Origin of the sequence: Mycolicibacterium novocastrense (genome assembly GCF_001499835.1) — a bacterium.
Classification (GTDB): Bacteria; Actinomycetota; Actinomycetes; order Mycobacteriales; family Mycobacteriaceae; genus Mycobacterium; species Mycobacterium novocastrense.
Window position 1 is genome coordinate 57,470 of the sequence record NZ_LQIH01000066.1, and the last position, 56,339, is coordinate 113,808.

Here is a 56,339-nt window from a genome sequence, read left to right on the forward strand (position 1 = left end):
AACAGTTTCCGCTGGACCGGTGTCACCGACTGACGGTCACAGCTCGGCGAAGCAGGGATCCTGCTGACCCTTCGGGATATCGGCGTTGCGCGTCGAGAACCGGCTCACCACACCCTCATCGGTGACCTCCACCGAATCGGCCTTGATGTTCATCGGGTAATTCTTCGTCAGCTCGGAGGTGAACGCGTCCAACGCCGGCTGCACGGCTTCGCGGGGCAGCGTGAAACCCAGACCGGTCAGTTCGATCACCTGCAGCGAGATCCCGCCGTCGACGACCGCCGGCCGGGCCCTGATCGAACCGAGCCCGCCTTCCAACTCGATCGTGTCGTCGGACGGGTTGGTCGTGACACCGCTGACGAACGCGCCGATGAGCGGGATCGAATCGGAGATGGTCTGCCGAATGCCCTCCGACGACCAGTTGATGTCGGCGACCAGTGAACCGATCGTTCCGCCCGAGGTGGCCGTGTCCTCGAGGCGGACGTCCTCGATGGTCAACTCGACCTTCATACCCTTGGCGTCGCGGATCTGATTGCCTGCGGTCTCGATGTGGATGTTCGTGTAGTGGCCGGACATGTGCTGGATCAGGAACGGCGGCATGACGCCGAACGATGCGCTCGCCTCGTCTTCGACCACGCATGACGTGACACCTGCGACGACGTCGTTCGCGCGCTTACGTGCGTACAGTTCGCCGGCGAGCACGCCGGCCAGCACCAGGGCCACCACGATGACCACCACCAGCACGATCGACAGCGGATCGCGCAGCAGGCTCCTGAGCTTGGACTCCGAGGGCGGTGGCTCGCTTCGGCCCGGTTCATTGGCTCCATGGGGTCCGGGCGGCGGGCCCTGCGGCGGCGAGCCCTGCGGTGGCGGAGCCTGGTCCTGCTGTGGCGAGGGGACCTGGCCCTGCGGCGGCGACGGCTGGTTCGGGCGGGCCCACGGGTCAGTCACGAGCGCGATTCTGCCTTACCGCGACGAGCAAAGTCCGCGCGGTTGCGCAACACCGCGACCGTCTCGCGCACCTTGCGCCCGTCCTCCAGGTCGATGTCCGTCACCAGCAACTGCGGGTCGTCGCCCGCACTGACCAGCACGTCACCGGTCGGGGACGCGACCAGGCTGCCTCCCACGCCGGTCGGACCGAGCGCCGCGATGTCGGGTTCCGGACAGCCCTGGTCGACGGCGGCGACGAAGCCGGTCGTGTCGATCGCGCGGGCCCTCGCCAGCAACGTCCACTGGTCGAGCTTGCCCGGCCCGCTGCCCCACGACGCGTGCACGGTGATCAGTTGCGCACCCCGTTCGGCAAGCTCGACGTAGAGCTCCGGAAAGCGGACGTCGTAGCACAGCGTCAGCCCGACACTCACGCCGTCGACCTCGATCAGGACCGGCTCCCGGCCGGGCGCGACCGTCTTGGACTCCTGGAACCCGAACGCGTCGTAGAGGTGGATCTTCTCGTAGTGCGCGTCAACACCGTCGCCGGCGGCGATCAGTGTGTTCAGAACCCGCCCGTCACCCGAAGGCACGAACATGCCCGCGACGACGACGATGCCCGCCCGCTCGGCGATGGCCCGCACACCCGAGGCCCACGGCCCGTCGAGCGGTTCGGCGACCGGGGCCAGCGGCACCCCGAACCGGCACATCGTGGCCTCGGGGAACAGCACCATCCGGGCGCCGGCGTCGGCGGCGCGGCGGGTGTAGTCCGCCACGACCGCGAGGTTCGCCGACGGGTCGGTGCCGCTGAGGATCTGCGCGAGGGCAATCCGCATGGGCCCCAGCCTACGGCGCTTCGCCGAAACTACGGTTTCTGACGGAAACAGGGGGAATTTCGTCAAATAGCGCAGTCTCGGCGAGCTCAAAGGGGAGTCGGCTACGGCCCCCAGGCGGGGCGGGGCAGCGCTGCGGCCTTGTTGCCCAGCTTGCCGGAGCGCACCTGCGCGGCGAGGCTGTCGAGAATCACCCGCGAACTCAACAACGCGGTCTGCTCGGCCCAGTCGTACGGCGGTGAGCATTCGACCACCTCGATACCGGCCAGTCCCGGCTCGGACACCATCTTGACGAGGTTCAGCGCCTCGCGCGGCAACAGTCCGCCGGGCTCGGGCCAGCCGGTGCCCGGAACGAACCCGGCGTCGATCACATCGATGTCGAAGGACAGGTACACCGCCTTGGCGTCCTTCCACGCGATCTCCAGCGCCATCTCGGCGATCTTCTCGACACCGACCCGCTCGACGTCGCCGACCGTGATCACCGTCGACTGCCGCTCACGCCCGACCTTGACCCCCGCCCGCGGTGCCTGCCACCCGCCGATACCGATCTGCACCAGGTTGGTGGCGGGTGCGTTCTTGATGTTGGTCGCGTGGAACCACGGCGTGGTGTGCATGCGCTCGTCGAGGTCGGTCTCCTGGGTGTCGACGTGGCGGTCGAAATGGATGATCCCGACGTTGCCGTCCAGGTACGGGGCCATCCCGCGGATGGTCGGGAAACCGATCGAATGGTCGCCGCCCAGCACGACGGGCATCACGCCCTTGCTCACCACATGCGCCATGGCCTGGCTGATCTGGTCGAACGACTTCTCCAGATTTCCGGGAATCGTGAACACGTCGCCGATGTCGACCATGTTGAGCTGCTCGCGCAGATCGACGCCGGACTCGTAGTTGTAGGTGCCGAAGAGGTTGGTGGAGCGCCGAATTCCCTGCGGGCCGAAGCGCGTTCCGGGACGGTAGGTGGCGCCGGCGTCGAGGGGCACGCCGAAGATCGCGACCTCCGCGTCGTCGACCTGGTTCACGTCCTCGACGAACGGACACTTGAGGAAGGTGCCCCGCTCGCCTGCGAAGTGCGGCAACTCGCCGCGGACGAACGTCGAGATGCGACGGTCGTTGATCGTCGGGGCGGCCTCCAGCCCGAACGTCAGGCTGCGTTCGATCTCCTCGCGTTCGCGGCGGTCGGACAAGCGGGCCTCGGCCTGCTGAGCCCAGGCGCCCTCGGCGTTGAGGGGTTGGTTGTTTTCGGTCACGGGTGCTCCTGATGTGCCGTCTTGTCGCTGACCGGGTACGGCACACTCGTCCGGGGAGCCGACACGGCTCCTGCGGGCATTGTTGATCCGAAATGGTCCACGCGCTACTCGAATCGAAACAAAGCGTTAACACCGGACGCGGTCGGCCGTAACGCCGCGACGCTTATCTGGTCGACGACTCACAGGTGACTGTGAGGCGCGCCTAGGGTTCCGCCGCAATCATGCGGGTCTGGTCCGAGAGGTGCAGGCGGACTGCGGCGTCCGTTCCACGGCGGGAGAAAAGCCCGGGAGACTCCATCGCGCATAGGAGCTCCAGATGATTCTTCTCGGTGTGGCGGCCAGCATCGTCGTCGTCGTGGCCGTCGGTTTCTACGTGTCCAAACGCATCGAAGGCGACAGCTCGAATTTCCTTGTCGGCGGCCGCATGTTGCCCTACTGGCTGATCGGCGGCGCATTGATGGGCTCGGCCGTCGACACCAACGCCACGCTGGGCAACACCGACCTCGCCTACGAGTTCGGCTTCTGGGCGGGTGCGAGCCTGCCGCTCGGCCTGGCACTGTGCCTGACCATCACGGGCGTGTTCTTCGCCAAACCGATGAACCGCATGGGGTTGACGTCGTTTCCCGATTACTACCGCCTGAGATTCGGCCGGTCGGTGGAGGTCGGCGCCTCCGCGCTGCTGGCGGTCGGATTCTGCATGCTGGTGGCGGGCAACCTGGTCGCGGGTGGCTTCCTGTTCAACTACTTCCTGGGCATGCCGTACTGGCTGGGTGTCGTGCTCATCGCGGGAATTGCGGTGGCCTACACCGGCACCGGTGGATTGATCGCCGACGCCTACACCGCGATCATCCAGATGTCGCTGATCCTGATCGGTGCGATCGGGATGCTGGTGTGGATGGCCTCCACGCACACCCTCGAAATCGCCGACGGCACCGGGCCGCTGGCCCTTGGGCAGTTGTCGGACCCGGCGCAGGGCGCGGTGATCAACTGGGCCACGTTGCTCGCGCTCGGCATCGGCGACATCGTCGCGATCGACTTCATGCAGCGGGTGTTCGCCGCCAAGTCGCCCACGAGCGCGCGCCGCGCGTGCTTCGTCGCGGCCACCGGCACGGTCGCGATCTGTGTGCCGTTCGGCCTGGTGGTGTTGGCCGCCAAGACGTTCCTGCCCGAAGACATCGACGGCCCACCACTTTTCGTGCTTCTCGGCGAATACGCTCCGACGGTGCTGACCGTGATCGTGTTGTGCGGGCTGGTCGGCGCGTCGATGAGCACCGCCAACGGGGCGATCCTGGCGATCTCGAATGTCTGCGTTCGCAACCTCGGCGGTATCCGGCGTGTCCACGTGCCCGGCCAGCGCGACCCGCTGCTGCGTGCGACCCGTATCGCGATGGTCCCGATGACGGTGTTCTCGATCGCGTTCGCGATCTACGTCAAACAGACGGGCATCCTGCTGACCCTCGCGTTCGACCTGCTGCTGGCCTGTTTGGTCGTGCCCTTCATCCTCGGGCTGGTATGGCGGCGGGGCACCACCGCCGCGGCGATCGCCGCGATGGGTGTGGGATTGGTTGTCCGTCTCGTCCTGTTCATGCTGACGCCGACGATCTACGGCGTCGACAACACCATCCTGTACGTCCGAAACGACCTCGTGCCGGCAAGTTTCGACGGCTGGCCGACGTTCATCGCGTTCGCCGCGGCGATCGTCACCTACCTCGCCGTGTCGCTGATGACCCGACCGGCGCATCTGCGGGGGCTGGACATCCAGTTGGCCAAGGACGTCGACGACGCGCTCGATGCGACCGCAGAAGAGATCGAGCACGGCGTACCGGTGCTGGCAGGAAAGCCCGGACCGGCGTAGCCGGGCTCAGGTCGGTGCGACGGTCGGCCAGGGTACGGTCAACACCCCGTCGCGCATCCGCCGGCGCGCGGGTACGACAGGAAAACCGCTGTCGTGCAACAGTTCCAGCATCGCGCGCCACCGCACCCGCGGGCCGAACACCCCGTGCCCCGCAACGCTGGCCCACGCGCGGTCGGCGGCGCTCAGCAATGCGTGCACGGGCTGACCGTCGACGTTGTGGTGGATCAGTGCCTTCGGCAGCCGCTCGGCCAGATCGGACGGCCGTTCGATCGCGAACGGGTCGCACGCCAGCGTCAGGCTCACCGGACCGTTCTCGTCCAGCAGAATCCAACAGGCTCGGCGGCCGAGTTCGTCGCAGGTGCCGTCGACGATCAGGCCACCGGTCGCGAGCTGTCGCTGCATCGTCGACCACGCCTCGTGCACCGCTTCGACCGGGTACTGCCGCAACACGTTGAACGCCCGCACCAGGACGGGCCGCAGTCCCGCCAATTCGAAACCGCCGAGGCCGAACTGCACCACCCGGGACTCCGCCGCCTGCGCCGTCTGCACGCGGTCGGGATCGATCTCCAGGCCCACGACGCGAATGTCGTTGCGCACCACCCGCAGCCGTGCGGCGAGCTCGAGCGTCGTCACCGGCAAGGCGCCGTAACCGAGATCGATGACCAGCGGATCCTCGGCAGCGGCCAGCGCGACCCGGACCCGCGGCGCGTGCACGAGCCAGCGGTCACTGCGGCGCAACCGGTTGTAGCCGGTGGTACCCCGTGTCAGCTGACCGATGGGCCCGCTCATGGCTCCGAGTCTATGGTCCGCCGGCCCCTTGGCTCCGATGCGCGGGACCATCGCGGGGCAAGGGTGCGAACTTTCCCGATGTAAAAGTAGAATACGACTCTCGTTCGGCAATAGTGTTGCTATGATCGCACGCGTCCACTGGTCGCCATCGGCAGCAGCGGTGCTGCCACCTCACGGGGGTGCTGACGTTGGTGCACGATCCGCCGGGTCCGCGGATTTCGCGGCCGACCCCAGCCGGACCGTGGCATGCTCGCCTTCGATATCTGCAGACGCGTGCACCCGAAAACGAGCTCCGGCAGTGACGAGCGTATTCCACGAGGCGACCCGGGTGATTCCTGCCGACCTTCGGAAGCACTACGAAGCGGAAGGATGGTGGACGTCCGACACGCTTGGCGCGTCGCTTTCGGAGTCGCTGACCGCTCACCGGGAGCTGCCGTTCCGGGTCTATTCGTCCGCCCGCCCGTACGCCGGGACGTTCGGCGACGTGGAGACCGTCGCCCGCCGGCTGGCCGAAGGCTTGCGGGCGCGTGGGGTGCAACCGGGTGACGTCGTGGCGTTCCAGCTGCCGAATTGGATGGAGTCCGCCGCGACGTTCTGGGCGGCCACGCTGCTCGGTGCGGTCGTGGTGCCGATCGTGCACTTCTACGGGCGCAAGGAGCTCGGGCACATCCTGACCACCGCTGCGCCGAAGGTCTTCATCACGGCGACGGAGTTCGGCCGGATGACGTATCACCCTGATCTGGTCGCGGACGTTCCGATCGTCGGTGTGGTCGGACGCGACTTCGACGACCTGCTGTCGCCGACGCCCATGACGGGGGTGCTCGACGCGGATCCGGCGGGTCCGGCACTGATCGCGTTCACGTCGGGGACCACCCGCGACCCCAAGGGCGTCGTGCACAGCCATCAGTCGCTGGGCTTCGAGATCCGCCAACTGGCGGCCAACCACCCGCCCAATCCGTCGGGTTCGGTGATGGCGCTGCCGGTGGGACACTTCATCGGAATGCTCGGCGGACTGTTGTGCCCGGTGCTCGAAGGAGTACCGGTACACCTGTGCGACACTTGGGATCCCGGCCTGGTGCTGGACCTGATGCGGCGTGACGGCGTCGGCTTCGGCGGTGGGCCAACGTATTTCATCACCAGCCTGCTCGACCACCCCGAGTTCACCGAAGAACACTTGCGGTACATGCCCTATCTGGGTCTGGGTGGCTCAGCCGTGCCGGTTGCGGTGACGCGGCGGCTCACCGATCTGGGACTGGTCGTGACACGGTCATACGGCAGCACGGAACATCCGTCGATCACCGGGTCGCGGCCCGAAGCCCCCGTCGAGAAGCGGCTTTACACAGACGGCCCGGCGCGTCCCGGTGTCGAGCTCCGCATCGCCTCCGACGGTGAAATCCTGTCCCGCGGTCCGGATTTGTGCCTTGGTTACCTCGACCCACAGCTCTCGGCCACGGCGTTCGACGCCGACGGGTGGTACCACACCGGGGATGTCGGCGTCCTCGACGAGGACGGGTATCTCACCATCACCGACCGTAAGGCCGACGTGATCATCCGCGGTGGTGAGAACATCAGCGCCATCGAAGTCGAAGAAGCGCTGCTCGGCCTACCCGCCGTCGCCGAGGCCGTCGTGGTGGCCGCGCCCGACCGCGCATTCGGTGAGCGGGTCGCAGCGGTACTGAGGCTGAAGCCGGGTTGGCCCATGCCGACCCGTGACGATGTGCGCGAGCATTTCGTATCCGCCGGGATGGCACGTCAGAAGTGGCCCGAAGAGTTGCACCAGGTCGACGACTTCCCGCGCACAGCAAGCGGCAAGGTACAGAAGTACCTGGTACGGCAGAAAGTTCGTCGGTTTCACCGATTGTGAGGAGGCTTCGATGACGGGACGCGTTGCGGGCAAGGTGGCTTTCGTCACCGGCGCGGCTCGCGGGCAGGGCCGCAGCCACGCGGTCCGGCTGGCCGAGGAGGGCGCCGACATCATCGCGGTCGACATCTGCAGGCACATCGACAACACACCCGAACCGGGGTCGACCCCCGCCGACCTGGCCGAGACCGCCGACATGGTCAAGGCGCTGGATCGCCGTGTCGTCACCGCGGAGGTCGACGTCTGCGACTTCGATGCGCTCAAGGCCGCCGTCGACAGCGGCGTCGAGCAACTGGGCCGACTCGACATCGTCGTCGCCAACGCGGGCATCGGTACCCCGGGGGCGATGCTGGACGAGATGGACGAGCCGCGCTGGCAGCAGACGATCGACGTCAATCTGTCGAGTGTCTGGAAATCGGTCAAAGCCGCTGTGCCCCACATCAAGACGGGAGGCCGGGGTGGATCGGTGATCATGACGAGTTCAGTGGGCGGTCTCAAGGCCTACCCGCATGTCGGTCACTATGTCACCGCCAAACACGGCGTGGTCGGGCTGATGCGGACCTTCGCGGTCGAGTTGGGGCAGTTCAGCATTCGGGTGAACTCGGTCCATCCGACCCATGTCGGCACCGACATGTTGCTCAACGAGTCGACGTATCGAGCGTTTCGCCCCGATCTGGAGAACCCCGCTGCCGACGACATCAAACCGATCTGCCAGATGTTCCACATGCTGCCGATTCCGTGGGTCGAGCCCGCCGACATCAGCAGTGCTGTGTTGTTCCTCGCCTCCGATGAGGCCCGATACATCACCGGCGTCCCGCTCCCGATCGATGCGGGCAGTTGTCTGAAGTGACCGACGTCGGGGGCGCGTTCGACGGCATCCGCGTCGTCGAGCTCGCGCAGTGGGTGTTCGTGCCGGTTGCCGGCGCGCTGCTGGCCGATTGGGGTGCCGACGTGGTGCGCGTGGAGCGGCTCGACGGTGATCCCTACCGGGGGCTGGCCACGCAGGGCATCGGAACGGACCGCGGCGGTGTCAATCTGTCGATGGCCCTTGCCAATCGGGGCAAACGCTCGATCGCGTTGGATCTGCGTCAGCCACAGGGCCTCGCGGTGCTCCACGATCTGCTCGCGTCGGCCGATGTGCTGCTGACGAGCCTGCGCCCCGGCGCGCTGGAACGGCTGGGGCTCGCCGCCGACGCCGTACGCGAACGCCATCCGCACCTGGTCTACGCCCGCGGACACGGCTTCGGGGTCCGCGGTCCCGACGCCAACCAGCCCGGCTACGACAGCTCGGCGTTCTGGGCCCGCGGGGCCGTCGGTCACATGCTGACCCCGGCAGAGCGGGATTACCCGATCAGCCAGCGCGGCGCGATGGGAGACCGCAACGGTGCGATGGCGCTCGCGTTCGGCATAGCCGCCGCGCTGCTCAAACGAGCCCGCACCGGAGCGGGTTCGGTGGTCGACGTCTCGCTGTTGGCCACCGCGATGTGGATGTTGTCCTCGGATCTGCTTGTGGCCCTCAACGGCGGTGAGGCACAACCGGTCCGGGGCCGCGGGCCACAGGTGAACCCGTTGACCGCGACGTATCGGACCAAGGATGAGCGCCACATCCAGCTGATGTTCCTGCAGGGCGACCGCTACTGGAAAGACTTCTGCCGTGCGGTCGGCCGGCCGGATCTGAGCGATGACCCGCGATTTGTCGACCTCGCCGCCCGGCGCGTCAACGCCGCGGCCTGTGTCGCCGAACTCGACGCGCTGTTCACCGAACGCACACTCGAGGAGTGGAAGACGGTGCTGGCGACACTGGATGCTCCATGGTCGCCGATCCAGACGATTCACGAGGTGGTCGACGACCCCCAGGTAGTGGCAAACTCTTACGTCGGTGACGTCGTCATCGACGATGAGGTCGCATACCGGTTACCCACGGTCCCAGTGCAATTCGACGAGCAACCGCCGAAGTTGCGCCGCGCGCCCGAACACGGTGAACACACGGAGGCGGTGCTACTGGAATTGGGATACGACTGGGACCGCATCACCGGTCTGGCCGAGGCGGGCGTCATCCCGTGACCGCGCAGCGTCCGTTGCCGGTGCCCGACGAGATGTCCGCGCCGTATTGGGCCGCGGCCGCCCGGCATGTCCTCACCGTCGCACGCTGCATGGTGTGCGAAACCCTCACGCTACCGCCGGACGTGGTGTGCACGGCGTGCGGCAGCACCGACCCGCGGTTCGAATTCACCCCGGTGAGCGGCCGGGGAGTTGTGCGAGCGTGGACCGTTGTGCGCCAGTCCTTTCTGCCGGGCTTCGAGGTGCCGTTCACGCTTGTCGACGTCGAGCTGGAGGAGCAGAGCGATCTTCGGCTGATCGGACGACTGCTCGGCGCCGACGCTTCCGAATTGAGGATCGGCGCCACGGTGTCGGTGACCTTCGAAGACGTGGGCGCCGAAACCGCCGTACCCGCATTCGAGTTGGCGCCGTGACCCGCCGCGCCCGCGCCGCCGTCGTCGGCTATGCGCACAGCGCGATCGAGCGCCGGGCGACGCGGCCACTGGGCGCGCTGGCCGTGGACACCGTACGCGCCGCGATCGCCGATGCGGGCCTGACGCTGGACATGGTCGACGGATATGTCGGCTCGAGCATGTTACCCAGCGCGGGCGGGCATCAAGCCGTGGACGGCGTCAGCATCGTGTCGCCGATGTGGTTGGCGCGCAGCCTCGGTGGCGAACCCCGCTACGTTGCGGGGTTCGACGGCATCGGCCAGGTCTCCGGGTCGGTGGGTATGGCGGTCAACGCGTTGATGAGCGGAGTGGCCGACTACGTCGTCGTGCACCGCGCTCTGCACAATCCGGCCGGTAGTTACCACGGCAGCGCGATGCGCGAGGCCCGCGGCGCCCAACAGTGGACGGCGCCGCAAGGGTTCTTCGGTCCGCTGGCGATGATCGCCCTGCCGTACAACGAATATCTCCAACGGTTCGGCGCGCGCCGCGAGTCGATGGCCGCCGTGGTCACCGAAGCCCGCAAGGACGGTGCCCGGCTGCCGTGGTCGTACTGGCACGGCCGGCCGCTGACGGCCGAGCAGTACCTCGCCGAGGCCACGCTGGTGGACCCGGTCTGCCGGCTCGACTGCGACATCCCGGTCGACGGCGTCGCTGCGTTCGTGCTGACGACCGAGGACCGTGCGGTCGATTCACCGCACCGGCCGGTGTACGTGTCGGGTTTCGCGAACAGCGTCGGCGGTCCGCGGCGGCTGCCGTTGCACTGGCCGCTTGACGACATCCTGGCAGGAGGCCGCGACACCATCGAACGACTGTGGCGGCAAACCGGTTTGACGATCGACGACGTCGACCTGCCGCAGGTCTACGACGGCTTCTCCCCGCTCGTGTGGTTCTGGCTGGAGGTGCTGGGCCTCTGTCCGGTCGGCGAGGCCCACCGGTTCGCCGAGAACGGCGGCATCGACGCCGACCGGCCGGGCGCCGTACCCGCGCTATCGGGCGGCGGTGCGCTGGGTAACGGCCGCATGCACGGGGTGCCGCAGATGCTCGAGTGCTACCTGCAGCTGTCTCGCCGGGCGGGCGAGCGACAGCGCGACGTGTCGACCGGCCTGGCGTGCCAGGCGGCACCGCACTTCGGCGGCGTGGTGGCCTACTCCTCGGACTGATTCAGCGCGGAAGCAGATCCTGCCACGCCGACGGCTCGCCGCCAGAGCTCAGATCGGTCTGCTGATAGACCTGGCCGTCGGTACCGACATAGCGCCCGGTCCGTGGGTCATACTTGGCCGTCGCCGCGGCGACGCCATGAGGTGCACTGTCGGGCAACGTATCCGGTGCGGGTGCGGGAGGTGGCGGTGCGACCGGGGGAGGCAGCGGCGTTCCCTCGAGCGGGGCGAAGATCCTCTCGTCCGCATCGACCCGCGAGTCGGGTGCGACACCCTGGGCGATGAGGTTGGGGTCGAAGGGGTACGGACCCAGGACGTGCTGGCGCATCGCGGTCGGCTCGAAAGGCCGGTCGCTGTTGCAGATCTCGACGGTGGGTGCTCGCTTACCGGGATTGGACATGCACGGGTTGTTGCGAACACCGCGTACCCCGATCGGGGAGTCCTGCGGCAGTTTGCAATACAGGTTGTCCGGGGTGTCGATCACGGTCTCGTCGTCGGGTGACCGCCATTCGGACGGCGGCAGGAAACCGACCGTACAGGCCGGCGGGTCACCGTTCATCAGCGAGAAACCGCCGTACGAGAAACCGAGGGGATTGTTGAGCTGTGACAGGGAGCCGAAACCCGCGACGTAGGGCGGGAGCAGCACCAGTAGCTGCCTCAGCGCCGGGTTGTAGGTCACCCCTACCTCGCCGACGGTGGTGAGGTTCGCCAACAACACCGGCAGCGTCGGCTTGACCTGTTCGAGCAGACGAGAGACCTCACCGGCGGCGTCGGGACCCGTGCCGAGCAGGGTCCGGAAGTCGGCGTCGTTGTCGACCATCTGTCCGGTGACGGCGGCCAAGCTGCGTGCCCAGATTCGAAGCGCGTCAGTGCTTTGCGCCTGCGAGTCGATCAGCGGTGCGCTGTCGTCGATCAGGATCCGGGTGCGCTCCGCGGTGGCCTTGCTCTCGGCGGCGATCCGCGATCCGGAATCCATCAACGACCCGAGGTCATAACCCGCGCCGTCGAACGCGAGATGGGATTCGTCGAGCAGATCCGCCAATGCCTGCTTCGGCACGCTTTTCACCAGAGCGCTCAACTCGTCGAGCACCGGGCCCACTCGCAGCGGGATGGTGGTGTCCGGTTCGGCGATCACCGCGCCATCGCGAAGAAACGGCGGCCCGTCCGCGCGCGGCACCAGGTCGACGTACTGCTCGCCGACGGCCGACACGCTGCGCACGTTCGCCTCCACATCGGCCGGGATCTTCGGGGAGGAGCGCAGGGACAGCGTCGCGACGGCGCCGCTCGCGGTGGGGGAGACGCTCGTGACCTTGCCGATCTGCACGCCGCGGTAGGTCACGTTGCCGAATCGGTAGAGCCCGCCGGTGCCCGGGAGTTCCACGGTGACGGTGATGTGACCGATGCCGAACCACGTCGGGACCCTCAGATAGCCGAACACCATCGCGGTCATGGCGATGACCGACGCGATCGTGAACACGATCAGTTGCGTTCGCACGGCCCTGGTGAGCATCAGCCACCCCCACCCGGGTACGGGCCTGCGAAGATCGACGACTCCATGGCTGCCGCGTCGTCGAACGGAGGCGGTGTGACCGGCAGCAGCGGGGCGGGCGTCTCGGCGCGCATGGGAACCGTCGCGGGTGGATGGCCCGAATCATCCGCGGGCGCAGGGGCGGCCAGGCCCAGGCTCAGCGGTTCGTAGGTGTAGTTCAGATGAGCCGGATCACCCGGTGCCGGGATCAGTGCGACGTTCGGATCGCCCCACCGGGTCCCGAGGAACAGCGACCGTTTGAGGCGGGGAACGGTCAGATCCATCGTCACGAAGATGTTGATGTAGTCGCCACGGATGGCGCGGTCCACGAAATTCTGAGAGAACGGGAAGGTGGGTAGATAGGCGATCACCGGCCCGATCTGGCCGACATCGGCCAACGCCTTCAACGTCGGATCGAGATTCGACAGGTTGCGCACCAGGTCAGCCCCGGACGTTTTGACGACATCTGTTGCCGTGTCGCTGAATTCGCCGAGCTTACGCATTGCGGTGATGAGCTGGTCGCGGTCCTCGAGCAGGACGTCCATAGCTGGCGGGACCGTGCGGAGCGCTTCGGTGATGTCGCCCTCCTGGGCGGCCAGGGTGGCGGTGAAACGGTCGAGTTCGGTGATCGAGGAGCTGAACCGGTCGCGCTGCCCGTCGACGGTCCTCACGAAGGTGTCCAAGCGGGTGATGAGGTCCCGGACGTCACCTTCGCGACCGGACAATGCCGTCGCGGCGCTGTGGACGAAATCGCCGATTTGCCCGAGTCCACCGCCGTTGACCACGACCGACAGCGACGAAAGCGTCTGCTCTGTCGACGGATACGTCGAGGACCGGTCGAGAGCGATGGTCGAGCCCGGTGCCAGCCGGCCCGTCGGGTGTTGTCCCGCCGGCGGGTCGAGCGCGACGTGCATCGAACCGAGCAGGCTGGTCTGCCCGATGGTGGCCACCGCATTCTCGGGCACCACGACGTCGGGTCGGACACGCACCTCGACATTCGCGACCCAGTCGTGCACATCGAGAGCGCCGACACTGCCCACGACGACGTCGTCGATCATCACCGGCGAATTCGATTCCAAGGTCCCGATATTCGTGAACTGGACATGGTAGATCGAATTGTCCGGGCCGCTGGCGACCGCCCCGGGAAGCGGAAGTGAGTTGACACCCTCGAATCCGCACGCGGTGGCCGTCACCACGACACAGAGGGCAGCCGCAGCACTGCGCCGGATCCTCCTCATGGTCACGGTGGGGTCCCCTCGGCGGCAGGTGGCGCTTCGGCGGGCAGCAGAAGATCGGGCAGCGCCGGGGCCGGTCCGGGCGGCTGTGAGTGGGCCGGGGCGGGGCCCGGCAAGTGGGCGCCCGGCACGCCGGAGTAGGCCGAGACCGCCGGAGGCTGTTCCGGTGCGACCGCGGCACCACCCGACCCCCCGGGTGCCAGCGCGGGGTCGGTGTAGACGAGCTTGTCGGGGGTGACGGAAGGCATTAGGAACGGGTTCAGGGGTGGCTGGGGGAGGGAGTTGAAGTTCAGCAGCCGCATCGCGGGACCGAGATACTTGGCGCACACCTCGGCCGTCTCGGGGGCGGTGATGTTGGCGATGCCCCCGATGGCACCGCAGATGAACGCGACGGGGTTGGAGAAGTTGTTGAACACGAAGGTGCCGATCGCGCCGGGCACATTCGGGTTGAGGATGTTGTACGCGTTGGCGAATGCGGTCGGCGCGACGTGCAGGATGTTCTCCACATCCAGCCGATGGTCCACCAGCACCTGAGTCGCGTTGGCCAGCCGCTGGACCTGTTCGGCGGTCTTGTCCCTGGTTCCCCCCACAAACCGCTGCACCTCGCCGACGGCGACCGCCAATTCCGACAGGGCGGCGTCGAGATCGCTTCTGCTGTCGTCCAATACGGTGGAGAAGGTCGCCAGCCGGTCCTGGAACAGCACGAGGTCGTCGCCGCTGTCACGCAGCGCGGTGACGAAAGTCTGCAGGTTTTCGATCGTGGCGACGATGTCGCCGCTGCCGTCGGACAGGATGCGCGCCAGCTGCGACAGCTGCGCGAACGTCTGCCGCAGCTTTTCTCCGTTGCCTTCCATGGCGCCGGCGGTGGACTCGATGAAGCGGCCCATCGACGTCGTCGACATCGCGTTGTGCGGTCCGAGTTCGGTTGCCAGCCTGGACAACTGGCCCTTGACTTCGTCCCACTCGACCGGTACGGCGGTGCGGGACCGGGGGATCACCCCGCCGTCGCCCATGCGCGCTTCGCCGGTCCGGTACAGCGGGGCCAACTGGACATAGCGCGCGGCGACGAGGTTCTGCGCGACGATGACGGCTTTCGCGTCGGCGGGCACCCGGATACCACGATCGACCTCCAGGACCACTTCGGCATCGGTGGCCCGCGGGGTGATGGAACGGATCGCGCCGACCTTCACCCCGGCGATTCGGACGTCGTCGCCGGGATAGAGGCCGGTCGCCGAGGAGAAGTACGCGGTGATCGTCTGCGCGGGGAAATAGAGCTGGCGAACCAGCATGACCGTGGCCGCGACCAGAAGGACGGCGAGCACGGCGAACAGGAGCCGCTTGGCGGGTGACCTCATCGCGAGCCCCCCGGTATGCCGTTGCGCGGCCACGGAAACAGTGCGCGGGGCATGTTCGGATCCCCGGCCCGGAAGCCGAACGCGTAATCGAAGAACGGCTGAAGAAACTGAGGCGGGATCAGGTTCGGCACGAACGCGCTGTAATAGGCTCCGCTGGCGACGGATTCGCTGCTGGTGATCTCGAATTTCTTCAGCCCGGGCAGCGCCTTGGACAGGTTGTCGCGGTTCTTCTCGAGCATCGCGGTCACGGAGTTGAGGCGGTCGAGCGTCGGGGCCAGCTCAGCCTCGTTGTCCTGGACCAGGCCGGTCAGGTGACGGGCGACCGCCGAGGTGTTGGCCAGTAGTTCGCTGATGGCCTGCCTGCGTTCGACGAGCACAGCGAGCAGGTCGTTGGCGTTGAGGATCAGCGTGTTGACCTGTTGGCTGCGGCGGGCGAGCACCTGCGACACCGTCGCGGCGTTCTTCAACAGCGTGTCGAGCCTCTCGCTGCGGCTGTTCAGTGACCTCGACAGTCGAGTGAGGCCGTCGAACGTCGGGCCCAGCCGCGGTGCCACCTGGTCGAGCGTCGCCGACAGCAGGTCCAGCGATTGGTTCAGTGTGGTCATGTCCGTGGCGGCGACATTGGTGGTCAGGTCGTTGACGGCCTCGTTCAGCGAGTACGGCGATGCCGTTCGGGACTGCGGTATGGCCTCGCCGACCCGCATCGCGCCACCGCCCGCCGGCTCCACGGTCAGGACGCGCTCACCCAGAAGCGAACCGGTCCTGATGTGCGCCGTGGTCCGATCGCCAAGGCGGACGGCGTCTTTGACGGTGAATGTGACCACCGCGCCGCGTTCACCGAGCGCGACGTCGACCACGCTGCCCACCCTGACCCCCGAGACCTTGACCTCGTTGCCCGTGCTCAGCCCGCCCGCTTCGGCGAATTCGGCCCGATAGGTGAGGGCGGTGGCCCAGGCGACGAGCCGCTCGGGTTGCAGCCCGACGGCGACGACGAGCACGATCAGCACCACTCCGATGAATCCCGCTCGGGTCAGGTTTGCAGCGCGGTACTTAAGCATCGGGCTCCGCGCACCTTCCGTGTCGTTGTTTGACCCAGGGGAAAACCGCTGTCCTGCCCTGCAGATCGGTGACGCGGACCGAGATGCCGCACAGGTAATAGTTCACGAAGCTGCCGTATGAACCGACCCGCGCCAGCTTGCGGTAATTCTCCGGGGCTCGCTGCAGTGCGACGTCGATCTGGCCCTTGCCTTCCTCGAGTTGAGGCGCGAGGCGATTGAGCTGATCGACCGTCGCGGCGAGTGGCGGACGGGCGCCGGACAACAGCGCCGCGACGGATGCTGTTCCAGCGCTGAGGGACTCGATCGCGGTGCCGATTGTGTCGCGGTCTACGGCCAGTTCCGTCGTCAAGCGCTCGAAGCGGTCGAGGGCACCGGAGAACCGATCACCTTCCCTGCCGAGGTTGGCGAGCACCCTGTCGAGGTTGTCGATCAGCCGCTCCAGGGCTGCATTGTTGTCGGCCAACGTGTTCGAGAACGACGATGTCGCGCCCATCAGTGAGTTCAGCGTGCCTCCCTGGCCCTGGAAGATCTGGAGCAGCGCACCGGTGAGCTGGTTGACGTCGGTGGGGTTCAAGCCTCGGATCACGGGTTTGAGCCCGCCGAGCAGGAGGTCGAGATCCAGGGCGGGCTGGGTGCGGTCCACCGGAATCTGTGCGCCGGCGGCCATGACGCGGGTGGACCCCGGTCCGTCGACGAGCTCGAGATACCGGTCCCCCACGAGGTTCAGATACCGCACCGCGGCCCGGGTGCCGGTCGTGAGGACCACGTCGTCATCGGCGTCGAACGCCACCACCACCGTGTTGTCCGGGCGCAACACCACGTCGCGCACGGTGCCCACCCGCACGCCCGCAACCCGCACGGAGTCACCGGGTTCCACACTGGAGGCATCGGCGAAGACGGCGGAATAGCCGGACGTCGACCCGCCGCGGAACTCGCCGAAGACGAGGAAAAGGCTGGCCGTCAAGGCGGACATGACCGCCACGAAAACACCGAACTTGGCCGCGGTGCCTACCGTGCTCATCCGGGTTGTCCGTACTGCGCGGTGTTGCGCGGCGGCCCGTCGATGGGCCCGAACAACCACTGCTTGAGGCCGTCGGAGTTCAGCAGAAGGCCCTGATTGCCGTACCGGGCGGGGTTGGTGCCGACATCGGCGACCACCTTGGCCGGGAATTCGTTGAAGCGCAGGGGCAATTGGCCCGCACACTGCGGAGCGCCGGTGGCGGCCACCTTCGGCAGGTCTTGCGGGTAGCGGTAGCGCTCCATACCCAACACGACGGCGCCGATGTCGTAGACGCCGGGCACCGGGGTCGGAGGCTTACCCACGAAGTTCTTCAATATCCCGGTGGCCGCGCAGTTGAGCGCTTCGTGGTACTCGTTGGTGAGATCGGTGGTCGGCACCATCAGATGCAGCAGGTTGGCCAACGACTCCCGATTGCCGCCGATGACGTCGTTGCCGGCATCGGCCAACCCGATGGCCGACACCAGGAAGCGGTCCAGGTTCGACTGCTCGTCGACCAGCGTGCGACTGATCGCACTGGCATGCCGAAAAATCGTCATCAGGTCCGGGCCCGCGTCCGCGTAGCCTGCCGTGACGTCGGGCAGCACCTGCAGCTCTTGGGTCAGCTGGGGAAGGCTCGGTTCGAGCGTGGCCAGGAAGGAATTGAAGTCCGACAGTGACTGCCCGAACGTCTCACCGCGGCCGCTGAACGCCGTCGAGATCGCACCCAGGGTCTCGTTGAGCTTCACGGGGTCGATGTGCGAGAGAACGGAGTTCAGTTCGGTGAAGATCGTGTTGGTTTCGACGGTGACATGTTCGGAATCGAGTACCTGTCCGGCCCGGATCGACACTGTGGACGGGTGCGCGGGCGGGAGAAACTCGACAGATTTCGCGCCGAACACGGTGTTGGCGCCGATCTCGACGCGGACATTGTCGGGAATGAGACCCAGCCGCGCCGGTTCGATGGCCAGCGTGAGTTTCGCTCGGCCGTCTCGGGTTTGATCGACGGCTGCGACGGTGCCGATCTGCGCTCCGTTGAGCTTGACCTTGGCGCCGCGTTCCATGAGCAGACCGGCACGGTCGGTCATGACGGCGACCGGCGCTGTCTGCGTGAAGGTTCCGTTGAACATCGCAACGGCGGCGCCGACCGCGGCGACGGCGCCAATGACGGCGATCAGCCCGACGACTGGGCGCCGGTAGCTGCGTGCCCCGAAATCGCGCCCGGGAGCGGCGGCCACCGGGCGCGACTCGGTCGCCGCACTCCACGGCGCGCGCTTCAGGTTCGGGCGCATCCGGGCAAACTGCTGGCGGTGATCAACCCTGACCCCCTAGGATGTGACCGAAATCTCACACTTGTGGTGACGAGAAGAGTACACATCGAAAATCAGAACATCAACCTGGTTCCAACAAGTTCTTTACTATTGATCTGACGAGAGTTACGTTCTACTTCTACGTGCGCACAATGATCGCAGCGAGTGAGGGAGGGCGACGTGCCGATACTCGACGAGCACCGCACCTTCGTCGCGGGCCGCTGGGTAACGGGGCAGGAAGTCATCGGCGTGGAGAACCCCGCCGACGAAAGCCACGTCCACGACCTCACCGTCACGCCGCTGGCCGAGGTGGAGCGGGCCATCGCCGAGGCTCGGCGCAGCTTCGACGCCGGGGTCTGGGCGGACCGGCCCGTCGGCGAACGGGCCCGCACGCTACACCAGTTCATTGATCACGTCGAGGCCAACGCCGCGACCGTGGTCCCGACTCTCGTGGCCGAGGCCGGGCAACCGACGCGGTTCGCCGACATGACTCAGATGCGGGCGGGTGTCGGGATCGCCCGCCAGACCATCGAGCTGTATTCGTCGATGCCGCACGAGGAGCCCAGCCCGGTCCCCGTCGACGACCTCGTGAGAGGGCGGGTGGCACTGAGCATTCGCCGACACGAGCCCGTCGGTGTGGTCACCGCCATCACGCCGTACAACGCGGCGCTGATCATGGGGTTCCAGAAGCTCATCCCGGCGCTGATGGCCGGCAATTCGGTCATACTGCGGCCGAGCCCGCTCACCCCGATCTCGTCGTTGATCTTCGCCAAGGCCGCCGAGGCGGTTGGGTTACCGGACGGGGTCCTCAGCGTTGTCGCCGAAACGGGCACGGCCGCAGCAGAACTGCTCACCAGCCATCCCGCCGTCGACATGGTGTCGTTCACGGGTTCGACGCTCGCGGGCCGCAGGATCCTGGCCCAGGCTGCGCCGACGGTCAAACGGGTGTCGCTGGAGCTCGGTGGCAAATCCGCGCAGATCTACCTGCCCGACGCCGTCGACAGGGCCGCGGTCGGGGCGGCCATGGTCGTGATGAGCACCGCCGGACAGGCCTGTGTTGCCGCGACGCGCATGCTCGTTCCCGAGCAACAGCGCGCCGAGGTTCTCGAGGCGGTCAGCACTACCTATCGGAAGATCAAAGTCGGGTCGCCCAGCTCGGCCGATGCCACGATGGGGCCGGTCATCAGTGCGGCGCAACGCGATCGGTGTGAACGCGTCGTGCGGGCCGCCGAGGAGAACGGCGGCAAGGTGGTCTGTGGCGGAGGCCGCCCCGCCGGCCTCGACCGTGGTTACTACTTCGAGCCGACGGTCCTCGACCTACCGGACAACGCCAACCCCGCCGCACAGGAGGAGATTTTCGGGCCGGTCATCGCGGTGCTGGGCTACCGGGACATCGACCACGCTGTCGAGATCGCCAATGACAGCATCTACGGCCTGTCCGGTCAGGTGTACGGCGCGGATGTCAGCGCCGCCGTCGGCGTCGCACGCAGGCTACGCACCGGTGCGGTCAACGTGAACACCGCAGTGTTCTCCGCGTACGCACCCAGCGGCGGCTACAAGCAGAGCGGGCTGGGCCGCGAACGAGGGCCCGACGGCATCCGCGAATTCCAAGAAGTCAAACACATCTCGATAGGGGAGCTTTCACGATGAGCGCGAACGGTAATGGGACGAACACCTACGATCTGAACTGGTTGATCTCGGTCGATGACCACATCCTCGAGCCACCGAACCTCTGGGTGGATCGGGTCGCTTCCAAGGACCGCGACAGGGCACCCCACATGGAACCCGACGACAACGGAACAGACATGTGGGTCTACGACGGCAAGCGCTACCCGAACTCGGGCTTGTCCGCGGTGGTGGGCAAATCGAAAGAGGAGTTCAGTCCAGAGCCCTTGTCGTATTCGGAGATGCGGCCGGGATGTTATGACGCCAAGGCCCGGATCGAGGACATGGACCGCTCGGGCGTGCTTGCGTCGCTGTGCTTTCCGACGATCACCCGGTTCTGTGGCCAGCTGTTCATGGAGGCCAGCGATCGTGAGTTCGGATTCGAATGCCTTCAGCACTACAACGACTGGCTTGTCGAAGAGTGGTGTGCCGCCGCTCCCGGCAGATACATCCCGTTGATGCTGATCCCGATGTGGGATCCCAAGCTGGCGGCCACAGAGATGGAACGCATGGCGGCGCGAGGAGTGACGTCGTTCGCCTTCTCGGAGAATCCGGAACCATTGGGATTGCCGACCATTCACGACCCCGGCCGCTACTGGGAGCCGGTCATGGCGGCGGCCAACGAGACCGGGATGGTCGCCAGCATGCACGTCGGCTCGTCATCCCAACTTCCCAAGATCTGCAAGGACGCGCCCTTCATGGCCAACCTGACCTGGGGCGCCACGCGCACGTCGGGAACCATGCTCTCGTGGCTGTTCAGCGGGCTGTTCCAGCGCTACCCGAATCTGAAGATCGCACTGTCCGAAGGGGAAATGGGGTGGATGCCCTACTTCCTGGAACGCGCGGAGCAGGTGCTCGACAAACAGCGCTACTGGGTCAAGCGCGGGACGAAGTTCATGGGCCACGCGGGCAACGACGCCGATCTCGACACCCTCGACATCCGAGAGACCTTCCGCAACCACATCTTCGGCTGCATCATCGAGGATCGCCACGCTATCAAGAGCCTCGATGAGCTCGGCGAGGACAACATCATGTGCGAGACCGACTACCCGCACTCCGACTCGACGTGGCCCAACTGCATCGACGTCGCCCGCGACACGATGAAAGACCTGCCCGAGAACGTCCAGTACAAGTTGCTCCGCGGCAACGCCGAGCGGCTCTACCGCTTCACCCCGGCCGAGCCGCCGGTCTTGGCGGGCGTGTGATCACGTGAAACTGAACGCCAAGAGCGCCGTCGTCACCGGCGCCGGCTCCGGGGTCGGGCGGGCATCGGCTGTGCTCTTCGCGCAGGAGGGCGCGAAGGTCGTCGTCGCCGACATCGACCTCGAGCGCGCGAAAGAGACGGTGAACGACATCGAGGCGGGGGGCGGGACGGCCGTGCCGATCGGTGTTGACGTGGCCGACGAAGACCAGGTGCGCCAGATGATCACCATGGCCGTCGACTGGTTCGGCCGCCTCGACATCCTGTTCAACAACGTCGGGATTCCCACCCCGCGGCTCGGTATGTCGTTCGAGGACCACACGCTCGAGGACTTCAATCGGCTCGTCGCGGTCAACCTGGGCGGCGTGTTCCTTGGCTGCAAACACGCCGTGGCTCAGTTCAAGAAGCAGGGCGACGGCGGGGTGATCCTCAACACCGGCTCGGTGGCCGGCCTGGTCGCCTGGGGCGGCACCGTCTACGGCGCGACGAAGGGCGGCGTGCTGCAACTGACCCGCGCCGTGGCCGTGGAGGCGGCGCCGTTCGGGATCCGAGTCAACGCGATCTGTCCCGCCGCGATGCCACTGACCGGTTTCATGGCCGCCGGCGGCCTGCAGGTGGACGAGCAGCAGCAGGCCCAGCTCGCGGAAAAGGTTGGGGCACAACATCCGCTGGGGCGTCCGATCACCGCCGAGGACTGCGCCGAAGCCGCGCTCTACCTCGTTTCCGACGCCGCACGCAACATCACCGGGGTGGCGTTGCCCGTCGACGGTGGGTATGTGGCGCGATGACGGCGACACCCACGCTCGACCCCGAACGGCTGCGGGAGCTCTTCGACCTTCGCAGCTCCTACAACGAGCTGAGCGGCGGGACCTATCAGGATGACCCGTATCCGGTGTGGCACCGGCTCCGCGAACAAGGCCCCGTGTTGCCGGGCATCCTCCATGAGCTGACCGGTTGCACCGGACCGATGTACTTCCACGGCCTGCCGTATCGGGACCGACCGCATTTCACCGTCTTCGACTACGAGAACGGCTTTGCGGCCCACCGCGATCCCGAGGTGTTCGCTTCCTCGCCGGAGCCCGTCGACCTGGACAACGGACCGCTGGCGATCACCAACAGCATGCTGTCCATGGACGGCGCCCAGCACCGGCGCTACCGCGCGCTGGTCCAGCCGTCGTTCCTGTCCTCGAACAGCAAATGGTGGATCGACAACTGGATTGCCGAAACCGTGGACATGCTGATCGACGGATTCGCGGCCGACGGTCGCGCCGAGCTCAATGTGGACTTCTGCGCGGCGATTCCGGTCCTCACCATCACCGGAAGCTTCGGCCTGCCTGTCGAGCAGGCGCTCGAGATCCGCGCCGCACTCGCGCACGATCCGCAGCGGGTCGTCGAGCTGATCCGACCGGTGATCGCGGCCAGACGCCGGCAACCCGAGGACGACCTCATCAGCGTTCTCGTGGAGGCGCAGATCGCCGACGAGGACGGCAACACCACCCGGCTGAGCGAGCGCGAGATCGACTCGTTCGTCCTGCTGTTGCTCGGCGCCGGTTCGGGCACCACGTGGAAGCAGATGGGCACGACGCTGACCGCGTTGCTGCAACGTCCCGAGATGCTCGACGCGGTGCGTCAGGACCGTACCCTGCTACGCCCGGCGATCGAGGAGTCGGTGCGGTGGATGCCCACCGACCCGATGTTCTCCCGATGGGTCACTCGCGACACCGAACTCGGTGGTGTCGAGATACCGGCCGGTTCGGTGGTCCACATCAACATCGGTGCGGCCAACCGTGATCCGCACCGGTGGGACCACCCGGACGACTACGACATCCACCGACCGATGCGGCCGAACCTGGGATTCGGCCAGGGCGCCCACATCTGCCTGGGCATGCACGTCGCGCGCGCCGAGATGGCCACCGCGATCTCGGCATTGCTCGACCGGTTGCCGAACCTGCGCCTCGACCCCGACGCCGAACCGCCCCGCTTCGTGGGCCTGTATGAACGCGGCGCCACCGCGATACCCGTGCTCTTCGACCCCTCGTGAGGACATCATGAGCGAAACCGGCTACAGCGCACCCGATCTGACCCTCGTCGGTGCCGACCATGTAGCCGCCTACCGTCAAACCGCCGGCGAGGTCGGATACCTGTGGAACGGTGTTCCGACGCTGCTGTTGACGGTGACCGGCAGACGCAGCGGCAAGTCGCGGACGTCGGCGCTGATCTTCGGCAGGTGCGGCGACGACTATCTGGTGGTCGCATCGATGGGCGGGGCCCCCGTGCATCCGAAGTGGTACCTCAACCTGCAGGCGCATCCGGTCGCCGAGATCCAGGTGCGCGACCGTCGGATCACCGTGACCGCGCGCACCGCCACACCCGAGGAGAAACCCCGGCTCTGGCGCATCATGGCCGACCTGTGGCCGAATTACGATGCCTACCAGTCGCGTACCGAGCGCGACATTCCCGTCGTGGTGCTGACGCCGACATGACCACGCCAGAGGTCCCCGCGGTGGCATGGGTCGAACGCGCCGTCGAGCGGTCGGCCGCGGTGCAGCGGTCCCGGCTGCGGATCGCCAAGCAGGTCAGGCAGATGCTCGACGCGGCGCGCAGGCTGATCGCGAACACGGGTGACGAGTTCACGACTCAGGAACTGGTCACCGAGGCCGGGGTGGCCCTGCAGACGTTCTACCGCTACTTCGGCAGCAAGGACGAGCTGCTGCTGGCGGTCATCGGCGATGCGATGACCGAGGCATGCGAGCGCTGGACGCGCGCCGCCGACGACATACCCGATCCGTTGGCACGATTGCGGTTCTATCTCGGCGCGACGCTCGAACGCCTCAACGGCGACGGCCGCAACGCCGCGATGTCGCGGTTCGTGGTGTCGACACGGTGGCGGCTGCATCGACAGTTCCCCGAGGAGCTCGCCGAGGCCGAGAAACCGTTCGTCGACCTGCTGCGCGGGGCGGTCTCGGACGCGGTGGCGGCGGGTGAGCTGTATCCGATGGATCCGAAATGGGATCCGTGGTTCCTCGGCGAGCTGGTTCGGTCGGTGTACCACTACTACGCGTTCGTCGGGCACGACAACGCCGAACTCGAACTCGCCAAACAACGGCTTTGGCACTTCAGCTTGGCGGCACTCGGCGGGGCCGCCCACGCCCAGAAAGGTGAGCAGTGACCGACACCGAGGCCGATTTCGAGTCGATCGACTTCTTCACGAGCGCCACATTCGTGCCGGATCCGCAACCGTATTTCGAGTACCTGCGCCGGCAGGGGCCGGTGGTCAAGGAGCCGCATCACAACGTGGTCGCGGTGACGGGATACCTCGACACGCTCGAGGTGTTCAAAGACGCCAGCCTGTGGTCGAACTGCGTAGCCGTCGGTGGCCCGTTCCCGCCGTTGCCCTTCACGCCCGAGGGTGACGACATCAGCGCACAGATCGACGCGCACCGCACCCAGATGCCACTCCACGAACACATGGTGGCGATGGATCCTCCGAACCACACGCGGGCACGGTCCTTGCTGAGCCGGTTGCTGACCCCGAGCCGGCTCAAGGCCAATCAGGACTTCCTGTGGGAGCTGGCCGATGACCAGCTCGACGAGTTCGTCGAGAGCGGAGAATGCGAGTTCCTCACCGCGTACTCGAAACCGTTCTCGCTGTTGGCCATAGCCGACCTCCTCGGCGTCCCGCGAGAGGATCACAAAGAGTTCCGTGACGCGCTCGCCAACCCACATCTGATGGGCAACATCGAAGGCGAAGCCGCCGCGATCAACCCGTTGGAGTTCCTCGACGAGAAGTTCAGCGCGTACATCGAAGAGCGGCGGGCGCATCCGCGCGACGACGTGCTCAGCGAACTCGCCAACGCGACGTATCCGGACGGCTCACAGCCCGCGGTGACCGACGTCGTGCGCACCGCGAGCTTCCTGTTCGGGGCGGGGCAGGAGACCACCGCCAAACTGCTCGGCGCCGCGCTGAAGATCCTGTGTGAGCGGCCGGAACTGCAGCAGGCGCTGCGCGACGACCCGACACTGGTGCCGACCTTCATCGAAGAGACGTTGCGCATGGAAAGCCCGGTGAAAACCGAGTTCCGGCTTGCGGTCCGGTCGACCGAGCTGGCGGGGGTGAAGATTCCGGCGGGCACGACCGTGATGATCTCGGCAGCCGCGGCCAACCGCGACCCGGACCGGTTCGAATGTCCGCACGAGTTCCGGCTCGACCGCAAGAACGTCCGCGAACAGATCGCCTTCGCCCGCGGCGCGCACTCCTGTCCTGGCGCGCCGCTCGCACGGGTCGAGGGCCGGGTGTCGTTGGAGCGAATCCTGGCGCGGATGAGCGATATTCGCGTCGATGAGCGTTTCCACGGATCGGCCGAGCGTCCCGAGTTCACCTACGAGCCGACGTACATCCTGCGCGGCCTTACGGCACTGCACCTGCGGTTCACCCCGGTAAGCTGATGCGAACGGTCGGCACGGCGTTGGCGGCGGTCGCGGTCGCCGCGGTTGCCGTGCCTGTCGCGGCACCGCGCGCACACGCCGCCGACGCCGCGCTCAACGGCCGTTATCTGGCGACGTCGAACGGGGACTGGGCCATGACCAACGAGGTCTACCGCGACCTGCCGAGCGTCCGGAGCACCTGGACGATCTCGATGACGTGCACCGACGACGTCCACTGCACCGGCACGGTTTCCAGCGATGCCGGCTGGAGCGCGGAGATCGTCACCACCAACGGCGAATACATCGTCAAGCGGGACCTGCCCCACTGGCAGCATTGCGCGGACGGCACCGGGCGGACGGTGACGGGGCATCAGAGCTACCGCTTCTTTCCCGTCGGCGACGACGGCTTCCTGCTCCCCGGCTCACGCGTTTTGGCGGGGTTCGACAAGACCTCCGGGGAGAGTGGTGCCTGCAGCCTCAACGAGATGACCGAGATCGAGATGCCGTTCCGGCTCGACAGACTGGACTGATACCGCAAGGAGGACCCATGCCGGTGAGCAGGCTCGCCGATTTACCCGTCGGCGGCGACGGTCGATGGCCCTTGTGCGGCAGCGGATTCAAGTCGGCGCAATGGGGCGACATGGAGGTCGGATACACGACCACCGGCCCCGGGGACCACACGGCGCTGTACCAGGGCCTGCCGGGCGGCGTGTGCCCGTGCCCGCACTACGGCTACGTCTTCAAGGGCCGCATCCGATGTCGGTTCCCGGGGACCGACATTCCGGACGAGGTCGCCACTGCCGGCCAGGCGTACTTCTTCCCCTCCGGCCACGTGCTGATCTACGAGGAGGACACCGAGGCATTCGAGCTCAACCCGGCCGCGGCCCTGCAGACACTGATGGACCACGTCGAATCGATCGCGCGTGAGCACGTGGAATCGAGCGACTGACGGCGCGATGCCGGACCGCCGGCCGAGGCGCTAGCATTTCCCGGTGTCCTGGGTCGAGCGAGCGGTCGAGCGGTCGGCGGCCGTACAACGCTCACGGGAGCGCATCGCCCAGCAGGTCCGCCAGATGCTCGATGCCGCCAGGGCGCTGATCGGCGCCAAGGGCGACGACTTCACCACCCAGGAACTGGCCGCCGAGGCCGGGGTCGCGTTGCAGACCTTCTACCGCTACTTCGCCAGCAAGGACGAGCTGATTCTCGCCGTGATCGGCGACGCGATGACCGATGCGGTCCAGCGGTGGAGGCAGGCCGCTGACGAGCTTCCCGATCCGCTGGCACGCCTGCGGTACTTCATCACCTCGACGTTGGAGCGCCTCGACGGCGACACCCACGACGCCGCCATGTCGCGGTTCGTCGTGTCCACCCGGTGGCGGCTGCACCGCCAGTTCCCCAAGGAACTCGCCGAGGCGGAGAAGCCGTTCGTCGACCTCGTGCGCGCCGAAGTCACCGCGGCCCGAGAGGCGGGATTGCTCAATCCCGGTGATCCCGAATGGGATTCATGGTTCATGACCGAACTGGTCCGCTCGGTCTACCACTACTACGCATTCGCCGACCACGCCGAAGGCGAACTCGACACCGTCAAGGAGCACCTGTGGCGGTTCTGCGTCACCGCGCTCGGCGGCACCGCCACCTGACGTTACGCCTCAAGCGTTTTCGGCGATCCACAGCGTCGTGAAGTGCTGTTCGGCGATCAGCAGGTCGACGAGCTGACCGCCGATGAAGTTCTCGATCTTGCCGCCCACCAACGGAACCCGCACCTCCACTTCGACGGTGAACTGCAGCCGCGACCCGCCGCCCGCGGGGGCCAGCACCGCCGTGCCCGTCAAGTTCGCCGGCGCACCGGGGATCGACCCCTTGACCGTCGCGGTGGCCTTTCCGTCGAACACCGGGCTCCACGTCTCCTCGCGCACGAAGCTCAGGTCCCCGCGGTGGAACTGAGTCACCACACCGGGCAGCCGGTCGGCGCGCAACGTCTGCGTCGTGACGACGTCGATGCCGCCCTGGTCGTCGAGGACCATCGAGTCCAGCGAGTACATGTCGGCGCCGGAATCCGTCAGCCGCGCGAGCCAATAACGCTCGTCGCCGAACGCCCGGTGGACCTGCTCGACGGTCCCCCCGTATTCGGCGGCCATGTCGAATGAGCGCGGCATAGCTGGTCAGGCTACCGTTACCGCCCGTGGTCGGTTCGCAGCTAGGGGGTGCCTCCGTCGAGGAGCGGGTGCCGCTTGCGCCCCTGACCACGCTGCGGATCGGACCCGTCGCGCGGCGGCTGATCACCTGCGACACCACGCAGAAGGTCATCGACGTGGTCCGCGCGCTCGGCCCCGGTGACGACGCGCTGGTTCTGGCGGGCGGCTCCAACGTGGTGTTGTCCGACGAGCTGACCGACCTGTCGGTGATCCATCTGGCCAACACCGAGATCACCGTCGACGGCGAGGTGCTGCGCGCCGAGGCCGGTGCGGTGTGGGACGACGTCGTGGTCACCTCGCTGGCCCACGGTTTGGGTGGCCTGGAGTGCCTCTCGGGGATACCGGGATCGGCCGGGGCCACACCGGTGCAGAACGTCGGAGCGTACGGCGCCGAGGTGGCCGACACCATCCGGCGGGTGCGGCTGCTGGACCGGCGTACCGGCGACGACCACTGGGTCGAGCCGGAGGCACTGCGGTTCGGCTACCGCACCAGTGTGCTCAAACACGCGCACGACGCGATCGTGCTCGAGGTGGAGTTCGCGTTGGATCCGGCCGGCCGCAGCGCGCCGCTGCGCTACCGGGAACTGGCTGCCGCGCTGGGCGCCGAGCAGGGCACGCGCGCCGATCCGCTCGAGGTTCGCGAGGCGGTGCTGGCCTTGCGGTCGAGTAAGGGCATGGTGCTCGTCGCGGACGATCACGACACCTGGAGCGTGGGCTCGTTCTTCACCAATCCCGTCGTCACGGCCACGGAGTTCGAGCGGGTCCGCGCCTCGGTCGACGGACCGGTGCCCAACTATCCGGCCCCAGACGGGGTCAAACTCGCCGCGGGCTGGCTGGTCGAGCAGGCCGGGTTCGGTAAGGGATATCCCGGCGACGGCGCCGCCGCCCGGCTGTCGACCAAGCATGCGCTGGCGCTGACCAACCGCGGTGGCGCCACCACCGCCGAGGTGATCGCGCTGGCCAGGGCGGTACGCGGCGGCGTCCGAACGAAATTCGGGATCGAGCTCACAGCCGAGCCTGTCCTGATCGGGTGCTCGCTGTAGGTACGCTCGATTCACGTGAGTACTGCAGAACCCCTACCGCCGGGGTTCAACCGGCGGCGCGCCTTGGCCGCGTTCGCGGTCGGTGTTGTCGCGCCGGGCGTGCTGGCCGCCTGCAGCACCAAGAACGACGGGTCGGCGCCGCAGGGCGATGACGCGCCCGCAGCCCCCTCGCTGAATTTCGAGCCCGCAAACGGCGCGACCGACATCTCGCCGACCGGGCGCGTCGGTGTCCAGGTCACCGACGGCTGGTTCCAGCGGGTCTCGCTGACGAACGCGGACGGGAGGGTCGTCGCCGGCGCGCTCAACCGCGACCGCACCGAGTTCACGATCACCGAACCGCTCGGCTACGGCGTGGAGTACACCTGGAAGGGCTCGGCCGTCGGCCGCGACGGCAAGGCGGTGCCCATCGAGGGCTCCTTCTCCACGATCAATCCCAGCACCCAGGTGAGCGGCCGCTTCCAACTCGCCGACGGCCAGGTCGTCGGGGTCGCGGCGCCGATCATCATCCAGTTCGACGGGCCGATCAGCGACAAGGCCTCGGTCGAAAAGGCGCTCGAGGTCACCACCGATCCGCCGGTCGAGGGCAGCTGGGCGTGGCTACCCGACGAGGTCGGCGGATCCCGTGTGCACTACCGCACCCGCGAGTACTACCCGGCCGGCACCAAGGTGAACGTCGACGCGAAGCTCTACGGCGTGCCGTTCGGCGACGGGGCCTATGGCGCGCAGGACATCTCGCTGCACATCGAGATCGGGCGCCGTCAGGTGGTCAAGGCCGACGCACCGTCGCACCGCATCCAGGTGCTCGACGGGGCGGGCGCGGTGATCATGGACTTCCCCTGCAGTTACGGCGAAGGCGATCTGGACCGCAACGTGACCCGCAGCGGCATCCACGTTGTCACCGAGAAGTACGCGGACTTCTACATGACCAACCCGGCCGCGGGCTACGCCAACGTGCACATGCGCCACGCGGTGCGCATCTCCAACAACGGCGAGTTCATCCACGCCAACCCCGCGAGTGCGGGCGCACAGGGCAGCAGCAACGTCACCAACGGCTGCATCAACTTGTCACCGGCCGATGCCGAGCAGTACTACAACAGCGTGATGTACGGAGATCCCGTCGAGGTCACCGGCACGCGTATCCAGCTGTCCTACGCCGACGGCGACATCTGGGACTGGGCCGTGCCGTGGGAGGAGTGGAAGGCGATGTCGGCGCTGTCGGACGAGGAGGCGCCCGATATGCCGAGCACCGCGCCGGCAACCCCGTCGGGTGCACCGGAGGCGGTGAACGGCCGTCCCGGCCGCTGATCACATTGTTGGCCGAACGTGGGTTACCCGCACGCTTCGCGGGCGCGCGGCGTGACACGAGCCCACACTGGGCGACGGCCAGGACGCGACTTTCGGTTGAACCGTGATCCGCTGGCCCCGCTGACCTGATCGCACGCCCGGGCGCCGACCTGCCTACCGAGCGTCGGTGCTGAACAGGTACCAGCCGCCGTCGCCCGGGGCGCAGAACCAATACGGGTAGGCCCGGTCGAAGTTGGGATCGTTCCAGACGATGGGAGCGTCCGACTGACATTCGGCCTCGGTGGGCCAGAACCACGGGTTTCCGTTGGCGTCGGTCTCCAGGTAATCAGTGGCATGGGCCGTTCCCGTTGCGCCCATCAAGCCCGCGAATGCCAGTGCAGCTGCCCCGATTGCCTTCTTCATGTGATCCACCCTGTTCAGTTGAATTGATTTGTCGAGTGGAAAGATAACGTCTGCGGCTCAATGATTCACGCGAACGTCAAAGCAATTCTTCAGACGCTTCGGTTGAACCGCGATCCGCTGGCCCCGCTGACCTGATCGCGCGGCCGGACCACGATCAGGTCCAGGTCGACATGCGACGGTCGGCTGGCGACGAAGCCGATGATCTCGGCGATGTCTTCGGCCACCAGCGGAGTGACGCCTTCGTAGACCTTGGCAGCGCGGTCCTCGTCGCCCTCGAACCGGTTCAGCGAGAAGTCCGTCTTCACCATGCCGGGCGCAACTTCGGTGAAGCGCACCGGTTTTCCGAGCAGCTCGCTGCGCAGCGTGCGGTGCAGCACGCCCTGCGCGTGCTTGGCGGAGGTGTAACCGCCGCCGTTGTCGTAGATCTCCACCGCCGCGATCGACGTGACGGTGACGATCAGTCCGTCGCCGGACGCGATCAACTTCGGCAGCAGTGCGCGGGTCACCAGCAGCGTGCCGAGCACATTGACCTCCCACATCCAGCGCCAGTGCTCGGTGTCGGCCTCGGCGACCGGATCGAGGCCGCGGGCCCCACCGGCGTTGTTGACCAGCACATCCACCCGGTCCACCGCCGCCGCCAATGCCGACACCGCCTCCTCGGATGTGATGTCCGCCACAATCGCGGTGCCGCCGATCTCGTCGGCGAGGGCCTTGATGGGCCCCTCGCGCCGGGCCACGCACACCACGTGAAAGCCTTGTGCGGCAAGGGTTCTCGCGGTCGCTTCACCGATACCGGCACTCGCGCCGGTAACCACTGCGACACGACCGTCGCCCTGGAAAGTCGTCATCTACCCAACTCTAATTGGCGTGCTAAGTTCACCCCGTGTTGTCCGGTCAGGCCTGTACGCGGTGTGCGTGTTGTTGTTGCACGCCTCGCCGCGCCTGACTGTTTCGTAGACGACATCGCTGTCCTGCCGAATCGCCCGGTGTGGCCCGAACACCCCCGCCGGCCGAATTCTCCCCAAGGACAAGCAGATGCGTACTTCTTCCACCACCACCCTCCCCGCGAAATCTCCCGTGCGCAGCGCGCAACACGCCAAGCGCGCGCTGACGCCCGTCACCGGCCGGTACCCCCAGGCCCGCACGCGGATCGTCGCACCGTCGCTGAAGGTCGCCGACGCGGCCGCCGCCTCGGTGTTCAGTGCGGCCCGCCTGCGCGGACCCATCGCCCGTGATGTCATCGCTCAGGTCACCGGGCTGAGCATCGCGACCGTCAACCGACAGGTCACCGCACTGCTCGAGGCCGGTGTGCTGCGGGAACGCGCAGACCTCGCGGTCTCCGGAGCGATCGGCAGGCCCCGGGTGCCCGTCGAGGTGAATCACGAGCCGTACCTCACGCTCGGCGTCCACATCGGCGCGAAAACCACCAGCATCGTCGCCACCGACCTGTTCGGCCGCACCCTCGACGTGGTGGAGACCCCCACCCCGCGGGGCCCGCAGGCCGCGGCGCTGACGTCGCTGGCCGGCAGCGCCCGTCGCTACCTGAGTCGCTGGCATCGCCGGCGCCCGCTGTGGGTCGGTGTGGCGGCTGGCGGCGTCGTCGACAGCACGACGGGGTACCTGGACCACCCGCGGCTCGGATGGTCGGACGCACCGATCGGGCCGGTGCTCGCCGAGGCGATCGGACTGCCGGTGTCGGTGGCCTCCCACGTCGACGCGATGGCGGGCGCCGAACTCCTGCTGGGCGCGCGCAGGCAACCGTCGCCCACGTGGCCGGAAACGCTGCTCGCCCCAGCGGGCACGAGCCTGTACGTCTACGCCAGGGAGACCGTCGGCTACGCGCTGTCCATCGACGGGCGCGTGCACTCCCCGGCCAGCGGTCCGGGCACCATCGCCGCGCTGCCCGCACACTCCGAATTACTGGGCAGCACCGGCCAATTGGAGTCGACCGTCAGCGACGAGGCGGTGCTCATCGCCGCTCGCAGGGCGCGCATCATCCCGCTGGAGGGGCCGGGCTCGACGATGCAGGCGCTGCTCAAGGCCGCGCGTCAGGGCAGCCGGCCGGCGCAGGAACTGCTGGCCGAGCGCGCCCGGGTGTTGGGTGAGGCTGTGGCCCTGCTGCGCGACATGCTCAACCCCGACGTCCTCGTCGTCGGCGGTCAGGCGTTCACCGAGTACCCCGAAGGTATGGCCACCGTGGAAGCCGCGTTCGCGCAGCGGTCGGTGATGCCGGCCCGCGAGATCCGGCTCACCGTATTCGGCAACCGCGTCCAGGAGGCCGGCGCGGGCGTGGTGTCGCTGGGCGGGTTGTACGCCGATCCGATCGGGGCCATGCGGCGCGCGCAACTGCGCAGACCCGAAGCCAGGCCCGAGGTCCCTGCGTAGCCCGGCGCATCTTGCCGACGGTGTAGACATGTCTGTGTGCGCCTAGCAACGGATCCGTCCCGTTCTGATGCCGCCGGACTTCCGGTCCCCAGGCGCGTCGCCGTGTTGTCGGTGCACACGTCGCCGTTGGCCCAGCCCGGCACCGGCGACGCGGGCGGCATGAACGTCTACGTGCTCCAGAGCGCCCTGCAGATGGCTCGCCGCGGAGTCGAAGTGGAGATCTTCACGCGAGCCACCTCCTCGGCCGACCAGCCGACCGTGCGGGTCGCTCCCGGTGTGCTGGTGCGCAACGTGGTCGCCGGCCCGTTCGAGGGGCTCGACAAGTACGACCTGCCCACCCAGTTGTGCGCGTTCACCGCGGGCGTGCTGCGCGCGGAGGCGACGCATGAGCCGGGCTATTACGACATCGTGCATTCGCACTATTGGCTGTCCGGTCAGGTCGGTTGGCTGGCCCGCGACCGCTGGGCGGTGCCGCTGGTGCACACCGCCCACACGCTGGCAGCGGTCAAGAACGCGGCGCTGGCCGAGGGCGACTCACCCGAACCGCCGCTGCGCGCGGTCGGGGAGCAGCAGGTCGTCGACGAAGCCGACCGGTTGATCGTCAACACCGAACACGAAGCACAGCAACTGGTTTCGGTGCACAACGCCGATGCGTCGCGGATCGACGTGGTGCATCCCGGCGTCGACCTCGAGACGTTCACACCCGGGGACCGACTGGCCGCGCGTGCCGCGCTGGGACTCGACACCGGCGAGCAGGTGGTCGCGTTCGTCGGGCGCATCCAGCCGCTCAAGGCCCCCGACGTCGCACTTCGCGCTGCGGCCAAACTGCCCGGCGTTCGCGTGCTGGTGGCGGGCGGTCCCTCCGGCAGCGGATTGCAGGCTCCCGACGGGCTGGTTCGACTGGCCAACGATCTGGGTATCTCGGACCGGGTGACATTCCTGCCGCCCCAGTCGCGCGAACAGCTGGTCAACGTGTACCGCGCCGCCGATCTGGTGGCCGTGCCCAGTTACTCGGAGTCGTTCGGCCTGGTCGCGGTCGAAGCCCAGGCATGCGGAACGCCGGTGGTGGCCGCCGCGGTCGGGGGGTTACCGGTCGCGGTGCGCGACGGTGTCACCGGGGCACTGGTCGACGGGCACGACGACGGCGACTGGGCGCACGCCATCGGCGACGTGCTGAGCCGTGCCGACAGCCTCAGGCCCGCGGCCGCGGCGCACGCGGCGACATTCTCGTGGGCCCGCACCGTCGATGCGCTGCTGGCCAGTTACGGCCGCGCGATCGCCGACTACCGGGCGCGCCATCAGATGCGCGACGGCGTGCGTCGTACCGGCCGACGGTTCACGCGGCGGCGGGGGGTGCGCGCGTGAATTCCAATGCGGCGAAGGTCATCGAGGAGGCGTGCAAGGAGAACGGCCTGGTCTGCTCGTATCACGAAGGTGCGCATGGCGGGTTGCCCGGCATCATCGTCGAACTGCCCGGCGAGCGACGGCTCAAGACCAACACGATCCTGTCGATCGGCGAGCACTCGGTGCGCATCGAGGCGTTCGTCTGCCGCAAACCCGACGAGAACCACGAGGGCGTCTACCGGTTCCTACTCAAACGCAACCGCCGTCTCTACGGAGTGGCGTACACGCTCGACAACGTCGGTGACATCTACCTGGTCGGGCGGATGTCGCTGGAATCGGTCACCTCCGACGAGGTCGACCGGATACTCGGTCAGGTGCTCGAAGCCGTCGACAACGACTTCAACACCTTGTTGGAGTTGGGCTTTCGCTCGTCCATCCAGAAAGAGTGGGAGTGGCGGGTGTCTCGCGGTGAGTCGCTGAAGAACCTGCAGGCATTCGCCCACCTGATCGACGACGACGACTGACCCTCTCACTCAGACCGACGTTTTGGCGGGTGTTGCCCTTCAGAACCCGCCATTTCGTCGGTCCCGGGACGGGGCGTGGCCGATCCGTCTGCCGTGAGAGGATTCCGTCATGGGTGACTGCACGCTGATTCTGCTCCGCCACGGCGAGAGCGAATGGAACGAGAAGAACCTGTTCACCGGCTGGGTCGACGTCGACCTCACCGAGAAGGGCCGCGCCGAAGCGGTGCGCGCCGGCGAACTGATCAAGGAACTCGATCGCCAGCCCGACGTGCTCTACACCTCGCTGCTGCGCCGTGCCATCACCACCGCGAATCTGGCCCTGGACAAGGCCGACCGGCACTGGATCCCGGTGCACCGCGACTGGCGGCTCAACGAGCGCCACTACGGCGCGCTGCAGGGTCTGAACAAGGCCGAGACCAAGGAGCGCTACGGCGACGAGCAGTTCATGGCGTGGCGGCGCAGCTACGACACGCCGCCGCCGCCGATCGAACCGGGCGGCACCTTCAGTCAGGACGGCGACCCGCGTTACGCCGACGTGCCCGGTGGTCCGCCGCGCACCGAATGCCTCAAGGACGTCGTCGAGCGGTTCGTGCCCTACTACACCTCGACGATCGAACCGGACCTGCGCGCGGGTAAGACCGTGCTGATCGCCGCGCACGGCAACTCGCTGCGCGCCCTGGTCAAGCACCTCGACGGCATGTCCGACGAGGACGTCGTCGGGCTCAACATCCCGACCGGCATCCCGCTGCGCTACGACCTGGACTCCGATCTGAAGCCGAAGATCATCGGCGGCACCTATCTGGATCCCCAGGCCGCCGCCGCCGGTGCGGCAGCAGTCGCCTCCCAGGGCGCCAAGTAGCCCGTCAGCCGTCCCAAGCGAACGGGCGGTGAACAGCGGGGGTCCGGAGCCCGAATTTCGGTGTTTCGGTATGTGAGTTGTCCCGTTTTGGCCGCACGCTGCTGGGATGACGTTCACCGGGTGCGTACGATTTCGGCGTGAGTGTCGTTTGGGCACTGCTGCTGGCAGCGGTGGTCGCACTGCTCGCTCTGGGGGCCGGTATCGCGCTCGGGGCGCGTTCGGGCCCCCGTCTCACGGATCGCAGACGCCGTCGCACCACCGTGCAGACCGGGATCACCGTCTCGCAGATGCTCTCCCACATCGCATCGCGAGCGCCCACGGGGATCGTGGTGGTCGACCACTTCCGTGACGTCGTGTACGCCAACGACCGGGCCCGCGAGCTGGGACTGGTTCGCGACCGGCTGCTCGACGAGCGGGCCTGGCGGGCCGCCGAGCGCACACTGTCCACCGGCGAGCCCGGCGACGTCGACCTCACCGCACACAAGCGGGCCAATCCGGGCCGGTCCGGCCTGTCGGTACGCGGACACGTTCAGCTGCTGACCGACCAGGACCGCCGCTTCGCCGTCGTCTACGTCGACGACCACTCCGAATACGCCCGCATGGAAGCCACCCGCCGGGACTTCGTCGCCAACGTCAGCCACGAGCTCAAGACGCCGGTCGGTGCGATGGGGCTGCTGGCCGAGGCGCTGCTCGCATCGGCCGACGACCCCGAGACCGTGCGCCGATTCGCCGAGAAGATGGTCGCCGAGTCCAACCGGCTGGCCAACATGATCGGGGAGCTGATCGAGCTGTCCCGGTTGCAGGGCGCCGAGCGCCTGCCCGACCTCACGGCCGTCGACGTCGACACCGTGGTGTCCGAGGCGCTGTCGCGCCACAAGGTGCCCGCCGACAACGCAGACATCAAGATCACCACCGACGCGCCGACCGGTTTCCGCGCGCTGGGCGATCAGGCGCTGCTGGTCACCGCGATAGCGAACCTGGTCTCCAACGCGATCGCCTACTCGCCGCACGGGTCGTCGGTGTCGATCAGTCGGCGGCGTCGCGGGGACAACATCGAGATCGCCGTCACCGACCGCGGTATCGGCATCGCGGGCGAGGACCAGGAGCGGGTGTTCGAGCGATTCTTCCGCGTCGACAAGGCGCGGTCCCGGGCCACCGGCGGCACCGGACTCGGGTTGGCCATCGTCAAACACGTTGCGGCCAACCACAACGGAAGCATCCGGCTGTGGAGTCAGCCGGGAACGGGATCGACGTTCACCCTGTCGATCCCGGCCTATCCCGATCACGAATCGGACGAACGAGAGGACCATCCAAACCAATGACCAGCGTGCTGATCGTGGAGGACGAGGAGTCCTTGGCCGATCCCCTGGCCTTTCTTCTTCGCAAAGAGGGCTTCGAGGCCACCGTCGTCACCGACGGTCCCGCGGCCTTGGCCGAGTTCGAGCGCTCCGGCGCCGACATCGTGCTGCTCGACCTGATGCTGCCCGGTATGAGCGGTACCGATGTCTGTCGGCAATTACGTTCGCGCTCAAGCGTTCCGGTGATCATGGTGACCGCTCGCGACAGCGAGATCGACAAGGTCGTCGGTCTCGAACTCGGCGCCGACGACTACGTCACCAAGCCGTACTCGGCCCGCGAGTTGATCGCTCGTATCCGTGCGGTGCTGCGACGCGGCGCCGAGAACGACGACACCGGGATCGGCGACGGCGTACTGGAGGCCGGGCCGGTCCGGATGGACGTCGAGCGCCACGTGGTTTCGGTGAACGGACAGCCGGTGACGATGCCGCTCAAGGAGTTCGACCTACTCGAGTACCTGATGCGCAACAGCGGCCGGGTGCTGACCCGCGGCCAGCTCATCGACCGCGTGTGGGGTGCCGATTACGTCGGCGACACCAAAACCCTTGACGTGCATGTGAAGCGGCTGCGGTCCAAGATCGAGGCCGATCCGGCCAACCCCGTACATCTGGTCACCGTCCGCGGCCTGGGCTACAAACTCGAGGGCTAGTGGCCTCACCGGTCTAACCCGTGGTGCCGCCCATGATTTCGAGGACATCGAACGTGTTGACACCGGCGGCGACCGACGGGTCGCGCTCGGCGATCGCGAGCACCTCGGCGCGGTCGCCCGCGCGCAGCACGCCCATTCCCCACACGCCTTCGGGGTCGGCGACCGGGCCGTAGACGACGACGCGACCCTCGGCGAGCAGTTGCTCCCAGTACTGCTGGTGCGCCGCCATCGCCTGCTGCTCGGCCGGCGTCATGGTCTGGGCGAAATCGGGCCTCGGCGGGATCAGCCGGAACAGGAACAGCGATGTGGCGCCCGAAGGGCCGGTCATCCGGCCAAGCGGGTCGCCGGGTGCACCGCGATGAGCCCTAATCCGCTGCGCCGCTTGCACATCGCCGCCAGCTCCGCGTAGGCCTTCTCGCCGAGCAGTTCGGTCAGTTCGGGGCCGTAGGACTCCCACACCTGCCTGCTGCCGACGTGCGCGTTCGGATCGCCGGTGCAGTACCAGTGCAGGTCGGCGCCGCCTTCACCCCAGCCGCGACGGTCGTACTCGGTGATCCACGTCTTGAGGATCTCGGTCCCGTCGGGCCGCTCCACCCACTCCTGGGTGCGGCGGATCGGCAGCTGCCAGCACACGTCGGGTTTCATGGTCAGAGGTTCGACGCCCAGCTTGAGCGCCTTGCTGTGCAGCGCGCACCCGATGCCGCCGGCGAAACCGGGCCGGTTCAGGAAGATGCACGCGCCCTTGTACTTCCGGGTGCGCAGGTTGGGCTTGTCGTCGTACTCGTCCATCTCGAGGTAGCCCTTTTTGCCGAGCCCCTTCTCGCGGAACTGCCAGTCCTCGGCGGTCAGCGTTTTCACCGCGTCGTCGAGGCGGGCGATGTCGTCGTCGTCGGACATGAACGCGCCGTGCGAACAACACCCGTCATCCGGGCGTCCCTCCACCGTGCCCTTGCACGCCGGGGTGCCGAACACGCACGTCCACCGCGAGAGCAACCACGTCAGATCGGCCGCGATCAAGTGCTCGGGATTGTCGGGGTCGTAGAACTCGACCCACTCACGGGCGAAATCGAGTTCGACCTCTCCAGGGTGCGGTGCAGTCACAATTCTCAACGGTAGACCCATTAAGTTGGATGAGTGCGATTAGGCGTGCTCGACGTGGGCAGCAATACCGTTCACCTTCTGGTGGTGGACGCGCGACGCGGTGGCCACCCGACACCGATGAGTTCGACCAAGGCCTCGCTGCGCCTCGCCGAGGCCATCGACAGCGACGGCAAGATCACCCGCAGGGGTGCCGACAAACTCATCGGCACCATCGACGAATTCGCCAAGATCGCCACGAGTTCCGGTTGTGCGGAGCTGATGGCGTTCGCCACCTCCGCGGTGCGTGACGCCAAGAACTCCGAAGAACTGCTCGCCCGGGTGCTCGCCGAGACGGGGGTGGCGCTGCGCGTGCTCGCCGGCGTCGACGAGTCGCGGCTGACGTTTCTGGCGGTGCGGCGGTGGTACGGCTGGAGCGCGGGACGCATCATCAACATCGACATCGGCGGCGGCTCGCTCGAACTGTCCAACGGCGTCGACGAGGAGCCGGAGGTCGCGCTGTCGCTTCCGCTCGGGGCGGGCCGGCTCACCCGCGAATGGCTCCCGGACGATCCGCCGGGCAGGCGGCGGGTGGCGATGCTGCGCGACTGGCTGGCCACCGAGCTGGCCGACGCCGGGGCCCAGATGCTCAAGCCCGGTGCCCCCGACCTCGCGGTCGCGTCGTCGAAGACGTTCCGCTCGCTGGCCAGGCTGACCGGCGCGGCGCCCTCGGGGGCGGGTCCGCGCGTCAAACGGACGCTGACCGCCACCGGATTAAGGCAGCTCATAAATTTCATCTCTAGGATGACCGCGGCTGACCGTGCCGAACTGGAAGGGGTGAGTGCCGATCGGGCGCCACAGATCGTGGCAGGAGCGTTGGTCGCTGAGGCGAGCATGAATGCCCTCGGTGTCGAGAGCGTCGACATCTGCCCCTGGGCGTTGCGGGAGGGGCTGATTCTGCGGAGACTCGACAGCGAAGCCGATGGCAGCGGTTTCGCCGGCGGTGCCGACAATCCGGCCTCAGCGCAGGCATTTGTGCGTAATGCTGGACGATAGATGACGAGGCCCGAAGGCAACACACGATGACAGGACCAGAAGACGATCACAGCAACACGCGACCCATCTCGGTCGCGGAGTTGCTGGCGCGCAACGGCACGATCGGTGCCCCGCCGGTCGGCGGGCGGCGCCGTCGTCGCCGCGGTGCCGACTCCATCACCGTCGCCGAACTGACCGGTGAGATCCCGATCGTCCGTGACGACGACGCACCCGCCACGGGACGTTCGGCCGCCGCGGTGGTCGAGGCCCCCGCCGATGCCGAGCCCGTCGCTCCCGCGGAAACCGCGGACACCGAACCCGCCGCCGAGACTGCGCAGGCCGCCCCCGCCGAGACTGCTGACGCGGCATCCACCAACGGCGCAGTCGACCACGTCGAAGAGACCGTCGAGGAAACCGAGCCCGGCGCCGAAGAGGTTGACGAGAACGCGCCCGAGGTCGAAGTCGAGACCCTCGACGCGGATACTCCCGACGTCGAGGACGTCGAAGCCGACGAAGCCGCCGAGGCCGACGAAGCCGTCGAAGCCGAGGACGAAGCCGAGCCCGGCGTGGGCGAGGACACCGACTACGCCGATGCGGTCGCCGACTACCAGACCCACATCGAGCAGCGCGATGCCGACGAGGACCTCGACTTCTTCGCCCCGCCGCGGCGCTCGACCTTCGCGCGCCGGCGCTTCGGCATGCTCGGTCGCAGCGCGTCGGCAGAGCGCAGCGACGCCCAGGTCGGCGCCGAGGAGATGAGCCCGGACCCGCTCGACTGGGCCGATCCGGACGCCGACGAGGACGAGGCCGCCGACGCCGCCGTCGCCGTGGCCGAGCCGAAGCACGACGACGAGCGCGAGGATCTGCCGTCCTACCTGCGTTCCCCCGACGACGCCTTGTTCGGCGGTCCCGACGTCGACGACGATGTCGCTCGGCGCGACAGCGGCCTGAGCCCGGGCGACCTCGACCTCGACGAGGAGGAGGACACCGCGCGCCCGGGTGCGATGTCGTCGTTCCTGCGCGGGGCCATGATCGTCGGGCAGTGCATCGTCGCGGTCGCGTTCGGGGCCGGGCTGTTCGTCGCGTTCGACCAGCTGTGGAAGTGGAACAGCATCGTGGCGCTGGTGCTCGGCGTGCTGGTCATTCTGGGCCTGGTGGTCGGGGTGCGCGTGGTCCGCAAGACCGAGGACATCGGCAGCACACTGATCGCCGTCGCGGTCGGGGCGATGGTGACTTTCGGGCCGCTGGCACTGATGCAGGCGGCTTGAGGCGCCCAATCACCCGTGCGTCCAGCCATTAAGGTCGGTCTGTCGACGGCCTCGGTCTACCCGCTGAGAACCGAGGCGGCCTTCGAATACGCGGCCAAGCTCGGCTACGACGGGGTAGAGCTGATGGTGTGGGCCGAGACGGTCAGCCAGGATATCGACGCCATCGAGCGGTTGTCCGAGAAGTACCACGTGCCGGTGCTCTCCGTGCACGCGCCGTGCCTGTTGATCACCCAGCGGGTGTGGGGCGCCAACCCGATTCCCAAGCTCGAACGCAGCGTGCGGGCGGCCGAGCAGCTGGGCGCCCAGACCGTGGTGGTGCACCCGCCGTTTCGCTGGCAGCGCCGCTACGCCGAAGGCTTCTCCGAGCAGGTCGCCGAGCTCGAAGCGTCCAGCGAGGTGATGGTCGCCGTCGAGAACATGTTCCCGTTCCGCGCCGACCGCTTCTTCGGCGCGGGTCAGAGCTCGATCGAGCGCATGCGCAAACGCGGCGGCCGGCCAGGTCCGGGCATCTCGGCGTTCGCACCGTCCTACGATCCGCTCGACGGCGAGCACGCCCACTACACGCTCGACCTGTCGCACACCGCGACCGCCGGCTCCGACGCGCTCGAGATGGCGCGCCGCATGGGGGAGGGGTTGGTGCACCTGCACCTGTGTGACGGCAGCGGCGCCCCGACCGACGAGCACCTGGTGCCCGGCCGCGGCACTCAGCCGACGGTGGAGGTGTGCGAGATGCTGGCCGCAAGCGACTTCAACGGCCATGTGATCCTTGAGGTGACCACATCGGGCGCCCGCACGGCCGCCGAACGCGAGGCGCTGCTGGTCGAGTCGTTGCAGTTCGCCCGCAGGCATCTGCTGCGCTGACACCCCCTGACCTCGTTCGAACTCGCTTCCAGAAGGATTCACCAGATGGCCGGCTCCACCCTGTTCACCGACGCCATGGCGCTCACACCCGCTGGTGACGGCGTGTATCACGGTGAGCTGAACGAACATTGGACGATCGGGCCGAAGGTGCACGGCGGTGCGATGCTGGCGCTGTGCGCGAACGCCGCGCGGATGGAGCACGCGGGAGACGTGCAACCGATCGCGGTGTCGGGAAACTTCCTGTGGGCGCCCGATCCCGGACCGATGCAGGTGGTCACCACGGTGCGCAAGCGCGGGCGTCGCGTCAGCCTGATCGACGTCGAACTCAACCAGGGTGACCGCACGGCTCTTCGGGCCGCGATCACGCTCGGCGAGCCGGAACACCATGTGGCGCCGCTGCTCTCGGTCAATCCCGTGATCCCGTTGATGCAACCGGAGCCGCCGCCCGGTCTGGAGCCGATCGGCGAGGGCCATCCGATGGCCGACATCGTCCACCTCGCGCGCGGCTGCGACATCCGGCCCTCGCTGACCACGATGGAACCGCGGTCCGACGGCGGGCCGCCGGTGATCGAGTACTGGGTGCGCCCCAAAGGCTGCGCCCCGGACGTGCTTTTCGCGCTGCTGTGCGGCGACGTGTCGGCCCCCGTGACGTTCGGCGTCAACCGGTTCGGATGGGCGCCCACCGTCCAGCTGACGGCATACCTGCGCACCCTGCCCGCCGACGGGTGGCTGCGCGTGCTCTGCACGACGGTGCAGATCGGCCAGGACTGGTTCGACGAGGACCACATCGTCGTCGACTGCGAGGGCCACATCGTCGTGCAGTCCCGTCAACTCGCGATGGTTCCGCAGGCCTGAAGCGATCCGCGGTGGGTGGCCGCACACGCGATGCCCGGCCGTCTGCAATGCTTCCGGCATGGCCAGAATCGCGATCGTCGGCGGCGGGAGTATCGGTGAGGCGTTGCTGTCCGGGCTGCTGCGGGCCGGGCGGCAGGTCAAGGACCTGGTGGTGGCGGAGAAGGATCCGGACCGGGCCCAGTACCTGGCCGACACCTATTCGGTGCTGGTGACGACGGTGGCCAACGCCGTAGACCACGCGAGCTACGTGATCGTGGCCGTCAAACCCGCCGACGTTGCCGGACTCGTCAACGAGATCGTCGACGCGGCGACCAATGCCGAAAGCGACACGGCCGAACAGGTTTTCGTGACGGTCGCGGCCGGCGTCACCACCGGGTACTACGAGAACAAGCTGCCCGCCGGCGCGCCGGTGATCCGCGTCATGCCCAACGCACCGATGGTCGTCGGCGGTGGAGTCAGTGCGCTCGCGCCCGGGCGTTTCGCCACCCCCGAACAGATGAAGGAGGTCTCGGCGATCTTCGATGCGGTCGGCGGGGTGCTCACGGTGCCCGAGTCCCAACTCGATGCGGTCACCGCGATCTCCGGGTCGGGCCCGGCCTACTTCTTCCTGATGGTGGAGGCGCTCGTCGACGCCGGCGTCGACGCCGGGCTGACGCGATCGGCGGCCACCGAACTGGTCGCACAAACCATGGCCGGGTCGGCCGCGATGTTGCTGGATCGCCTCGACCGAGCCGGGACCGCGGGCGGTGCCGCCGGCGGTCCGTCGGGCGCGGGAATGGACACCACGCCCGCTCAGCTGCGCGCCACGGTCACCTCGCCGGGTGGCACCACCGCAGCAGGTCTGCGGGAACTCGAGAGGGGCGGTCTGCGGGCGGCAGTAGCCAGGGCGGTCGAGGCGGCGAAAAAGCGCTCTGAGCAGCTCGGAATTACATCTGAGTAATTCATTGAATTGCCCACACCCGTCGCAGTAACACCATCTGCCACGCTATTCTCCTCGTGTAAGCACGGGTCGGTGCCAGCGGTGGGGAAGCCGCTGGAACTGCCCGTGCCTGAATGATTGGGTTGCGATGACGTCTATGAACGGGCCATCCTCGCGGGATTCGGCCAGTGGGAAGTCGGCTCGGGACTCCGGATCCGACGGTCAACAGCCACGGGCACAATTCCTCACCGTCGCCGAGGTGGCGAGCCTGATGCGGGTCAGCAAGATGACGGTGTACCGGCTGGTGCACAACGGCGAGCTGCCTGCCGTCCGGGTCGGCCGCTCGTTCCGCGTGCATGCGAAGGCCGTTCACGACATGTTGGAGAGCTCGTACTTCGACGCAGGCTGATCTACCCGCGTCCCGGGCGCCCGTCGCCGGTCGGGCGCGTTTCGCGGTTACCTGCACAGCCCGGTAAAGTGGCCGGGTCAGTCAACGATGCTCATCGGGCAGGTAAGGCGTAGGTAGCGGAGTTCATGGGTTCAGTCATCAAGAAGCGGCGCAAGCGCATGTCGAAGAAGAAGCACCGCAAGCTGCTTCGTCGCACCCGGGTCCAGCGCAGAAAACTCGGCAAGTAATCGCCGCCCGCCGTCGCTAGGCTGACCGGACATGGATTCCGAGGGCCGCGCCAATGGAGACGTCAACGGGACTGACCCGCGCGACGCCGTGCAGTATCCGAAGGTCGTGCTGGTCACCGGGGCGTGCCGGTTCCTCGGCGGCTATCTGACGGCCAGGCTGGCGCAGAACCCGTTGATCAACCATGTGATCGCCGTCGACGCGATCACTCCGAGCAAGGACCTTCTACGGCGGATGGGCCGCGCGGAGTTCGTCCGCGCCGACATCCGCAACCCCTTCATCGCGAAGGTCATCCGCAACGGCGACGTCGACACCGTGGTGCATGCCGCGGCCGCGTCCTACGCTCCGCGCTCCGGAGGCCGGGCGACGCTCAAGGAACTCAACGTGATGGGCGCGATCCAGCTGTTCGCGGCCTGTCAGAAGGTGCCGTCGGTGCGACGCGTGGTGCTCAAGTCGACGTCGGAGGTGTACGGCTCGACCGCGCGCGACCCGGTGATGTTCACCGAGGACACCAGCGCGCGACGGCCACCGGGGGAGGGCTTCGCCCGCGACAGCATCGACATCGAGGGCTATGCGCGGGGACTGGGACGGCGTCGGCCCGACATCGCGGTCACCATCCTGCGGTTGGCCAACATGATCGGACCGGGCATGGACACGGCGCTCTCGCGCTACCTCGCCGGGCCCGTGGTGCCGACGGTGATCGGACACGACGCTCGCTTGCAGCTACTGCACGAACAGGATGCGCTCGGGGCACTCGAACGCGCGACGATGGCGGGCAAGGCGGGCACGTACAACGTCGGCGCGTCCGGCATCGTGATGATGAGCCAGGCGATCCGGCGGGCCGGCCGGATCGCGCTGCCCGTGCCGCGGTCGGCGCTGGCGGCGGTGGATTCGCTGAGGCGTGCGACTCGTTACACTGAGCTCGATCGTGAACAGCTGAACTACCTCAGTTATGGCAGAGTGATGGACACATCGCGGATGCGCAACGATCTCGGCTATATCCCGAAGTGGACGACGGTGGAGGCCTTCGACGATTACGTCCGAGGTCGCGGATTGACTCCGATCGTCGACCCGCGGTGGGTACGCTCAATGGAGAGTCGCGCCGTTGCCGCGGCGCAAAGGTGGGGGCGCTAGGCGCATCAACTGATCGGGTGGGGAGAAGGAAACGACCGTGGCGGGCGAGTCCAAGGCGAAAGTCATTCCGCTGCATGGTAATTCAAGCCGTGCAGCGGCTCAGCGGCGTAATGCCGCACGAGCGCAGGGCTCGCGCCGACATCCCTCGCAGCTGTCGGATCCGGTAGGCGGAGCTTCTGCCGAGGAGATCGCGGCCGTCGTCCGCGAGATCGACGAGCACCGCGGCGGTGCCGCGGGCGCGCCGGCGGTCGACGAGACGCCCACCGAACTGGCCAAGCAGATCGCCTCGGTCGCCGAGTTCGTGCGCAAGCGGATGACGGGTGAGTACACCGTCGACGAGTTCGGGTTCGATGCCCACCTCAACAACGCAATCTTTTTGCCTTTGCTGAGAGTCTTCTTCAAGTCGTGGTTCCGCGTCGAGGTCAGCGGCATCGAGCATCTGCCCGAAACGGGCGCCGCGCTCGTGGTCGCCAACCACGCCGGTGTGCTGCCGTTCGACGGGCTGATGACGTCGGTGGCGGTGCACGACCACCATCCCGCGCACCGCGATCTGCGCCTGCTCGCTGCCGACATGGTCTTCGACCTGCCGGTGGTCGGTCAGGCCGCCCGCAAGGCCGGCCACACGATGGCCTGCACGGCCGACGCCCATCGACTGCTGGCCGCGGGTGAGCTGACCGCGGTGTTCCCGGAGGGTTACAAGGGTCTGGGCAAGCACTTCAAGGACCGCTACAAGCTGCAGCGATTCGGCCGCGGCGGCTTCGTGTCCGCGGCGCTGCGCACCAAGGCGCCCATCGTGCCGTGCTCGATTGTCGGGTCAGAGGAGATCTATCCGATGATCGCCGACGTCAAGCTGCTGGCCCGGCTGCTCGGGCTGCCCTACTTCCCGATCACGCCGTTCTTCCCGCTGGCGGGTCCGGCGGGCATGGTGCCGCTGCCGTCGAAATGGCATATCCAGTTCGGGGAACCGATCGAGACCGCAGAGTACGACGAGTCGGCCGCCGACGATCCGATGGTCACCTTCGAACTCACCGACCAGGTGCGCGAGACCATCCAGCAGACGCTGTACCAACTGCTCACCCAGCGTCGGAACACCTTCTTCGGCTGAGCGCCGAAAACCCGCTAGCTCTACGAATTACTTTGCTTGGCAATCATTTTCGCGATTGCCTCATCGCGGGCGGCGGCGATGCGCTGACTCACCTCGTCGGCTTCGGTGTCCGACTGCGCCTCGCCCATGACCGTGACGACGCTCGTCAGCACGGGCTTCCCGTCGGCGTCGGTCACCTCGCCGCGCACCTCGGTGACGATGGCGCCGTGCGATTCGGTGACCGAGTCGAGGTATGAGTCGAAGAACAGCTTGTCGCCGGCCACGATCGGGCGGTGGAAGGTGATCTTCTGGTCTCGGTGCAGCACGCGCTCCATGTTGATCGGCACGTCGAACTGGTTGAAGATCTCCAACTGGACCCGGCGGCCGGCGACGGCGAGGAAGGTCAGCGGGGCGATCAGCGTGTCGTAGCCGTACTCGGCGGCCGCCTCTTCGGTGAAATGCGCCGGGTGCTCGTCCTTGACCGCGCGGGCGAACTCACGGATCTTCTCCCGGTCGACCTCGAAGTAATCGGGGTACCGGTAGTGGGTCCCGATGATGTTCTCTGCGATCCCCATGCAACGTCTCTTCTCGTCGGAGTGAGCGGCGCGAGCCTATCAGCGGGTCCGGACCACCGGCTCGGCCAGAGCGGCTCGTCAGCGGCCCTCCTGGCGGCGCGAGACCACCGCCGCCAGCGCCCCTCCGGCCGCGCCGAGCGCCAGCGCCGACGGCACACCGATGCGCGCGGCCTTGCGGGCGGTGCGGAAGTCGCGGATCTCCCAGCCCCGTTCACGGGCCAGATCACGCAGGTCGGCATCGGGGTTGATCGCCACCGCCGTCCCCACCAGCGAGAGCATCGGCACATCGTTGAAGCTGTCCGAGTAGGCCGTGCAGCGGCGCAGGTTGAGTCCCTCGCGGATGGCCAGCGAACGCACCGCGTGCGCCTTGCCGGTGCCATGCAGGATGTCGCCCACCAGGCGGCCCGTGAACACCCCGTCGATGGATTCGGCGACCGTGCCCAGCGCGCCGGTCAGGCCCAGCCGTTTGGCGATGGTGGCGGCCAGTTCGTACGGGGTCGCGGTGACCAGCCACACCTGCTGTCCGGCGTCCAGATGCATCTGCGCGAGCGCGCGGGTGCCCGGCCAGATCTTGTCGGCGATGATCTCGTCGTAGATCTCCTCGCCGACCGCCATCAACTCGGCCGTCGACCGGCCCTCGATGAAGGCCAGCGCCTTGCGCCGGCCGGCGGCCACGTCGTCGCTGTTCTCGCGCCCGGTCAGCTGGAACTTGGCCTGCGCGTACACGAACCGCGCGATGTCGCCGTAGGTGAAGTACTTGCGGGCGGCCAGGCCGCGGGCGAAGTGCAGCAGCGAAGAGCCGTGCACCAGGGTGTTGTCGACGTCGAAGAACGCCGCCGCGGTGAGGTCCGGGGGCGGCGCCGGCGGCGCCGCGTCAGCTTCGGCCACCAGGTCGGTGACGGCCGCCTCCGCGCTGGCCTCACCGGCAAGTTGCTGTTCAGCAGCTTCGCGGTCGCCGTTTCGAGACACGAATCAACCCTAAGTCACGGAAGTGGAGATACTGGCGGGGTGGAGCACCAGGTGGAGTTGCTGACGCGCGACGGTTGCACGATCTGCACCGCGGCGGCGGCCCGGCTCGCGGCTCTGGCCGACGAACTGGGCTTCACGCTGGCCGTCACCGATGTCGACGCCGCCGCGGCCGCGGGCGACTCCGCGCTGCGTGCCGAGTACGGCGACCGGCTTCCGGTCGTTCTGCTCGACGGCAGCGAGCACAGCTACTGGGAGATCGACGAGCCACGCCTTCGCGCCGACTTGGCCGGGTGACCTCTGTTTCTGCGCGAAATTGCGCTCCAGCAGCCCTCCACTCGGGATTCGGCTGCTGGAACGCAATTTCGGCGATAATGGTGTGGAATTTGGTGAGCTAACTGTTCAGCGACTACCTTGGATGACGTGGTGATGAAGCCGTGAGCGTGCTGCTTTTCGGGGTTTCGCACCGCAGTGCGCCGGTGTCGGTGCTCGAACAGCTGAGCACAGACGAGTCCGATCAGGCCAAGATCGTCGATCAGGTGCTGCAATCCTCGCTCGTCACCGAGGCCATGGTGCTGTCCACGTGCAACCGGGTCGAGATCTACGCCGTCGTCGACGCATTCCACGGCGGGTTGTCGGTGATCGGCCAGGTGCTCTCCGAGCACTCCGGAATGAGTCTCAACGACCTGACCAAGTACGCCTATGTGCGGTACGCCGAAGCGGCCGTCGAGCACCTGTTCGCGGTCGCGTCGGGCCTGGATTCGGCGGTCGTCGGCGAACAGCAGGTGCTCGGCCAGGTGCGCCGCGCCTACGCCGCCGCCGAGGCCAACCACACCGTCGGCCGCACCCTGCACGAGCTGTCGCAGCGCGCGCTGGGCGTCGGCAAGCGGGTGCACACCGAAACCGGCATCGACGCCGCAGGCGCGTCGGTGGTGTCCGTCGCGCTGGGCACCGCCGAGGGCAAGCTCGGCTCGCTGGCCGGCCGCACCGCGGTGGTCATCGGGGCGGGTTCGATGGGCTCGCTGGCCGCCAAGCACCTGACCCGGGCGGGCGTCGACCGGATCCACGTCGTGAACCGCAGCCAGCCGCGGGCAAAACGGCTCGCCGCGAACATCCGCGAGCTGGGCGTCGACGCACACGCGTTCCCGTTCGACCACCTGCCTCCGCTGCTGACCGACGCCGACGTGGTTGTCTGCTGCACGGGAGCGGTGCGCCCGGTGGTCTCGCTGGCCGATGTGCACCGCGGCCTGGCGCACGGTCAAGAGCCCAAGCAGCTGGTCATCTGCGACCTCGGCATGCCCCGTGACGTCGACCCCGCCGTGGCCGGCCTGCCCGGCGTCTACGTCGTGGACATGGACCGTATCCAGCGCGAACCGGCCGCCCGCGCCGCGGCCTCCGACGCCGAGGCCGCCCGCGCGATCGTCGCCGCCGAGGTCGCCAACTACCTGGCCGGTCAGCGGATGGCCGAGGTCACCCCGACCGTCACCGCACTGCGTCAGCGCGCCGCCGACGTGGTCGAGGCGGAGTTGCTGAGGCTCGATCACCGGCTGCCGGGCCTGGACGCCGTCCACCGCGACGAGGTCGCCAAGACGGTGCGACGGGTCGTCGACAAACTCCTGCACGCGCCGACGGTGCGTGTCAAGCAATTGGCGAGTGCGCCGGGCGGGGACAGCTACGCCGAGGCGCTGCGCGAGCTGTTCGAACTCGACCAGCAGGCCGTCGACGCCGTCGCGGGGCCCGAATTGCCTTTGATCACACCGGATCTCGATAAGGCCGAGTAACGCTTGACTGCAATTCGGATAGGCACTCGCGCCAGCCTCCTGGCGACCACTCAGGCCGGTACGGTCCGTGACGCGCTCATCGCGAACGGGCATGAGGCCGAGCTCGTCCCCATCTCCACCGAGGGCGACCGCAACCAGGGCCCGATCGCCGAGATCGGCGTGGGCGTGTTCACCGCCGCCCTGAGGGAGGCCATCGACGACGGCCGGGTCGACGCCGCTGTGCACTCCTTCAAGGATCTGCCGACCGCGGCCGATGCCCGCTTCGTCGTCGCCGCAACTCCTCCGCGCGAGGACCCCCGGGACGCCCTGGTGGCGCGCGATGGCCTGGTGCTGGGGGAATTGCCCCCGGGTTCGCTGATCGGCACGTCGAGCCCGCGGAGGGCGGCACAGCTTAGAGCACTGGGTCTCGGTTTGGAAATCCGCCCCCTAAGAGGCAACCTGGATACCAGGTTGAACAGGGTTAGCAACGGTGATCTCGACGGCATCGTAGTCGCAAGGGCGGGACTGGCTCGCATCGGGCGACTGGCCGATGTCACCGAGACTCTCGAGCCGGTGCAGATGTTGCCAGCACCGGCTCAAGGTGCGCTCGCGGTCGAGTGCCGCGCAGGCGACACCGAGCTCGCCGCGCTGCTGGCGGAGTTGGACGACGCCGACACACGCGCCGCGGTCACCGCTGAACGGGCCCTGCTCGCCCGACTGGAGGCGGGTTGTCACGCACCGGTGGGCGCGATCGCTGAGGTGGTCGAGTCCATCGATGAGGACGGCAACGTCTTCGAAGAGGTGTCGCTGCGCGGCTGCGTGGCGGCACTGGACGGATCCGACGTGATCCGCGCGTCCGGCGTCGGCACGACCGACCGGGCCCGGGAGCTGGGGCTCTCGGTGGCCGAGGAGCTGTTCGACCTCGGGGCGCGCGAACTCATGGCGGACGCCAACTGAGCTGTAGAGCGGAGTGACTGAGATGACAGGCCAGAACAGCGGGCGGGGGCGCAAGCCGAAGCCGGGCCGCATCACGTTCGTCGGCTCGGGTCCCGGTGACCCGGGACTGCTGACGACGCGGGCCCACACGGTGCTCGCCAACGCTGCCTTGGTGTTCACCGATCCCGACGTGCCCGAAGCGGTGCTGGCCCTGGTGGGTTGCGAACTGCCGCCCCCGTCGGGTCCCGAACCGGCCGAGGCCGCCGACAACGGCGAGGCTTCGGGCACGGAAGCGCCGGCCCTGCCCGGCGGGCCGGATATCCGGTCGGCCGTGGGCGATCCTGCCGAGGTGGCCAAGACGCTGATCACCGAGGCCCGCACCGGAGTCGACGTGGTCCGGCTGGTGGCGGGCGATCCGCTGTCGGTGGACGCCGTGATCACCGAGGTGTCGGCGTTGGCCAAGTCGCACCTGAACTTCGAGATCGTGCCGGGCCTGCCGGACACCACCGCGGTGCCGACCTATGCGGGTCTGCCGCTGGGTTCGGCGCACACCGTTGCCGATGTCCGCGACCCCGATGTCGATTGGGCCGCGCTGGCCGCCGCGCCCGGCCCGCTGATCCTGCACGCGACGGCGTCCCATCTGCCCGACGCGGCGCGCACGCTGATCGAGTACGGCCTGACCGACACCACGCCGCTGGTGGTCACCGCGAACGGTACGACGTGCCAGCAGCGTTCGGTCGAGACCACGTTGGCCGGGCTGCTCGACAAGGCCACCCTGGCGGGCACCGAGCCGGCCGGTCCGTTGGCCGGACCGCTGGTCGTGACCATCGGCAAGACCGTGGCCAACCGCACCAAGCTGAACTGGTGGGAGAGCCGCGCACTGTACGGCTGGACCGTGCTGGTGCCCCGCACCAAGGACCAGGCCGGCGAGATGAGCGAGAAGCTGGTGGGCCACGGTGCGCTGCCGATCGAGGTCCCGACCATCGCCGTCGAGCCTCCGCGCAGCCCCGCCCAGATGGAGCGCGCGGTCAAGGGACTGGTCGACGGCCGGTTCCAGTGGGTGGTGTTCACCTCCACCAACGCTGTGCGTGCGGTGTGGGAGAAGTTCAACGAGTTCGGTCTGGACGCCCGGGCGTTCTCCGGTGTGAGGATCGCCTGCGTCGGCCAGGCCACCGCCGACCGGGTGCGGGCGTTCGGCATCAATCCCGAGCTGGTGCCCGCCGGCGAGCAGTCCTCGCTGGGCCTGCTGGATGAGTTCCCGCCGTACGACGACGTTTTCGACCCGGTGAACCGGGTGCTGCTGCCGCGCGCCGACATCGCCACCGAGACGCTGGCCGAGGGTCTGCGCGAACGCGGTTGGGAGATCGAGGACGTCACGGCGTACCGCACGGTGCGGGCCGCGCCGCCGCCAGCGCACACCCGCGAGATGATCAAGACCGGTGGCTTCGACGCGGTCTGCTTCACCTCGAGTTCCACGGTGCGCAACCTGGTCGGTATCGCGGGCAAACCGCACGCGCGCACCATCGTCGCGTGCATCGGGCCCAAGACCGCCGAGACCGCAGCGGAATTCGGTCTGCGCGTCGATGTGCAGCCCGAGGTGGCCGCCGTCGGGCCGCTGGTCGAGGCGCTCGCCGAGCACGCCGCCCGGCTGCGCGCCGAGGGCGCACTGCCCCCGCCGCGCAAGAAGAGCCGCCGCCGCTGACCGCGAGACCGAAGGTGGGTTTGCATGGCCTTTCCTAGGCATCGCCCCCGCCGGCTGCGCACGACTCCGGCGCTGCGGCGACTGGTCGCCGAAACAACCTTGCAGCCACGGCAACTCGTGTTGCCGATGTTCGTCGCCGACGGGATAGCGGAATCGCGCCCGATCGCCTCCATGCCCGGCGTCGTCCAACACACCCGCGACTCGCTGCGTCGCGCCGCCGCCGACGCGGTGGCCGCCGGTGTGGGTGGTCTGATGCTGTTCGGTGTACCGCGCGACGAGGACAAGGATCCCACCGGCTCCGTCGGTGTCGCCGAGGACGGCATCCTCAACGTCGCCCTGCGCGATTTGGCGAGTGACCTCGGCGACGACACCGTGCTGATGGCCGACACCTGCCTCGACGAGTTCACCGACCACGGTCACTGCGGGGTGCTCGACTCCGCCGGCCGCGTCGACAACGACCTGACCAACAAGCGCTACGTGGAACTGGCTGTCGCACAGGCAGATTCGGGGGCGCACGTCGTCGGACCGAGCGGAATGATGGACGGTCAGGTCGCCGCGATTCGCGACGGCCTGGACGCCGCGGGACACACCGACACGGTGATCCTGGCGTACGCCGCGAAGTTCGCCTCTGGCTTCTACGGCCCGTTCCGGGAAGCGGTGGGCTCGAGCCTGCGCGGCGATCGTCGTACGTACCAACAGAATCCGGGCAATGCCCGCGAGGCGCTGCACGAGGTGGAACTCGACATCGACGAAGGAGCCGACATCGTCATGGTCAAGCCCGCGATGGGCTACCTCGACGTGGTGCGCGCGGCCGCCGACCTGTCACCCGTTCCGGTGGCGGCCTATCAGGTCTCCGGCGAGTACTCGATGATCAGTGCCGCCGCCGCCAACGACTGGATCGACTTGCAGACGGTGGCTCTGGAAACGCTGACCAGCATCCGGCGGGCCGGAGCCGACATCGTCCTGACCTACTGGGCGGCCGACGTCGCCGGTTGGCTGGCGTGAATCCGGAGCCACAGGGCCGACCGGATGCGGCCGGCCAGCCGCCGGAGCCGGGCGCCCGCCCCGACGATGTCGACACCGGCTTCTGGCTCTGGGTGGTCGCGCTCGTCCTGATGGTCGTCGGCCAGGTGGTCGACCTGCTGGTCAGCGAACGCGCCGAGGGGCTACCCGCACCGGTGTTGGCCCTCTCGGTGGTGTTCATCGTGATCCTCGGCGCCGTGGCGCTGACCTTCCAGGTCTTGATGCGCCAGGGCTACCGGTGGGCTCGCACCGTGCTGACCGGCGCAGGTGTCGCCGCGGTCGTGTACGCCGTGAGCAGCCTGTTCGGCGAGGACCGGCCGCCCGCCGCCGCGTTCGCCTACGCCGTCACCGCGATCCTCGGCTCAGTGCTGATCGTCGGCGGGGTGTACCTGCTGCACCGAAAAGACGCCAACGACTACTTCACCCGGTGACCCGATAGGCTGACCCGACCATGACCGCTCCTGCGCCGCGAACCCGCGTCGTCACCGCCGCCTTCTGGTGCTGGGTCGTCGCCGCGGTGATGCTGATGCTGGGCGGGCTGATCGCCGCCTCGGTGAACCTGCCGCCGCTGTTCCGCGGCGCTGGGGTCCTCACCGCAGTCGCGGGCGCCGCAATGGCGTTTCTCGCGGGCCGCAGCCGCGCGGGTGACGTCCGGTTCCGCCGGGCCGGCGTCGCGTTGGCGCTGACCATCGTCGTGTTCGTCGCGCTGCTCGCGATGCGCGGCGTCGTTCACATCGTGACGCTGCTCGCGGTGCTGCCCCTGATCGCGGGCGCCGTCCTGATCACCCGGCCGAGCGCGAACGCCCAAGGGGAAGCGACGTGACCGACAAGCAGACCGCGCCGCAGGTGCTGTTCTACGAACAGGGTGCCAGCTGGTGGTGGTTGGCCGCCGGGCCCGCCGCGGCGATCGCCATGGGGTTGATCCAGGCGTCGGCCGGCTACGGGTTCCAGTGGGTGGTTCCCGGGATGTTCCTGGTCCTGGTCAGCGGCTTCCTCGCGATCCAGGTCAAGGCCGCCCGCATCCACACCTCGGTGGAGCTGACACCCGAGACGCTGCGGCAGGGCACCGAGCGCATCAGCACCGACGAGATCGTGCGCATCTACCCCGAGGCGACCGGTTCGGAGCCACCGAAATGGCAGTCGGCCCGGGCACTCGGCGAGCTCACCGGTGTCCCGCGCGGGCGCACAGGTATCGGGCTGAAGATGACCAACGACCGCACCGCCCAAGCCTGGGCCCGCAAGCATCAAACGCTCCGGCAGACGCTGACCCAGCTCGTCGAAGAGCGCATTCCGCCGGCATGACCGTCCGGGCCGCGCTCGAGATGGTGCTGGCCGTCGCCGCCGCGGTGGGCAGCGTGCTCAGCTGGTTGGCGGCCAAGACGACGGTCGTGGTCCCGCCGGTGCTCGAAGGCGAACCCCGGACCACCTCGGTCGAGTACAGCGCGCCGATGCTGGGGCTCGCGCTGCTGTTGGCGGCGGTCGCCGGGGTGCTTCTGGTGCTGGCCATCGCGCACACCCGCCGCGCTCGCCGTTCCGCACCATCCCGCACCGCACCATCCCGCAAAGCCCCATCTGGCGAGTGACCGTGTTTGCGCCGTGACACGCCGTCACATCACGTACAAAACAGGTCGCTCGCCAGCATCGTGAGACCCCTCACAGCCGCTTGGTACAAAGTGCAAAACTTGTAACACTGTGTCCTATGACCGAGTTGGTGGAGACAGACAGGCCCGTCGACGATGCGCTGCCGCTGGGCCCGCAGTCGCTGGTGTGGCGCTATTTCGGGGACAACCGGATGTACCTGATCGGGCCGCGCCCCGCGGTGCTGCAGAACATGCTGGCCGAACTCGGCCAAGGCGTGCTCGACCACTCGGTGTTCTTCGACGACACCGCCGCGCGGGTCAAGCGCTCGCTGCCCCCGATCTTCAACACGGTCTACGGCTCTGACGAAGACAACCCGGGCGCCCAGGTGCGCGACTTCCACACCGACATCAAGGGCAAGATGCCCGACGGCGCCCGGTACCACGCCCTGGATCCGGAGACCTACTTCTGGGCACACGCGACGTTCGTCGAGCAGGTGCTCTACTTCGCCGACACCTTCGTCAAGCGGCTGAGCCGCGAGGAGAAGGAGCAGATCTACCTCGAGTCGAAGACGTGGTACCGCCGCTACGGTGTGAGCGACCGACCGATGCCCGCCACCTACGACGAATTCGAACGGTACTGGGATCGCATGCTCGACGAGATCGTCGTCGCGCACAAGACCGCGGTCTACGGCGTCGGCTACGTCACGAAGGGCTTCCCGTGCCCCAAAGGTGTTCCCGGATGGGCGTGGAAGCTGATCGCGCCGGTGTTCAATCCGCTCGCGGCGTTCTTGACCACCGGCGGCCTGCCGCCCCGCGCGCGCGAGCTGCTGCAACTGCCGTGGAGTGAACGCCAGGAGCGCCGCTACCAACGCTTCGCGGCGTTGTGGCGGTCGCGTCCGGTCAACTGGGTGTGGGATCGTCTGCCCATGAGTTGGC

61 protein-coding genes and 2 riboswitches (2 of these 63 running past the window's edge) are annotated in these 56,339 nt (G+C 67.8%); of the genes, 44 read left to right on the forward strand and 17 right to left on the reverse strand.

Annotation, left to right across the window (positions count from 1 at the left end; translation table 11 throughout):
- Positions 1-33 carry the final stretch of a zinc ribbon domain-containing protein gene (locus AU072_RS26640; RefSeq protein WP_235629813.1) on the forward strand. The gene continues 1,419 nt to the left of window position 1, outside the view, so only the last 33 of its 1,452 coding nucleotides appear in the window; its start codon lies beyond the left edge, outside the window; it ends in the stop codon at positions 31-33.
- Positions 34-36: 3 nt separating this feature from the next.
- Here the strand turns inward: AU072_RS26640 and AU072_RS26645 are convergent, their stop codons facing one another.
- The 3 genes from AU072_RS26645 to AU072_RS26655 all read right to left on the reverse strand — a co-directional run bounded on the left by AU072_RS26645 (position 37) and on the right by AU072_RS26655 (position 3,004).
- Positions 37-948 (reverse strand): LmeA family phospholipid-binding protein, encoded by a 912-nt coding sequence (locus AU072_RS26645; RefSeq protein ID WP_064416541.1) that lies wholly within the window; start codon positions 946-948, stop codon positions 37-39.
- Positions 945-1,760, reverse strand: coding sequence for a carbon-nitrogen hydrolase family protein (locus AU072_RS26650; RefSeq protein ID WP_064416542.1), 816 nt, complete (start codon positions 1,758-1,760; stop codon positions 945-947). Before AU072_RS26650 ends, AU072_RS26645 begins: the two co-directional genes overlap by 4 nt.
- Positions 1,761-1,861: 101 nt before the next feature.
- Positions 1,862-3,004, reverse strand: a complete 1,143-nt coding sequence (locus tag AU072_RS26655; RefSeq protein WP_064416543.1) for an agmatinase family protein — start codon at positions 3,002-3,004, stop codon at positions 1,862-1,864.
- 10 nt (positions 3,005-3,014) lie between these two features.
- Positions 3,015-3,078: riboswitch (guanidine-III (ykkC-III) riboswitch) on the reverse strand.
- A gap of 117 nt (positions 3,079-3,195) precedes the next feature.
- Positions 3,196-3,297: riboswitch (guanidine-I (ykkC/yxkD leader) on the forward strand.
- A 23-nt stretch (positions 3,298-3,320) separates the two neighbouring features.
- Here AU072_RS26655 and AU072_RS26660 point away from each other — a divergent pair.
- On the forward strand, positions 3,321-4,859 hold the full coding sequence (locus AU072_RS26660; RefSeq protein ID WP_064416544.1) for a high affinity choline transporter 1: 1,539 nt from the start codon (positions 3,321-3,323) through the stop codon (positions 4,857-4,859).
- Positions 4,860-4,865: 6 nt separating this feature from the next.
- On the opposite strand, the gene AU072_RS26665 is transcribed toward AU072_RS26660, so the two are convergent.
- Positions 4,866-5,648 (reverse strand): hypothetical protein, encoded by a 783-nt coding sequence (locus AU072_RS26665; RefSeq protein WP_064416545.1) that lies wholly within the window; start codon positions 5,646-5,648, stop codon positions 4,866-4,868.
- A 298-nt stretch (positions 5,649-5,946) separates the two neighbouring features.
- On the opposite strand from AU072_RS26665, the gene AU072_RS26670 reads away from it, so the two are divergent.
- The 5 genes from AU072_RS26670 to AU072_RS26690 are packed head-to-tail and all read left to right on the forward strand — an operon-like array spanning position 5,947 to position 11,161.
- Entirely contained in the window at positions 5,947-7,512 is a 1,566-nt protein-coding gene (locus AU072_RS26670) for an AMP-binding protein (RefSeq protein ID WP_064416546.1), read from the forward strand.
- A 10-nt stretch (positions 7,513-7,522) separates the two neighbouring features.
- Positions 7,523-8,359, forward strand: a complete 837-nt coding sequence (locus AU072_RS26675; protein WP_064416662.1) for a mycofactocin-coupled SDR family oxidoreductase — start codon at positions 7,523-7,525, stop codon at positions 8,357-8,359.
- Positions 8,356-9,573, forward strand: a complete 1,218-nt coding sequence (locus AU072_RS26680; protein ID WP_217266037.1) for a CaiB/BaiF CoA transferase family protein — start codon at positions 8,356-8,358, stop codon at positions 9,571-9,573. The genes AU072_RS26675 and AU072_RS26680 overlap by 4 nt, the downstream gene beginning before the upstream one ends.
- Positions 9,570-9,983 (forward strand): Zn-ribbon domain-containing OB-fold protein, encoded by a 414-nt coding sequence (locus AU072_RS26685; RefSeq protein ID WP_235629812.1) that lies wholly within the window; start codon positions 9,570-9,572, stop codon positions 9,981-9,983. The genes AU072_RS26680 and AU072_RS26685 overlap by 4 nt, the downstream gene beginning before the upstream one ends.
- Positions 9,980-11,161, forward strand: coding sequence for a thiolase family protein (locus AU072_RS26690; protein WP_235629811.1), 1,182 nt, complete (start codon positions 9,980-9,982; stop codon positions 11,159-11,161). The genes AU072_RS26685 and AU072_RS26690 overlap by 4 nt, the downstream gene beginning before the upstream one ends.
- 1 nt (position 11,162) lies before the next feature.
- Here AU072_RS26690 and AU072_RS26695 read toward each other — a convergent pair whose 3' ends face one another.
- Genes AU072_RS26695 through AU072_RS26720 form a run of 6 tightly spaced genes read right to left on the reverse strand, consistent with a single transcriptional unit; the run spans position 11,163 to position 18,623 of the window.
- Positions 11,163-12,668, reverse strand: coding sequence for an MCE family protein (locus AU072_RS26695; RefSeq protein WP_064416548.1), 1,506 nt, complete (start codon positions 12,666-12,668; stop codon positions 11,163-11,165).
- Positions 12,668-13,924, reverse strand: coding sequence for an MCE family protein (locus AU072_RS26700; RefSeq protein WP_064416665.1), 1,257 nt, complete (start codon positions 13,922-13,924; stop codon positions 12,668-12,670). Before AU072_RS26700 ends, AU072_RS26695 begins: the two co-directional genes overlap by 1 nt.
- A gap of 2 nt (positions 13,925-13,926) precedes the next feature.
- On the reverse strand, positions 13,927-15,276 hold the full coding sequence (locus tag AU072_RS26705) for an MCE family protein (RefSeq protein ID WP_064416666.1): 1,350 nt from the start codon (positions 15,274-15,276) through the stop codon (positions 13,927-13,929).
- Positions 15,273-16,334 (reverse strand): MCE family protein, encoded by a 1,062-nt coding sequence (locus AU072_RS26710; protein WP_064416549.1) that lies wholly within the window; start codon positions 16,332-16,334, stop codon positions 15,273-15,275. The genes AU072_RS26705 and AU072_RS26710 overlap by 4 nt, the downstream gene beginning before the upstream one ends.
- A complete protein-coding gene (locus tag AU072_RS26715; protein ID WP_064416550.1) occupies positions 16,327-17,355 on the reverse strand; it encodes an MCE family protein in 1,029 nt (342 codons plus the stop codon). The genes AU072_RS26710 and AU072_RS26715 overlap by 8 nt, the downstream gene beginning before the upstream one ends.
- Positions 17,352-18,623 carry an MCE family protein gene (locus AU072_RS26720; RefSeq protein WP_064416551.1) on the reverse strand — a complete coding sequence of 424 codons (1,272 nt, stop codon included), beginning with the start codon at positions 18,621-18,623 and terminating at the stop codon, positions 17,352-17,354. Before AU072_RS26720 ends, AU072_RS26715 begins: the two co-directional genes overlap by 4 nt.
- Before the next feature lie 198 nt (positions 18,624-18,821).
- On the opposite strand from AU072_RS26720, the gene AU072_RS26725 reads away from it, so the two are divergent.
- The 10 genes from AU072_RS26725 to AU072_RS26770 all read left to right on the forward strand — a co-directional run bounded on the left by AU072_RS26725 (position 18,822) and on the right by AU072_RS26770 (position 27,572).
- On the forward strand, positions 18,822-20,291 hold the full coding sequence (locus tag AU072_RS26725; protein ID WP_064416552.1) for an aldehyde dehydrogenase family protein: 1,470 nt from the start codon (positions 18,822-18,824) through the stop codon (positions 20,289-20,291).
- Positions 20,288-21,511 (forward strand): amidohydrolase family protein, encoded by a 1,224-nt coding sequence (locus tag AU072_RS26730; protein WP_064416553.1) that lies wholly within the window; start codon positions 20,288-20,290, stop codon positions 21,509-21,511. The genes AU072_RS26725 and AU072_RS26730 overlap by 4 nt, the downstream gene beginning before the upstream one ends.
- Before the next feature lie 4 nt (positions 21,512-21,515).
- The gene (locus AU072_RS26735; protein WP_064416554.1) at positions 21,516-22,295 is read left to right on the forward strand and encodes an SDR family NAD(P)-dependent oxidoreductase; all 780 of its coding nucleotides are present in this window, start codon (positions 21,516-21,518) and stop codon (positions 22,293-22,295) included.
- Positions 22,292-23,548: a cytochrome P450 gene (locus AU072_RS26740; protein WP_064416555.1), complete on the forward strand. Its 1,257-nt coding sequence runs from the start codon at positions 22,292-22,294 to the stop codon at positions 23,546-23,548. Before AU072_RS26735 ends, AU072_RS26740 begins: the two co-directional genes overlap by 4 nt.
- A 7-nt stretch (positions 23,549-23,555) precedes the next feature.
- Entirely contained in the window at positions 23,556-23,990 is a 435-nt protein-coding gene (locus AU072_RS26745; protein WP_064416556.1) for a nitroreductase family deazaflavin-dependent oxidoreductase, read from the forward strand.
- 59 nt (positions 23,991-24,049) lie between these two features.
- Positions 24,050-24,676, forward strand: coding sequence for a TetR/AcrR family transcriptional regulator (locus AU072_RS26750; protein WP_064416667.1), 627 nt, complete (start codon positions 24,050-24,052; stop codon positions 24,674-24,676).
- Positions 24,673-25,953 (forward strand): cytochrome P450, encoded by a 1,281-nt coding sequence (locus tag AU072_RS26755; protein WP_064416557.1) that lies wholly within the window; start codon positions 24,673-24,675, stop codon positions 25,951-25,953. The genes AU072_RS26750 and AU072_RS26755 overlap by 4 nt, the downstream gene beginning before the upstream one ends.
- Positions 25,953-26,462: an Rv2253/PknI dimerization domain-containing protein gene (locus AU072_RS26760; RefSeq protein ID WP_064416558.1), complete on the forward strand. Its 510-nt coding sequence runs from the start codon at positions 25,953-25,955 to the stop codon at positions 26,460-26,462. Before AU072_RS26755 ends, AU072_RS26760 begins: the two co-directional genes overlap by 1 nt.
- A gap of 17 nt (positions 26,463-26,479) precedes the next feature.
- Positions 26,480-26,881 carry a cupin domain-containing protein gene (locus AU072_RS26765; RefSeq protein WP_082680701.1) on the forward strand — a complete coding sequence of 134 codons (402 nt, stop codon included), beginning with the start codon at positions 26,480-26,482 and terminating at the stop codon, positions 26,879-26,881.
- A gap of 124 nt (positions 26,882-27,005) precedes the next feature.
- Entirely contained in the window at positions 27,006-27,572 is a 567-nt protein-coding gene (locus AU072_RS26770; protein ID WP_064416669.1) for a TetR/AcrR family transcriptional regulator, read from the forward strand.
- A gap of 9 nt (positions 27,573-27,581) precedes the next feature.
- Here AU072_RS26770 and AU072_RS26775 read toward each other — a convergent pair whose 3' ends face one another.
- Positions 27,582-28,088 carry a DUF2505 domain-containing protein gene (locus AU072_RS26775; RefSeq protein WP_064416559.1) on the reverse strand — a complete coding sequence of 169 codons (507 nt, stop codon included), beginning with the start codon at positions 28,086-28,088 and terminating at the stop codon, positions 27,582-27,584.
- A 26-nt stretch (positions 28,089-28,114) separates the two neighbouring features.
- Here AU072_RS26775 and AU072_RS26780 point away from each other — a divergent pair, with 26 nt between their 5' ends.
- Together AU072_RS26780 and AU072_RS26785 are read left to right on the forward strand one after the other, a co-directional pair.
- Entirely contained in the window at positions 28,115-29,170 is a 1,056-nt protein-coding gene (locus tag AU072_RS26780; RefSeq protein ID WP_064416560.1) for a UDP-N-acetylmuramate dehydrogenase, read from the forward strand.
- Between the two features lie 15 nt (positions 29,171-29,185).
- Entirely contained in the window at positions 29,186-30,475 is a 1,290-nt protein-coding gene (locus AU072_RS26785) for a L,D-transpeptidase (RefSeq protein ID WP_064416561.1), read from the forward strand.
- 153 nt (positions 30,476-30,628) lie between these two features.
- Here the strand turns inward: AU072_RS26785 and AU072_RS26790 are convergent, their stop codons facing one another.
- The gene (locus AU072_RS26790; RefSeq protein WP_064416562.1) at positions 30,629-30,877 is read right to left on the reverse strand and encodes a hypothetical protein; all 249 of its coding nucleotides are present in this window, start codon (positions 30,875-30,877) and stop codon (positions 30,629-30,631) included.
- An 89-nt stretch (positions 30,878-30,966) separates the two neighbouring features.
- Positions 30,967-31,725: an SDR family oxidoreductase gene (locus tag AU072_RS26795; protein ID WP_064416563.1), complete on the reverse strand. Its 759-nt coding sequence runs from the start codon at positions 31,723-31,725 to the stop codon at positions 30,967-30,969.
- 187 nt (positions 31,726-31,912) lie between these two features.
- Here AU072_RS26795 and AU072_RS26800 point away from each other — a divergent pair, with 187 nt between their 5' ends.
- The 6 genes from AU072_RS26800 to regX all read left to right on the forward strand — a co-directional run bounded on the left by AU072_RS26800 (position 31,913) and on the right by regX (position 37,994).
- Entirely contained in the window at positions 31,913-33,262 is a 1,350-nt protein-coding gene (locus AU072_RS26800) for an ROK family protein (protein WP_064416564.1), read from the forward strand.
- 36 nt (positions 33,263-33,298) lie between these two features.
- Positions 33,299-34,627, forward strand: coding sequence for a D-inositol-3-phosphate glycosyltransferase (mshA, locus tag AU072_RS26805; RefSeq protein WP_064416565.1), 1,329 nt, complete (start codon positions 33,299-33,301; stop codon positions 34,625-34,627).
- Complete coding sequence (locus AU072_RS26810; RefSeq protein WP_064416566.1) at positions 34,624-35,130, forward strand: type III secretion system chaperone family protein; 507 nt, start codon at positions 34,624-34,626, stop codon at positions 35,128-35,130. The genes mshA and AU072_RS26810 overlap by 4 nt, the downstream gene beginning before the upstream one ends.
- A 109-nt stretch (positions 35,131-35,239) precedes the next feature.
- Positions 35,240-35,989 (forward strand): phosphoglyceromutase, encoded by a 750-nt coding sequence (locus AU072_RS26815; RefSeq protein ID WP_064416567.1) that lies wholly within the window; start codon positions 35,240-35,242, stop codon positions 35,987-35,989.
- 137 nt (positions 35,990-36,126) lie between these two features.
- Positions 36,127-37,311: a sensor histidine kinase gene (locus AU072_RS26820; RefSeq protein WP_064416568.1), complete on the forward strand. Its 1,185-nt coding sequence runs from the start codon at positions 36,127-36,129 to the stop codon at positions 37,309-37,311.
- On the forward strand, positions 37,308-37,994 hold the full coding sequence (gene regX / locus AU072_RS26825; RefSeq protein ID WP_064351297.1) for a two-component sensory transduction protein RegX: 687 nt from the start codon (positions 37,308-37,310) through the stop codon (positions 37,992-37,994). The genes AU072_RS26820 and regX overlap by 4 nt, the downstream gene beginning before the upstream one ends.
- Positions 37,995-38,007: 13 nt before the next feature.
- On the opposite strand, the gene AU072_RS26830 is transcribed toward regX, so the two are convergent.
- Entirely contained in the window at positions 38,008-38,322 is a 315-nt protein-coding gene (locus tag AU072_RS26830; RefSeq protein WP_174523712.1) for a YciI family protein, read from the reverse strand.
- A complete protein-coding gene (locus tag AU072_RS26835; protein ID WP_082680700.1) occupies positions 38,319-39,116 on the reverse strand; it encodes a DUF3109 family protein in 798 nt (265 codons plus the stop codon). The genes AU072_RS26830 and AU072_RS26835 overlap by 4 nt, the downstream gene beginning before the upstream one ends.
- A gap of 12 nt (positions 39,117-39,128) precedes the next feature.
- Between AU072_RS26835 and AU072_RS26840 the strand changes: the two genes are divergently transcribed.
- The 9 genes from AU072_RS26840 to AU072_RS26875 all read left to right on the forward strand — a co-directional run bounded on the left by AU072_RS26840 (position 39,129) and on the right by AU072_RS26875 (position 46,882).
- The gene (locus AU072_RS26840) at positions 39,129-40,127 is read left to right on the forward strand and encodes a Ppx/GppA family phosphatase (RefSeq protein WP_064416570.1); all 999 of its coding nucleotides are present in this window, start codon (positions 39,129-39,131) and stop codon (positions 40,125-40,127) included.
- A gap of 26 nt (positions 40,128-40,153) precedes the next feature.
- A complete protein-coding gene (locus AU072_RS26845; protein WP_064416571.1) occupies positions 40,154-41,374 on the forward strand; it encodes an Rv0497 family membrane protein in 1,221 nt (406 codons plus the stop codon).
- 15 nt (positions 41,375-41,389) lie between these two features.
- The gene (locus AU072_RS26850; protein ID WP_064351300.1) at positions 41,390-42,235 is read left to right on the forward strand and encodes a sugar phosphate isomerase/epimerase family protein; all 846 of its coding nucleotides are present in this window, start codon (positions 41,390-41,392) and stop codon (positions 42,233-42,235) included.
- Positions 42,236-42,280: 45 nt separating this feature from the next.
- Complete coding sequence (locus AU072_RS26855) at positions 42,281-43,090, forward strand: thioesterase family protein (RefSeq protein WP_064416572.1); 810 nt, start codon at positions 42,281-42,283, stop codon at positions 43,088-43,090.
- Positions 43,091-43,148: 58 nt separating this feature from the next.
- Positions 43,149-44,030: a pyrroline-5-carboxylate reductase gene (proC, locus tag AU072_RS26860; RefSeq protein ID WP_064416573.1), complete on the forward strand. Its 882-nt coding sequence runs from the start codon at positions 43,149-43,151 to the stop codon at positions 44,028-44,030.
- A gap of 127 nt (positions 44,031-44,157) precedes the next feature.
- Positions 44,158-44,418 (forward strand): helix-turn-helix domain-containing protein, encoded by a 261-nt coding sequence (locus AU072_RS26865; protein WP_064351303.1) that lies wholly within the window; start codon positions 44,158-44,160, stop codon positions 44,416-44,418.
- 125 nt (positions 44,419-44,543) lie between these two features.
- Positions 44,544-44,645 carry a 30S ribosomal protein bS22 gene (locus AU072_RS27820; protein WP_003402602.1) on the forward strand — a complete coding sequence of 34 codons (102 nt, stop codon included), beginning with the start codon at positions 44,544-44,546 and terminating at the stop codon, positions 44,643-44,645.
- Positions 44,646-44,676: 31 nt separating this feature from the next.
- On the forward strand, positions 44,677-45,777 hold the full coding sequence (locus tag AU072_RS26870; RefSeq protein WP_064416574.1) for an SDR family oxidoreductase: 1,101 nt from the start codon (positions 44,677-44,679) through the stop codon (positions 45,775-45,777).
- Between the two features lie 37 nt (positions 45,778-45,814).
- Positions 45,815-46,882 carry a lysophospholipid acyltransferase family protein gene (locus AU072_RS26875; protein ID WP_064416575.1) on the forward strand — a complete coding sequence of 356 codons (1,068 nt, stop codon included), beginning with the start codon at positions 45,815-45,817 and terminating at the stop codon, positions 46,880-46,882.
- 20 nt (positions 46,883-46,902) lie between these two features.
- Here the strand turns inward: AU072_RS26875 and AU072_RS26880 are convergent, their stop codons facing one another.
- Entirely contained in the window at positions 46,903-47,436 is a 534-nt protein-coding gene (locus tag AU072_RS26880; RefSeq protein WP_064416576.1) for an FAS1-like dehydratase domain-containing protein, read from the reverse strand.
- Positions 47,437-47,514: 78 nt separating this feature from the next.
- Positions 47,515-48,405, reverse strand: coding sequence for an HAD family hydrolase (locus AU072_RS26885; RefSeq protein ID WP_064416577.1), 891 nt, complete (start codon positions 48,403-48,405; stop codon positions 47,515-47,517).
- Between the two features lie 39 nt (positions 48,406-48,444).
- On the opposite strand from AU072_RS26885, the gene AU072_RS26890 reads away from it, so the two are divergent.
- From AU072_RS26890 to AU072_RS26935, 10 genes are all read left to right on the forward strand, one after another.
- On the forward strand, positions 48,445-48,699 hold the full coding sequence (locus AU072_RS26890) for a glutaredoxin family protein (RefSeq protein WP_064416578.1): 255 nt from the start codon (positions 48,445-48,447) through the stop codon (positions 48,697-48,699).
- A gap of 140 nt (positions 48,700-48,839) precedes the next feature.
- Complete coding sequence (locus AU072_RS26895) at positions 48,840-50,183, forward strand: glutamyl-tRNA reductase (RefSeq protein WP_064416579.1); 1,344 nt, start codon at positions 48,840-48,842, stop codon at positions 50,181-50,183.
- Positions 50,184-50,186: 3 nt separating this feature from the next.
- Positions 50,187-51,119 (forward strand): hydroxymethylbilane synthase, encoded by a 933-nt coding sequence (gene hemC, locus AU072_RS26900; RefSeq protein WP_064416580.1) that lies wholly within the window; start codon positions 50,187-50,189, stop codon positions 51,117-51,119.
- 22 nt (positions 51,120-51,141) lie between these two features.
- Positions 51,142-52,800: a bifunctional uroporphyrinogen-III C-methyltransferase/uroporphyrinogen-III synthase gene (locus tag AU072_RS26905; protein WP_064416581.1), complete on the forward strand. Its 1,659-nt coding sequence runs from the start codon at positions 51,142-51,144 to the stop codon at positions 52,798-52,800.
- Positions 52,801-52,824: 24 nt separating this feature from the next.
- Complete coding sequence (gene hemB / locus AU072_RS26910; RefSeq protein WP_064416582.1) at positions 52,825-53,805, forward strand: porphobilinogen synthase; 981 nt, start codon at positions 52,825-52,827, stop codon at positions 53,803-53,805.
- A complete protein-coding gene (locus AU072_RS26915; protein WP_064416583.1) occupies positions 53,802-54,254 on the forward strand; it encodes a hypothetical protein in 453 nt (150 codons plus the stop codon). The genes hemB and AU072_RS26915 overlap by 4 nt, the downstream gene beginning before the upstream one ends.
- A 20-nt stretch (positions 54,255-54,274) precedes the next feature.
- Complete coding sequence (locus AU072_RS26920; RefSeq protein ID WP_064416584.1) at positions 54,275-54,646, forward strand: hypothetical protein; 372 nt, start codon at positions 54,275-54,277, stop codon at positions 54,644-54,646.
- Positions 54,643-55,125: a transport-regulating membrane protein Mce1N gene (locus AU072_RS26925; RefSeq protein ID WP_064351315.1), complete on the forward strand. Its 483-nt coding sequence runs from the start codon at positions 54,643-54,645 to the stop codon at positions 55,123-55,125. Before AU072_RS26920 ends, AU072_RS26925 begins: the two co-directional genes overlap by 4 nt.
- Complete coding sequence (locus tag AU072_RS26930; protein WP_064416585.1) at positions 55,122-55,406, forward strand: hypothetical protein; 285 nt, start codon at positions 55,122-55,124, stop codon at positions 55,404-55,406. The genes AU072_RS26925 and AU072_RS26930 overlap by 4 nt, the downstream gene beginning before the upstream one ends.
- Before the next feature lie 116 nt (positions 55,407-55,522).
- Positions 55,523-56,339 carry the 5' portion of an oxygenase MpaB family protein gene (locus tag AU072_RS26935; RefSeq protein WP_064416586.1) on the forward strand. It continues 41 nt past the right edge of the window, so 817 of the gene's 858 nt are visible here — the first part of the coding sequence; its start codon is at positions 55,523-55,525; the stop codon falls past the right edge of the window.

Coding starts and splice junctions, on each gene's coding strand:
- AU072_RS26650 (WP_064416542.1), bottom strand. CDS start 1,760: ATGCGGATTGCCCTCGCGCAGATCCTCAGCGGCACCGACCCGTCGGCG.
- AU072_RS26660 (WP_064416544.1), top strand. CDS start 3,321: ATGATTCTTCTCGGTGTGGCGGCCAGCATCGTCGTCGTCGTGGCCGTC.
- AU072_RS26665 (WP_064416545.1), bottom strand. CDS start 5,648: ATGAGCGGGCCCATCGGTCAGCTGACACGGGGTACCACCGGCTACAAC.
- AU072_RS26675 (WP_064416662.1), top strand. CDS start 7,523: ATGACGGGACGCGTTGCGGGCAAGGTGGCTTTCGTCACCGGCGCGGCT.
- AU072_RS26695 (WP_064416548.1), bottom strand. CDS start 12,668: ATGCTCACCAGGGCCGTGCGAACGCAACTGATCGTGTTCACGATCGCG.
- AU072_RS26700 (WP_064416665.1), bottom strand. CDS start 13,924: ATGAGGAGGATCCGGCGCAGTGCTGCGGCTGCCCTCTGTGTCGTGGTG.
- AU072_RS26705 (WP_064416666.1), bottom strand. CDS start 15,276: ATGAGGTCACCCGCCAAGCGGCTCCTGTTCGCCGTGCTCGCCGTCCTT.
- AU072_RS26710 (WP_064416549.1), bottom strand. CDS start 16,334: ATGCTTAAGTACCGCGCTGCAAACCTGACCCGAGCGGGATTCATCGGA.
- AU072_RS26715 (WP_064416550.1), bottom strand. CDS start 17,355: ATGAGCACGGTAGGCACCGCGGCCAAGTTCGGTGTTTTCGTGGCGGTC.
- AU072_RS26720 (WP_064416551.1), bottom strand. CDS start 18,623: ATGCGCCCGAACCTGAAGCGCGCGCCGTGGAGTGCGGCGACCGAGTCG.
- AU072_RS26730 (WP_064416553.1), top strand. CDS start 20,288: ATGAGCGCGAACGGTAATGGGACGAACACCTACGATCTGAACTGGTTG.
- AU072_RS26740 (WP_064416555.1), top strand. CDS start 22,292: ATGACGGCGACACCCACGCTCGACCCCGAACGGCTGCGGGAGCTCTTC.
- AU072_RS26745 (WP_064416556.1), top strand. CDS start 23,556: ATGAGCGAAACCGGCTACAGCGCACCCGATCTGACCCTCGTCGGTGCC.
- AU072_RS26760 (WP_064416558.1), top strand. CDS start 25,953: ATGCGAACGGTCGGCACGGCGTTGGCGGCGGTCGCGGTCGCCGCGGTT.
- AU072_RS26765 (WP_082680701.1), top strand. CDS start 26,480: ATGCCGGTGAGCAGGCTCGCCGATTTACCCGTCGGCGGCGACGGTCGA.
- AU072_RS26770 (WP_064416669.1), top strand. CDS start 27,006: ATGCTCGATGCCGCCAGGGCGCTGATCGGCGCCAAGGGCGACGACTTC.
- AU072_RS26775 (WP_064416559.1), bottom strand. CDS start 28,088: ATGCCGCGCTCATTCGACATGGCCGCCGAATACGGGGGGACCGTCGAG.
- AU072_RS26790 (WP_064416562.1), bottom strand. CDS start 30,877: ATGAAGAAGGCAATCGGGGCAGCTGCACTGGCATTCGCGGGCTTGATG.
- AU072_RS26795 (WP_064416563.1), bottom strand. CDS start 31,725: ATGACGACTTTCCAGGGCGACGGTCGTGTCGCAGTGGTTACCGGCGCG.
- AU072_RS26800 (WP_064416564.1), top strand. CDS start 31,913: ATGCGTACTTCTTCCACCACCACCCTCCCCGCGAAATCTCCCGTGCGC.
- AU072_RS26815 (WP_064416567.1), top strand. CDS start 35,240: ATGGGTGACTGCACGCTGATTCTGCTCCGCCACGGCGAGAGCGAATGG.
- regX (WP_064351297.1), top strand. CDS start 37,308: ATGACCAGCGTGCTGATCGTGGAGGACGAGGAGTCCTTGGCCGATCCC.
- AU072_RS26830 (WP_174523712.1), bottom strand. CDS start 38,322: ATGACCGGCCCTTCGGGCGCCACATCGCTGTTCCTGTTCCGGCTGATC.
- AU072_RS26835 (WP_082680700.1), bottom strand. CDS start 39,116: ATGGGTCTACCGTTGAGAATTGTGACTGCACCGCACCCTGGAGAGGTC.
- AU072_RS26845 (WP_064416571.1), top strand. CDS start 40,154: ATGACAGGACCAGAAGACGATCACAGCAACACGCGACCCATCTCGGTC.
- AU072_RS26855 (WP_064416572.1), top strand. CDS start 42,281: ATGGCCGGCTCCACCCTGTTCACCGACGCCATGGCGCTCACACCCGCT.
- proC (WP_064416573.1), top strand. CDS start 43,149: ATGGCCAGAATCGCGATCGTCGGCGGCGGGAGTATCGGTGAGGCGTTG.
- AU072_RS26865 (WP_064351303.1), top strand. CDS start 44,158: ATGACGTCTATGAACGGGCCATCCTCGCGGGATTCGGCCAGTGGGAAG.
- AU072_RS27820 (WP_003402602.1), top strand. CDS start 44,544: ATGGGTTCAGTCATCAAGAAGCGGCGCAAGCGCATGTCGAAGAAGAAG.
- AU072_RS26870 (WP_064416574.1), top strand. CDS start 44,677: ATGGATTCCGAGGGCCGCGCCAATGGAGACGTCAACGGGACTGACCCG.
- AU072_RS26880 (WP_064416576.1), bottom strand. CDS start 47,436: ATGGGGATCGCAGAGAACATCATCGGGACCCACTACCGGTACCCCGAT.
- AU072_RS26905 (WP_064416581.1), top strand. CDS start 51,142: ATGACAGGCCAGAACAGCGGGCGGGGGCGCAAGCCGAAGCCGGGCCGC.
- hemB (WP_064416582.1), top strand. CDS start 52,825: ATGGCCTTTCCTAGGCATCGCCCCCGCCGGCTGCGCACGACTCCGGCG.
- AU072_RS26920 (WP_064416584.1), top strand. CDS start 54,275: ATGACCGCTCCTGCGCCGCGAACCCGCGTCGTCACCGCCGCCTTCTGG.
- AU072_RS26930 (WP_064416585.1), top strand. CDS start 55,122: ATGACCGTCCGGGCCGCGCTCGAGATGGTGCTGGCCGTCGCCGCCGCG.